At 68.6% G+C, this 54197-nt stretch carries 59 protein-coding genes and 1 tRNA gene (1 of these 60 running past the window's edge); 31 read left to right on the top strand and 29 right to left on the bottom strand.

Annotated features, from left to right (window positions below; translation table 11 throughout):
- Positions 1–172 precede the first annotated feature (172 nt).
- From KUG41_RS04300 to KUG41_RS04310, 3 genes are all read right to left on the bottom strand, one after another.
- A complete protein-coding gene (locus KUG41_RS04300) occupies positions 173–904 on the bottom strand; it encodes an MOSC domain-containing protein (RefSeq protein ID WP_216901437.1) in 732 nt (243 codons plus the stop codon).
- 124 nt (positions 905–1028) lie between these two features.
- A complete protein-coding gene (locus KUG41_RS04305; RefSeq protein WP_256438896.1) occupies positions 1029–2288 on the bottom strand; it encodes a DUF4238 domain-containing protein in 1260 nt (419 codons plus the stop codon).
- Positions 2289–2685: 397 nt separating this feature from the next.
- The gene (locus tag KUG41_RS04310) at positions 2686–3492 is read right to left on the bottom strand and encodes an integron integrase (protein ID WP_216901633.1); all 807 of its coding nucleotides are present in this window, start codon (positions 3490–3492) and stop codon (positions 2686–2688) included.
- A gap of 32 nt (positions 3493–3524) precedes the next feature.
- On the opposite strand from KUG41_RS04310, the gene KUG41_RS04315 reads away from it, so the two are divergent.
- Genes KUG41_RS04315 through KUG41_RS04330 form a run of 4 tightly spaced genes read left to right on the top strand, consistent with a single transcriptional unit; the run spans position 3525 to position 5910 of the window.
- The gene (locus tag KUG41_RS04315) at positions 3525–4253 is read left to right on the top strand and encodes a TIGR02466 family protein (RefSeq protein WP_254216830.1); all 729 of its coding nucleotides are present in this window, start codon (positions 3525–3527) and stop codon (positions 4251–4253) included.
- A gap of 45 nt (positions 4254–4298) precedes the next feature.
- The gene (locus KUG41_RS04320; protein ID WP_216901439.1) at positions 4299–4652 is read left to right on the top strand and encodes a 2Fe-2S iron-sulfur cluster-binding protein; all 354 of its coding nucleotides are present in this window, start codon (positions 4299–4301) and stop codon (positions 4650–4652) included.
- Positions 4649–4867: a hypothetical protein gene (locus KUG41_RS04325; RefSeq protein WP_216901440.1), complete on the top strand. Its 219-nt coding sequence runs from the start codon at positions 4649–4651 to the stop codon at positions 4865–4867. The genes KUG41_RS04320 and KUG41_RS04325 overlap by 4 nt, the downstream gene beginning before the upstream one ends.
- Positions 4864–5910: a DUF3326 domain-containing protein gene (locus tag KUG41_RS04330; protein WP_216901441.1), complete on the top strand. Its 1047-nt coding sequence runs from the start codon at positions 4864–4866 to the stop codon at positions 5908–5910. Before KUG41_RS04325 ends, KUG41_RS04330 begins: the two co-directional genes overlap by 4 nt.
- A gap of 7 nt (positions 5911–5917) precedes the next feature.
- Here KUG41_RS04330 and KUG41_RS04335 read toward each other — a convergent pair whose 3' ends face one another.
- Positions 5918–6424 (bottom strand): DUF1993 family protein, encoded by a 507-nt coding sequence (locus KUG41_RS04335; RefSeq protein WP_216901442.1) that lies wholly within the window; start codon positions 6422–6424, stop codon positions 5918–5920.
- A gap of 188 nt (positions 6425–6612) precedes the next feature.
- Here KUG41_RS04335 and KUG41_RS04340 point away from each other — a divergent pair, with 188 nt between their 5' ends.
- The 7 genes from KUG41_RS04340 (at position 6613) to KUG41_RS04370 (ending at position 14805) form a co-directional block, all read left to right on the top strand.
- Positions 6613–7185 (top strand): peroxiredoxin, encoded by a 573-nt coding sequence (locus tag KUG41_RS04340; RefSeq protein ID WP_216901443.1) that lies wholly within the window; start codon positions 6613–6615, stop codon positions 7183–7185.
- 129 nt (positions 7186–7314) lie between these two features.
- Positions 7315–8469, top strand: coding sequence for a hypothetical protein (locus tag KUG41_RS04345; RefSeq protein ID WP_216901445.1), 1155 nt, complete (start codon positions 7315–7317; stop codon positions 8467–8469).
- A 29-nt stretch (positions 8470–8498) separates the two neighbouring features.
- Positions 8499–9356: a mechanosensitive ion channel family protein gene (locus KUG41_RS04350; RefSeq protein WP_216901446.1), complete on the top strand. Its 858-nt coding sequence runs from the start codon at positions 8499–8501 to the stop codon at positions 9354–9356.
- Positions 9357–9480: 124 nt separating this feature from the next.
- Positions 9481–10467 carry a patatin family protein gene (locus tag KUG41_RS04355; RefSeq protein ID WP_216901448.1) on the top strand — a complete coding sequence of 329 codons (987 nt, stop codon included), beginning with the start codon at positions 9481–9483 and terminating at the stop codon, positions 10465–10467.
- A complete protein-coding gene (locus KUG41_RS04360) occupies positions 10467–11591 on the top strand; it encodes a hypothetical protein (protein ID WP_216901450.1) in 1125 nt (374 codons plus the stop codon). The genes KUG41_RS04355 and KUG41_RS04360 overlap by 1 nt, the downstream gene beginning before the upstream one ends.
- Positions 11592–11594: 3 nt before the next feature.
- Positions 11595–12506 (top strand): mechanosensitive ion channel family protein, encoded by a 912-nt coding sequence (locus tag KUG41_RS04365; protein ID WP_254216831.1) that lies wholly within the window; start codon positions 11595–11597, stop codon positions 12504–12506.
- Between the two features lie 145 nt (positions 12507–12651).
- Positions 12652–14805 carry a bifunctional diguanylate cyclase/phosphodiesterase gene (locus KUG41_RS04370; protein ID WP_216901452.1) on the top strand — a complete coding sequence of 718 codons (2154 nt, stop codon included), beginning with the start codon at positions 12652–12654 and terminating at the stop codon, positions 14803–14805.
- A gap of 7 nt (positions 14806–14812) precedes the next feature.
- Here KUG41_RS04370 and pyrF read toward each other — a convergent pair whose 3' ends face one another.
- From pyrF to KUG41_RS04385, 3 genes are all read right to left on the bottom strand, one after another.
- Positions 14813–15538 carry an orotidine-5'-phosphate decarboxylase gene (gene pyrF, locus KUG41_RS04375; RefSeq protein ID WP_216901454.1) on the bottom strand — a complete coding sequence of 242 codons (726 nt, stop codon included), beginning with the start codon at positions 15536–15538 and terminating at the stop codon, positions 14813–14815.
- On the bottom strand, positions 15538–16845 hold the full coding sequence (gene tyrS / locus KUG41_RS04380; protein WP_371734025.1) for a tyrosine--tRNA ligase: 1308 nt from the start codon (positions 16843–16845) through the stop codon (positions 15538–15540). Before tyrS ends, pyrF begins: the two co-directional genes overlap by 1 nt.
- Positions 16846–16916: 71 nt before the next feature.
- Positions 16917–17240, bottom strand: a complete 324-nt coding sequence (locus tag KUG41_RS04385) for a DUF1825 family protein (RefSeq protein WP_216901455.1) — start codon at positions 17238–17240, stop codon at positions 16917–16919.
- A 148-nt stretch (positions 17241–17388) separates the two neighbouring features.
- Between KUG41_RS04385 and KUG41_RS04390 the strand changes: the two genes are divergently transcribed.
- The 5 genes from KUG41_RS04390 to KUG41_RS04410 all read left to right on the top strand — a co-directional run bounded on the left by KUG41_RS04390 (position 17389) and on the right by KUG41_RS04410 (position 21312).
- Entirely contained in the window at positions 17389–18117 is a 729-nt protein-coding gene (locus KUG41_RS04390; RefSeq protein WP_216901458.1) for a response regulator transcription factor, read from the top strand.
- Between the two features lie 45 nt (positions 18118–18162).
- The gene (locus KUG41_RS04395; protein WP_216901460.1) at positions 18163–18822 is read left to right on the top strand and encodes a hypothetical protein; all 660 of its coding nucleotides are present in this window, start codon (positions 18163–18165) and stop codon (positions 18820–18822) included.
- Positions 18819–19427: a GIY-YIG nuclease family protein gene (locus tag KUG41_RS04400; protein WP_216901462.1), complete on the top strand. Its 609-nt coding sequence runs from the start codon at positions 18819–18821 to the stop codon at positions 19425–19427. Before KUG41_RS04395 ends, KUG41_RS04400 begins: the two co-directional genes overlap by 4 nt.
- 48 nt (positions 19428–19475) lie before the next feature.
- The gene (locus tag KUG41_RS04405) at positions 19476–20966 is read left to right on the top strand and encodes a leucyl aminopeptidase (protein WP_216901464.1); all 1491 of its coding nucleotides are present in this window, start codon (positions 19476–19478) and stop codon (positions 20964–20966) included.
- Positions 20967–21036: 70 nt separating this feature from the next.
- Positions 21037–21312 (top strand): hypothetical protein, encoded by a 276-nt coding sequence (locus KUG41_RS04410; protein WP_216901466.1) that lies wholly within the window; start codon positions 21037–21039, stop codon positions 21310–21312.
- A gap of 3 nt (positions 21313–21315) precedes the next feature.
- Here KUG41_RS04410 and KUG41_RS04415 read toward each other — a convergent pair whose 3' ends face one another.
- From KUG41_RS04415 to KUG41_RS04455, 9 genes are all read right to left on the bottom strand, one after another.
- On the bottom strand, positions 21316–21519 hold the full coding sequence (locus tag KUG41_RS04415; RefSeq protein ID WP_216901468.1) for a hypothetical protein: 204 nt from the start codon (positions 21517–21519) through the stop codon (positions 21316–21318).
- Between the two features lie 115 nt (positions 21520–21634).
- Positions 21635–22261, bottom strand: a complete 627-nt coding sequence (gene msrA / locus KUG41_RS04420; protein WP_216901470.1) for a peptide-methionine (S)-S-oxide reductase MsrA — start codon at positions 22259–22261, stop codon at positions 21635–21637.
- Positions 22258–23451 (bottom strand): lipid-A-disaccharide synthase, encoded by a 1194-nt coding sequence (gene lpxB / locus KUG41_RS04425; protein ID WP_216901472.1) that lies wholly within the window; start codon positions 23449–23451, stop codon positions 22258–22260. The genes msrA and lpxB overlap by 4 nt, the downstream gene beginning before the upstream one ends.
- Positions 23451–24257, bottom strand: coding sequence for an acyl-ACP--UDP-N-acetylglucosamine O-acyltransferase (lpxA, locus tag KUG41_RS04430; protein ID WP_216901474.1), 807 nt, complete (start codon positions 24255–24257; stop codon positions 23451–23453). The genes lpxB and lpxA overlap by 1 nt, the downstream gene beginning before the upstream one ends.
- Positions 24258–24276: 19 nt before the next feature.
- Positions 24277–24705, bottom strand: coding sequence for a 3-hydroxyacyl-ACP dehydratase FabZ (gene fabZ, locus KUG41_RS04435; RefSeq protein ID WP_216901641.1), 429 nt, complete (start codon positions 24703–24705; stop codon positions 24277–24279).
- A gap of 80 nt (positions 24706–24785) precedes the next feature.
- A complete protein-coding gene (gene lpxC / locus KUG41_RS04440; RefSeq protein WP_216901476.1) occupies positions 24786–25658 on the bottom strand; it encodes a UDP-3-O-acyl-N-acetylglucosamine deacetylase in 873 nt (290 codons plus the stop codon).
- The gene (locus KUG41_RS04445; RefSeq protein ID WP_216901480.1) at positions 25658–28048 is read right to left on the bottom strand and encodes a BamA/TamA family outer membrane protein; all 2391 of its coding nucleotides are present in this window, start codon (positions 28046–28048) and stop codon (positions 25658–25660) included. The genes lpxC and KUG41_RS04445 overlap by 1 nt, the downstream gene beginning before the upstream one ends.
- A 43-nt stretch (positions 28049–28091) precedes the next feature.
- Positions 28092–28850, bottom strand: coding sequence for a phosphoribosylaminoimidazolesuccinocarboxamide synthase (gene purC, locus KUG41_RS04450; protein WP_216901482.1), 759 nt, complete (start codon positions 28848–28850; stop codon positions 28092–28094).
- On the bottom strand, positions 28850–29992 hold the full coding sequence (locus KUG41_RS04455; protein ID WP_216901484.1) for a hypothetical protein: 1143 nt from the start codon (positions 29990–29992) through the stop codon (positions 28850–28852). The genes purC and KUG41_RS04455 overlap by 1 nt, the downstream gene beginning before the upstream one ends.
- A 112-nt stretch (positions 29993–30104) precedes the next feature.
- Here KUG41_RS04455 and purD point away from each other — a divergent pair, with 112 nt between their 5' ends.
- A complete protein-coding gene (gene purD / locus KUG41_RS04460; RefSeq protein ID WP_216901486.1) occupies positions 30105–31457 on the top strand; it encodes a phosphoribosylamine--glycine ligase in 1353 nt (450 codons plus the stop codon).
- Positions 31454–33484, top strand: a complete 2031-nt coding sequence (locus tag KUG41_RS04465) for an ATP-binding protein (RefSeq protein ID WP_254216832.1) — start codon at positions 31454–31456, stop codon at positions 33482–33484. The genes purD and KUG41_RS04465 overlap by 4 nt, the downstream gene beginning before the upstream one ends.
- A 22-nt stretch (positions 33485–33506) precedes the next feature.
- Here the strand turns inward: KUG41_RS04465 and kaiC are convergent, their stop codons facing one another.
- The 3 genes from kaiC to KUG41_RS04480 all read right to left on the bottom strand — a co-directional run bounded on the left by kaiC (position 33507) and on the right by KUG41_RS04480 (position 36348).
- Positions 33507–35072 (bottom strand): circadian clock protein KaiC, encoded by a 1566-nt coding sequence (gene kaiC, locus KUG41_RS04470; protein WP_216901488.1) that lies wholly within the window; start codon positions 35070–35072, stop codon positions 33507–33509.
- 83 nt (positions 35073–35155) lie between these two features.
- Positions 35156–35515 (bottom strand): circadian clock protein KaiB, encoded by a 360-nt coding sequence (gene kaiB, locus KUG41_RS04475; RefSeq protein ID WP_216901490.1) that lies wholly within the window; start codon positions 35513–35515, stop codon positions 35156–35158.
- Complete coding sequence (locus KUG41_RS04480; protein WP_216901492.1) at positions 35512–36348, bottom strand: circadian clock protein KaiA; 837 nt, start codon at positions 36346–36348, stop codon at positions 35512–35514. The genes kaiB and KUG41_RS04480 overlap by 4 nt, the downstream gene beginning before the upstream one ends.
- A gap of 149 nt (positions 36349–36497) precedes the next feature.
- Here KUG41_RS04480 and rplU point away from each other — a divergent pair, with 149 nt between their 5' ends.
- Both rplU and rpmA read left to right on the top strand, forming a co-directional pair.
- Complete coding sequence (gene rplU, locus KUG41_RS04485) at positions 36498–36860, top strand: 50S ribosomal protein L21 (RefSeq protein WP_216901494.1); 363 nt, start codon at positions 36498–36500, stop codon at positions 36858–36860.
- A gap of 48 nt (positions 36861–36908) precedes the next feature.
- Positions 36909–37175, top strand: coding sequence for a 50S ribosomal protein L27 (rpmA, locus tag KUG41_RS04490; protein WP_216901496.1), 267 nt, complete (start codon positions 36909–36911; stop codon positions 37173–37175).
- Here rpmA and KUG41_RS04495 read toward each other — a convergent pair.
- The gene (locus KUG41_RS04495) at positions 37172–37927 is read right to left on the bottom strand and encodes a queuosine precursor transporter (RefSeq protein ID WP_216901498.1); all 756 of its coding nucleotides are present in this window, start codon (positions 37925–37927) and stop codon (positions 37172–37174) included. The genes rpmA and KUG41_RS04495 overlap by 4 nt on opposite strands.
- A 12-nt stretch (positions 37928–37939) precedes the next feature.
- Between KUG41_RS04495 and truB the strand changes: the two genes are divergently transcribed.
- Entirely contained in the window at positions 37940–38887 is a 948-nt protein-coding gene (truB, locus tag KUG41_RS04500) for a tRNA pseudouridine(55) synthase TruB (RefSeq protein WP_216901500.1), read from the top strand.
- Between the two features lie 47 nt (positions 38888–38934).
- Positions 38935–39711 carry a YebC/PmpR family DNA-binding transcriptional regulator gene (locus KUG41_RS04505; RefSeq protein WP_216901502.1) on the top strand — a complete coding sequence of 259 codons (777 nt, stop codon included), beginning with the start codon at positions 38935–38937 and terminating at the stop codon, positions 39709–39711.
- Between the two features lie 32 nt (positions 39712–39743).
- On the opposite strand, the gene KUG41_RS04510 is transcribed toward KUG41_RS04505, so the two are convergent.
- Both KUG41_RS04510 and KUG41_RS04515 read right to left on the bottom strand, forming a co-directional pair.
- Positions 39744–40499, bottom strand: coding sequence for a glucosamine-6-phosphate deaminase (locus KUG41_RS04510; RefSeq protein ID WP_254216833.1), 756 nt, complete (start codon positions 40497–40499; stop codon positions 39744–39746).
- Between the two features lie 10 nt (positions 40500–40509).
- Positions 40510–41811, bottom strand: a complete 1302-nt coding sequence (locus KUG41_RS04515) for a SpoIID/LytB domain-containing protein (protein WP_371734026.1) — start codon at positions 41809–41811, stop codon at positions 40510–40512.
- Between the two features lie 119 nt (positions 41812–41930).
- Here KUG41_RS04515 and rnz point away from each other — a divergent pair, with 119 nt between their 5' ends.
- Both rnz and psbV read left to right on the top strand, forming a co-directional pair.
- Complete coding sequence (rnz, locus tag KUG41_RS04520; RefSeq protein WP_216901506.1) at positions 41931–42878, top strand: ribonuclease Z; 948 nt, start codon at positions 41931–41933, stop codon at positions 42876–42878.
- A gap of 96 nt (positions 42879–42974) precedes the next feature.
- Complete coding sequence (gene psbV, locus KUG41_RS04525) at positions 42975–43517, top strand: photosystem II cytochrome c-550 (RefSeq protein ID WP_216901508.1); 543 nt, start codon at positions 42975–42977, stop codon at positions 43515–43517.
- 71 nt (positions 43518–43588) lie between these two features.
- Here the strand turns inward: psbV and KUG41_RS04530 are convergent, their stop codons facing one another.
- The 4 genes from KUG41_RS04530 to serA form a co-directional block, all read right to left on the bottom strand.
- Positions 43589–43972, bottom strand: coding sequence for a hypothetical protein (locus KUG41_RS04530; protein WP_216901510.1), 384 nt, complete (start codon positions 43970–43972; stop codon positions 43589–43591).
- 84 nt (positions 43973–44056) lie between these two features.
- Entirely contained in the window at positions 44057–44356 is a 300-nt protein-coding gene (locus KUG41_RS04535) for a ferredoxin (RefSeq protein ID WP_216901512.1), read from the bottom strand.
- A gap of 142 nt (positions 44357–44498) precedes the next feature.
- On the bottom strand, positions 44499–45464 hold the full coding sequence (locus KUG41_RS04540) for a 50S ribosomal protein L11 methyltransferase (protein ID WP_216901514.1): 966 nt from the start codon (positions 45462–45464) through the stop codon (positions 44499–44501).
- Positions 45464–47050: a phosphoglycerate dehydrogenase gene (gene serA / locus KUG41_RS04545; protein ID WP_216901515.1), complete on the bottom strand. Its 1587-nt coding sequence runs from the start codon at positions 47048–47050 to the stop codon at positions 45464–45466. Before serA ends, KUG41_RS04540 begins: the two co-directional genes overlap by 1 nt.
- Before the next feature lie 86 nt (positions 47051–47136).
- Here serA and KUG41_RS04550 point away from each other — a divergent pair, with 86 nt between their 5' ends.
- The 5 genes from KUG41_RS04550 to KUG41_RS04570 all read left to right on the top strand — a co-directional run bounded on the left by KUG41_RS04550 (position 47137) and on the right by KUG41_RS04570 (position 50765).
- A complete protein-coding gene (locus KUG41_RS04550) occupies positions 47137–47640 on the top strand; it encodes a hypothetical protein (RefSeq protein WP_216901516.1) in 504 nt (167 codons plus the stop codon).
- A gap of 11 nt (positions 47641–47651) precedes the next feature.
- On the top strand, positions 47652–48425 hold the full coding sequence (locus KUG41_RS04555; RefSeq protein WP_216901518.1) for a photosystem II S4 domain protein: 774 nt from the start codon (positions 47652–47654) through the stop codon (positions 48423–48425).
- Positions 48426–48686: 261 nt separating this feature from the next.
- Positions 48687–48758, top strand: a tRNA-Val gene (locus KUG41_RS04560).
- A gap of 109 nt (positions 48759–48867) precedes the next feature.
- Positions 48868–50274 (top strand): UDP-N-acetylmuramoyl-L-alanine--D-glutamate ligase, encoded by a 1407-nt coding sequence (gene murD, locus KUG41_RS04565; protein ID WP_216901527.1) that lies wholly within the window; start codon positions 48868–48870, stop codon positions 50272–50274.
- A gap of 23 nt (positions 50275–50297) precedes the next feature.
- Complete coding sequence (locus KUG41_RS04570; protein ID WP_216901529.1) at positions 50298–50765, top strand: EVE domain-containing protein; 468 nt, start codon at positions 50298–50300, stop codon at positions 50763–50765.
- A gap of 15 nt (positions 50766–50780) precedes the next feature.
- Here the strand turns inward: KUG41_RS04570 and KUG41_RS04575 are convergent, their stop codons facing one another.
- From KUG41_RS04575 to KUG41_RS04585, 3 genes are all read right to left on the bottom strand, one after another.
- Complete coding sequence (locus KUG41_RS04575) at positions 50781–51035, bottom strand: DUF2811 domain-containing protein (RefSeq protein ID WP_216901531.1); 255 nt, start codon at positions 51033–51035, stop codon at positions 50781–50783.
- Positions 51036–51328: 293 nt separating this feature from the next.
- Complete coding sequence (locus tag KUG41_RS04580) at positions 51329–51754, bottom strand: DUF1818 family protein (RefSeq protein WP_216901533.1); 426 nt, start codon at positions 51752–51754, stop codon at positions 51329–51331.
- Between the two features lie 36 nt (positions 51755–51790).
- Complete coding sequence (locus KUG41_RS04585) at positions 51791–52018, bottom strand: DNA-directed RNA polymerase subunit omega (protein ID WP_216901535.1); 228 nt, start codon at positions 52016–52018, stop codon at positions 51791–51793.
- A gap of 114 nt (positions 52019–52132) precedes the next feature.
- Here KUG41_RS04585 and KUG41_RS04590 point away from each other — a divergent pair, with 114 nt between their 5' ends.
- Both KUG41_RS04590 and KUG41_RS04595 read left to right on the top strand, forming a co-directional pair.
- Positions 52133–53686, top strand: a complete 1554-nt coding sequence (locus KUG41_RS04590) for an Hsp70 family protein (RefSeq protein WP_216901537.1) — start codon at positions 52133–52135, stop codon at positions 53684–53686.
- A 127-nt stretch (positions 53687–53813) separates the two neighbouring features.
- Positions 53814–54197: the beginning of a hypothetical protein gene (locus KUG41_RS04595; RefSeq protein ID WP_216901539.1), read on the top strand. 444 nt of this gene lie beyond the right edge of the window; 384 of the gene's 828 nt are visible here — the first part of the coding sequence; it begins with the start codon at positions 53814–53816; its stop codon lies off the right edge, out of view.

The raw sequence follows: 54197 nt of genomic DNA on the forward strand, positions 1-54197 counted from the left end.
GGCGTACGCCTATGGAAGTCCTCCAGCAATGGAAAGCGGCCTGATCACCCCACCAGCTCTCATAGGAACTGGACCACTGATGGGGGTCACGTCAATCGGCCACAGCGAGTGCATGCGAGCTGGCGGTTCGGTCGAACGTGGTGTTAGGCAGGGGTGAACATGGTGGGGCCAGTCACGTGACCACAAAGACCCGGTCATTCAGCTTGATCGTGCCAGGAGCTCGGACCGAGGCATACACACCGAAATGCGGACCGATATCGCGGCCAAGGCTCCGCAGTATCCGAGGATCGTTCGGTAGATCGTCTTGGGGAAAGTTCACCATGACGCATCGCTCCGTAAGATCGTCCACCTGCAGGATGACCTCCCCAATTCGAAGCGTCTTGCCGAGCCAGAGTCGTTCCAGCTGAGTCATGCCGGGAAGTTCAATCAGGATGTTTGGCCTGAATCGACGATCATCGACACGGGAATCCGGGAGGAGCTGATTTAGCCACGCCAGTGACGCCGTTGCAATCAGATGGAGAGGCCCAGAATCTAGGTGCGAAATACCCCTCTCCCGCGCAAGTGTGACCGGCTGGCCCAGTGCGTCGGACAACGCGGTATGGATACTCGAGTCATTGCCTAGAATCTCGCGGCCATCCGGGAACGTAATCCTTGGAGTTTCGTGCTCGTACACCGCTCGGAAGCCAAACAGACCATCGATCTTGCGAAAGCGGCGAGTCGTCTTTCCGCTTCCGAATTTGCCATCGGCGTCACGCACCGCAAAGAGACGATCACCCTTGGCGCCACGCTTATCGACAGTGAGATGCCCGCACTTCTCACCGAGCATGGACTTCACCGGATAACGCCACAGCCGGATGACCCTGGCCTCAGAGTTGTTGGATGTCGCGAACTCGGCGGTTTCCATGTCCGTCAGTTGCCTTGAGGTGGCCTAGCCATACGGAGCGCATGCCTAACGCTCCAGATCAGAAGCGGGTGAGAGCTTGCGCGTATGGCGCTCAATCTTTGGTCCCGTCTTCTGCATCTGGATGTTAGGCGATCGGATTTTCACCAGTTTGGCGTAGCAGTTCGTTCAACGCGTGGTCTGAGTGCTCTACCCTAAAGGCCTTCTCTTGTCCTATCATTGTATTCACAATCACGACATCCCCCATTCCACGCACTCCCCGTCCATTGCGATACAATGTGGCGGACTTAAATGGCTGACTACCAGTGATTTGATCAAGCTTTGCTAAGTCAGTGGTCTGAAAATCAATGTAGACCGACTCGGGATTAAGCCAGGTGATCGAGAGGCAGTAATGACAATGACCCTTTTCCAGAACCAGCCAATCTCCATTTGGCAGGCCAGGAGCGGGAGGAACGGGTGAATTTCCAATTGAATACAGAGAACGAACTTCCCTGGCTTTATGACTCCTTCCTATAACTGCTGCAGCAAAGCCAAAGTCTTCGTTAGATGCATACAAAAATCTGCTGGACTGCAAGACTTGCAACTCGTTGAGGGCCATGCAGTAGCGATCGTAGATCACCAATGGTTCTCCCAATTCGAGACTGTTATTCAATCGGTAGGAGAACTTCTCCTTTGGTGCGGGCCTGGGATGATTTTCATTGATTGCTTCTGACAAGATTTCGTGAATACTTGGACAGTACAAGGCCAGGCTGATGTGCGGCGAAACAGGAAAGTATATCTCTATTCCTGGTGCATCAAGCCCAATCCTGCCGTAAGGGAAGGAGTTGTTCATTACTACTGGATTATCTGATATGCAGAGGCCCCCAGTCTCTGAGACGAGCAGGACTATGTTCTTATTTCTCAGAAGCTTGACAATCTGATCCAGTTCGAAGAGCTTAGCGAAGGCGATCTGCCTCGCAGTATCATCATCAATAACTTGCGTTCGATCAAGGCCTTGGACATCCAGCCAATCCGAGAGTTGATTGGACAACTCCATGGGCGATGTTCTCATTATCTTCGTGCGTACAAGTTGAGTAGCCACAAGAGCGGCCAAATCGTCAACGACTTGTTCATCTACTTGTATAAGCGACCTTCTGCACGACAGCTCTTGGATGGCTATCGCCAAGCGATTATCGGCCTCTTGGAAAAGCATCTCATAGTTAACTGTCTGTTCACCGATGCGGACACTGTTGAAATCTCGTTCTGCTGCCGCGTTGACAACTGCTGTGTTGTATCGCGTCCCTGTTTTCTTGTCATAGACGAAAACTTGATCCGTGCCAGGCCTTGGTGAGAAACTCTTCAGCAAAGCTTGAGGGACATAGTGATGCTTTCTTGGTATGGGAGGCATAATCGGTCAAATTCGCCTAACTACTAAATGGGTGGTTCCGTGATGCACTCCCGCGGTCTCTTGCCACGCCGCCTATGCAGCGGATATTCAGTCCAGTCAATCGAGAGCGTTCGTCACAGACTGGGCTTCCTTGGCTCAGTGAGCCCTGACTTGGGTTCATAAAGGAACCGTGATGCATGCAGGACAAGTCGTCCCGGTCAAGGTAGCTGCCCCGGATCGGTCTTGCCCATGCCAGTTCAGGGATTATCGGGGTGATTCTCCGCCGGATATGTGGCCGACCGACACCTGACTTGAGGCCCAAAAGCCATTCCCCCGCAGCCATTCCGGCCAGCTGTCTGCGTGTTGCGGTGACCATCACCGGTCACGTGATGCACGCCATCGCACCGCCCTTGGCGGATCACAGCAGGTCGGCGGGGCTGCGCACACCGCAGGGGCCCCGGTTGAGCACATGCGTGTAGATCATCGTGGTGCGCAGGTCGTTGTGGCCCAGCAACTCCTGAATGGTGCGGATGTCGGTGCCCCTTTCCAGCAGGTGGGTGGCGAAGGAATGGCGGAAGGTGTGGCAGCTCACCCGTTTGGCCAGCCCCGCTGCCTGCACTGCCCTTCGCACGTCCTTCTGCCTGATTGATGGATCACGCCATCGCCGGGTCTGGGGGAACACCCATTGCCAGCCCCATTCCACGGCGGCGTTCGGATACTTGCGCCCCAGCGCCTGGGGGAGCACCACCCGGCCGCAGCCGGCGGCCAGATCTGCATCATGCAGCCGCCGCACCCCCTCCAGGTGCGCTCCCAGCGGTTCCATCAGCCGCTTCGGCATCAGGGTGATGCGGTCCTTGTCCCCCTTGCCGCTGCGCACCGTGATCTGCCGCTGCCCGACGTCGAGATCCTGTACGCGCATCCGCAGGGCTTCCATCAGCCGCAGTCCGCTCCCGTAGAGCAGGCCGGCCACCAGGGCCGTGGTGCCTTCCAGGCGCCTCAACACCTGCTGCACCTCCGCCGGTGTCATCACCACCGGCAGGCGCCGCCCCACCCGGGCGCGCACCACCCCCGTCAGATCGCCCGGGGTCGTCCCCAGCACATGGCGATAGAGGAACAACAGCGCCGAGAGAGCCTGGGTCTGGCTGGAGGCACTCACCCCCTCCTCCACCGCCAGGTGGGTGAGGAAGGCGTTGATCTCGGCCTGCCCCCGGGTCGCCGGCAGGATCGTTGCTTCGCCGTGCCCTCTCGCCTCCGCCCATGGCCGCCCCCGCCCCCCTGGCGATCCAGCCCCTCTTCCCCATGGCCCTGGGCCGGGTGCAGCTGGCCCCCGACCCGCTCGATACCGCCCTGCTGCTGCAGCGGATCCTGGACCTGCGCGGTGAGGCGCCGCAGGAGGAGGGCGTGGCCTGGACCGGAGACGTGCACGGCGCCGGCGAGCTGCACCACGACCCCCTGTTCGCCCCCCTGATCGCTGAACTGGCCGGCCATGCCCGGGCCTACCTGGACGCGCTGGGCTTCGATCGCCGGCGGCTGGCGTTGCATGTCCAGCGCTGCTGGCCGGTGATCAGCGAGCCCGGCGCGCAGGTGGGGCGCCACCACCACCCCAACGCCCACCTCAGCGCCATCTACTACCTCAACGGCGACGGCAGCGGTCGCAGCGGCTGCCTGCGTCTGTTCCCTCCCCGGCCGGTGAACGAGCTGGTGCCGGGGCTGGCCGTGGGCCAGGACGGGCCGATCGACCCCGCCGCCGACCTCAACCAGCCCTGGCACGACGTGGCCCCCCGGGCCGGCCTGCTGCTGCTGTTCCCCTCCAGCGTCGACCATGCGGTGCTGCCCAACGGCGACCCCGACGACAGCCGCTTCTCCCTGAGCCTCGATGTGGTGCTCACCGCCGCGGCGACCGCGCCGGACCCGGGCGAGTACCTCGCCCCCCACCCCGGCCGCTGGCTGGCGATCGGAGAGGATGGCCCGACGCCGGGAGCCTGAGCCCCGCCCCCTCTCTTCTCCGTCCGCCCGCCCGTGTCCGAGCCCGTGTCCGAGACCTCCTCCACGCCCGCCGCGACGGTCTCCGTTTTCCAGATCAGCGCCAGCCTCGACGGCGCCCCCCACCGCTTCCCCTGCCGCAGCGACCAGACGGTGCTGAACGCCGCCGAAGCGGCCGGGGTGCCCCTGCCCAGCTCCTGCTGCTCGGGGGTGTGCACCACCTGCGCCGCCCTGCTGCGCAGTGGCACGGTGCACCAGCCCGACGCCATGGGCGTCAAGGCCGAGCTGCAGACCCAGGGCTATGCGCTCCTGTGCGTGTCCTATCCCCGCTCCGACGTCGACCTGCTCGCCGGCCAGGAGGACGCCCTCTACGAGGCCCAGTTCGGTCAGTTCCAGAAATGAACCCGCCGCCTGAGCTCCAGCCCCTGGAGCTGTGGCTGCAGCCGGCGCCCGGCCCCCTCCTGCACCAGCTGCTGGCGGCCCTGGGAGCGGAGGCGCGCCGGTTGGCCGGTGAGGGGGCCGAGCCCCTGCGCTGGGCGGTCACGGCGGTGGATCCCGTGCGGGGCCTGCGGCTGGAGGGGATCGTGGTGGGGCCAGCGGGAGAGCCCGGCCCGTGAGCGGGGCGGTGCCGCCCCTGCCCACCCTGCTGGTGATCCCCACCGGGGTGGGCTGCGCCGTGGGCGGCTTCGCCGGCGACGGCCTGCCGGCGGCCCGGCTGCTGGCAGCCGCCAGCGGTTGTCTGATCACCCATCCCAACGTGATGAACGCCGCCGCCCTCTACTGGAGCGACCGGCAGATCCACTACGTGGAGGGCTGGAGCCTGGATCGCTTCGCCGCCGGCGACCTGGCCCTGGCGCCGGTGCCGTCCCAGCGCCTGGGGGTGCTGCTGGATGGGGCCATCGAAGCGGAGCTGGCCCTGCGCCACCGTCAGGTGATCGACGCCTGCCGGGCCAGCCTGGGGCTCCGCATCGGCCCCGTGCTCACCACGGAGGTGCCCCTGGGGGTGACCCTTTCGCTGGGGCCGAGCGGCAGCAGCTGGGGCAGCCTGAACCGCCCCGATGCCCTGCTGCGGGCGGGGGAGCGGCTGGTGGCCGCCGGCGCCACGGCCATCGCCGTGGTGGCCCGCTTCCCCGATGAGCCCGGCAGCGAGGCTTTGGCGGCCTACCGCCACGGCACGGGTGTGGATGGGCTGGCCGGAGCCGAGGCGGTGATCAGCCATCTGCTCAGCCGCCACCTCGGCGTTCCCTGCGCCCATGCTCCGGCCCTGGCGCCCCTGCCCGCCGATCCGGCCCTGGATCCCAGGGCGGCGGCCGAGGAGCTGGGCCACACCTTCCTGCCCTGCGTGCTGGTGGGTCTGAGCCGGGCCCCGGGCCTGCGGCCGGAGCCCGCCACCGGCTCGGGCCTGCTCCATGGCGCCGACCTGGGGGCGGTGGTGGCCCCGGCGGGCGTCCTAGGGGGAGAGGCGGTGCTGGCCTGCGCCGAGCGGGGGGTGCCCCTGATCGCCGTGGAGGGCAACCCCTGCCTGCTGGAGGTCACTGGCGCGGCCCTGGGGCTGCCGGTGATCGCCGCCGCCAGCTATGCGGAGGCGGCGGGGCTGGTGCTGGCCCTGCGGGAGGGGATTGATCCTGCGGCCCTGCGACGGCCGCTGGCTGGGGGATGAAGGGGCCTCAGGGCTCGCCGAGAAAATCCCGTTTGCCCAGTTCCACACCGTTGTGGCGCAGGAGGTCGTAGGCGGTGGTGACGTGGAAGTAGACGTTGGGCAGGATGAAGAACAGCAGGAAGGCCTGGCCGGTGAAGTGGAGCGTTTCGCCCCGCACCGGCAGTTCGATGGGCCGGGCCTCGCTGCCGTCGATCTGCTCAGGCGCCAGGGTGGCGAGGTAGGCCAGGGTCGCCTCGATCCGTTCGATCAGCTCCTCGAAGCTGGTTTCGTTGTCCTCCATGGCCGGGGCCTCGCCGGCGGCGAGCCGGGCCAGGCCGCGCCGGGCGATGTCGGTGGCGATCTGCACCTGCCGCACCAGGGGGAACATGTCCGGGTAGAGGCGGGCCTGCAGCAGCACCGCCGGCTCGATCCCCCGGGCCTCGGCGTGGGCGGCGGCCTTGCGCAGGATCGCGATCAGGTTGGTCAGGCTGCGGGCCAGGGGCGGAACGGCCGCCTCGAACATCGAGAGGGTCATGGCGGTGGTGGCGCGGCGGCGGGGACAGAAAAACGAACCTAGGTCGGCCAGGCGGCCCGCTCCGCGGGGAAGACGTTGAGCAGAAATACCCAGCACCCGGAGCCGCTTAAGCGGATCGGTTATGAGTTAAGGTGAGGTAGATCGCCGCGTGATGCGGTGCTTCGTCAAGTCGTTCTTCACACAATTTCATGGCTGTCATCGAAAAGGTCCCCAGCGTCGTCTTCAAGACCCGCGTCCGCGATGAATCCGTGCCCGGCTCCAACCCCTTCCGCTGGCAGGATCTCACCAGCGACGACATCTTCAAGGGCAAGAAGGTGGTGGTGTTCTCCCTCCCCGGTGCCTTCACCCCCACCTGCTCCTCCAACCACCTGCCCCGTTATGAGGAGCTCTACGAGGAGTTCAGGGCGCTGGGCATCGATTCCATCGTCTGTGTGTCGGTGAACGATGCCTTCGTGATGTACCAGTGGGGCAACAAAGTGGGTGCCAAGAACGTGTTCCTGCTGCCCGACGGCAACGGCGAGTTCACCCGCAAGATGGGCATGCTCGTCGAGAAGAGCAACCTGGGCTTCGGTGATCGCTCCTGGCGCTATTCGATGCTCGTCAATGACGGCGCCATCGAGAAAGTGTTCGTGGAGCCCGGCTTCGATGACAACTGCCCCGCTGACCCCTTCGAGGTCTCCGATGCCGACACCATGCTGGCCTACCTGAAGGGCACCGCCTCCGCCGGCGTTTCCGCCCCGGTGCTGGAATTCGTCGGCTGAGCCGGCGACTCCCTTCGCCAACGCTTCTGTGCTCTCGCCCCCCGTTCCATCAGGGAACGGGGGGCTTTTCTGTCTGCGATTCCCGTGCCGACCGATGCAGCCCGGCTTCCAGCTCGGCACCATGAGCCCATGACCACGCCCAGCCTGCGCTTCCGTCCCCACGGTGTCGGCCGGTTCTTCGTGGCGGGGTTCCTCTCGCTCTGGCTGTGTGCCTGGTCGGCGGGAGAACTCTTCGCCCTCTGGTTTCTGTGGACCTTCCTGACCACCGGTCAGGGGCCGCTGGCGGTGGTGGTCTTCGTTCTGTTGTGGGTGAGTGTCTGGAGCTGGGGGGGAATCGTCGCCCTGACTCTGGTGCTGCGCTGCCTGTGGTCGGAGGATCGGCTGGTGCTCCACGACGACGGCCGCCTGGAGTGCCTGGCTCGGCTGGGGCCGTTCCGTCGTCGCCGGGCCCTTCCCTGGCGGGAGATCCTTCGCTTCCGGGTGCAGGCCGAGGCCGCCCGGGGTGGCGCCCTGGTGGCCGAACTTCCCGGTCGCACGCTCGAGATCACCCGCCTGGGCAACCTGCGCCAGCGGCAGGAGGCCGCCGAGCAGCTCAACCGGGCCCTGGGGCCGCGGCCTGAGCCCCGGGAGCCGAATCCGGCGCCTGCGGTTCTGCCGGCGGGCTGGCAGGAGGTCAGCCCCTCCTTCGACAGCCCGCTGCTGGTGCCCCACCCGGGGCTGCGGCGCCGGCAGTCCCTGGCGATGGGACTGGTCTGCCTGTTGGTGTGGGGTCTGCTGGCCCTGCTGGTGGGCGGCGCCCTCACCCGGCCGGCCCTGTGGGTGGGGGTGCTGGTGTTGGGCGCTCTGGGCCTGGCCTGCGGCTGGGGTCTGCTGTGGCTGCTGTTCGGGCGGCGGGAGTGGCGACTGGAGCCCCGCCGGCTGGTGCTGCAGCGCCGCTTCGCAGGCCGCCTGCGCACCCTGGGGGAAGCCAGGGCCCTGCAGCTGACCGAAACGATCGATTCCGACGGTGATCGTTGTTATCGCCTGGAGGCGACCCGCTCCGCCGGCAGGCCCCTGACCGTCGACCACAGCGGCCAAGATCCCGCTTCCCTGCGCAGCCTGGGGGCCTGGCTGGCGGCCAGGGCCCATGTGCCGTTCGAGGACCGGGTGCCCACCGAGGCCCAGCGGTTGGAGCGGCGCACGGCCGAGCTGCAGCGTCTTCGCCAGCAGCTGACAGAGGCAGGGCCCCTCGGCCGCTGGGCCGCCCAGCTGATCGATCGGGATGATGCCGGACGCTCGGCCTAGGATTGGTTCACGACGGAAGCGAAGCAACCATGGCTGGGGTTCTCGCCTGGATGCCCCAGGGCCTGGCCGCCGTGCTCATCCTTCTGGGCGCCTGGCTGGTGTGGCGCCTGGTCAAGAAGGCGATGGGCCTGGCCGTGCAGCGGGCGGATCTGGATCCCACCGCCGGCAATTTTCTGCTGACCTTGCTGAAATATCTGATTCTGTCGATCGGGGTGATCACGGCCCTGGGGCGTCTGGGCATCAACACCACCTCCATCCTTGCCAGCCTGGGTGTGGTGGGGCTGAGCCTGGGATTCGCCGCCAAGGATGCCCTTTCCAACATGATCTCCGGGATCTTCATTTTCTGGGACCGGCCCTTTGTGCTTGGCGATCTCATTGAGGTCGGCGGCCACTATGGACGGGTCGACCGGATCACCATGCGCTCCACCCGGGTGGTGACGCCGGACGGCAGAATGCTGGCGGTGCCAAACACCATCGTGGTGAATTCCATCGTTGCCTCCTATACAAACTTTCCCCATCTCCGGCTCGATATTCCCTTCACGGTGGGTGTGGAGGAGAATCTCGACAGGGTTCGGACGATTGCCCTTTCCGTCTGCAGGGGACATGCCCTGCTGGTGACGGAGCCACCGGCCAGGGTGGTGGTCACGGCTCTGAACGATTACAACGTCGCCATGGAGCTCCAGGTGTGGCTTGCCGACGAGAAGCTGCACATCCCTGAGCGCCACTCCCTGAGAGAGCGCCTGTTTGAGGCGCTTCGCGACGCCGGGGTCGACATGCCCTTCGAAACGCTGGCCCTGCGAGGCATCCCGGAGAACTCAGCAGTCCCCCCCTCCAGCCTTCCGGCAACCTCGGCTCCCCCCTCCGGTACGGAGTCTGCAAGCGATTGAACTGCCTACTCCTTCCGTTTCAGGACCTTCGCATCAGGGAGATCATTCGCGCACCGACTTGTGCCCGATCACGCAACCTTTGCCACGTGACTAGAGTTCACTCCCCCTTTCCGATTCCTGCACCATGAAAAGCGTCGGGCTGGCGTTAGGAAGTGGAGGAGCGAGAGGCTGGGCCCACATCGGTGTGATTCGTGCCCTCGAGGAGGCCGGGATCCGGATCGATTGCATCTCCGGAGCCAGCATCGGAGCCCTGGTGGGAGCCATCCACTGCGCAGGCGAACTGGATGAGCTGGAAGAGTTCATCCAGGATCTGAGCTGGAGAGACATGCTCTCCTACTTCGACATGGTCTTCCCCACCAGTGGTCTGCTGGATGGCAACAAGGTCTATGAACTGCTTTCAGAACACATGCAGGGGATGCTGATCGAGGAATCCCCGATCCCGTTCTGCTGTGTGGCCACTGATCTGATCAAGGGCGAAGAGGTCCACATCCGCTCCGGCTCCATGGTGGATGCGGTGCGGGCCAGCATCTCCGTGCCCGGAATCTTCACGCCCTTCTGCCATGGCGATCTCTTCCTCGGTGATGGGGGTATCGTCAACCCAGTGCCGGTGGATGTGGTCCGCGGCATGGGGGCGGAAGTCGTGATCGCGGTGAATCTCAACCGCAATGATGTCACCGGTGGTCTCGCGCCCTCTTCGCGGGCCGAGGTCATCTGCTCGGTGGCCGCCCCTGACGAAGCAGAGGAGGAGGAGGCCGAGACGGATGGCACCCCCCGCACCTCCAGCGAGGCGTCGAAACGCCGCAGGGAATCGTTCCTGAAGAGCCTCAGCGACCGCTACCAGAGCATGAAGGACACACTGAACGACAAGGTGGATCAGTGGTTCCCCTCCGAAGAACCCGGGCCGAACATCTTCGATGTGATCGGCACCTCACTGAATGTCATGGAGCAACAGGTCACCCGCAGCCGGCTGGAAACCCACGCACCCGACGTCCTGCTGGAGCCGGTCCTGAACGACTTCGCCATCTTTGATTTCCACAAGGCCAACAGGATCATCCGCAAGGGCTACCGGGCCATGAAGGACCAGCTGCCGGCTCTGAAGGAGCTTCTCTGATGGCTGTTCCCCTGCTCCATTCTCTCCATGCGGGCCTGGACAGCTGGTTCACGCGCAAGACCTCCCAGCTGGCCGATGATCCCCTCGAACCGCTCCCTCGGGAGCGGGCCCTCGCACTGGGGCGGCGGATCGAAGCCCTCGATGGTCCGGCGCCCCTTCAGGCCTTTGTGCGTGAGGCGCTGGGCGAAGCGATCGAGGCCTGGCGCGCCGATCCGGAGGCCGCCAACGTGCTGGTCGTCCTCGGTCGTCCTGTTGAGCCCATCACGCCGGTGATCGAGGCAGTTCTGGCCGAGCGGGAGGGTCCGTCCTCCGGCTTCCACACGCTGCTGCCCTGCCATCGGCGGCCGGCGGATCCGGAGAACACCCCCCGCATGCTCACCGCCGCCCTGGAGGGGAGGGGAGCGTCGGGGGCCGCAGAGGGGGAGGCGTCGCTGCTCAGCCTGCCCAACCTGGATCAGTGTTTTCTGCGCTGCATCGACGGCTGGAGCGGCATCGAGCGACTGCGCCGGGTGATTCTCGAGCGCCGCGACAGCTTCTGGCTCCTGGGCTGCAGCAGCTGGGCCTGGAAGTTTCTCGACCACGTGAGCCAGATCAGCTCCTATTTCCCCGCCGCCAGATTCCTTCCATCCCTCGAAGGCTCCGAGCTGCGGGAGTGGCTGGCCCCCGTGGCCGAGGGGCTTGAGCTGAAGCCAGAGACTGCGGCCGTGCCTGGAGGGCCTGAAACCGCTGAGGACGCGGCAGCAGACCGGTGGAGCCAGCTGGCTGAACTCGCCGCCGGCAGCAGCCGCATCGCCGCCGAGCTCTGGCTGGGGAGCCTGCGTCTGGCTCCGGCCGACGACGAAGGTGGGCTGCGGCAGGTGAAGCCTGTCCTGCCCGATCTGCCCAGCCTGACCGATGAGGACCGTTATCTCCTGCACAGCCTCCTGATCCACAGCACCATGCGCCGGGACCATCTCGCCTTCGGGCTGGGGCTGCCCAGTCACCGGCTCCAGCCGCGCATCCACTGGCTTCTCGGCGAGGGCGTGATTGAGGAAACCGCGGGGGAACTGGCCGTGCGGCCGTCCCATTACCCGTGCCTGGTGAAGGAGCTGGCGAACAACAATTTCTTCACCTGGGAGGCCTGACCCATGGCTTCAGCCACGCTCCGCCGCCGCCGGGTCAGGGTCCTGCTGGTCGCTCTGGCCGCGACCATCCTGCCGGCCGCCGCCCGGGCCGAGACGGCGACGCAGCGCATCCTCGCCGATGTCACTCTGATGAAGTCCATCGGTGCGGTGGTGGCCGTCCTGCTGGCCTACGCCGGCATCTTCCTGATCGAACGGCTGACCGGCTGGCTGTCCGAAAAGGTGGCACGCCGCTACCGGCTGCTGATCAAACAGTCGGTGCCGTTCCTGAAGGGCATGATTCTGATCGTGACGGTCTCCTATCTGCTCGATCAGTTCCTCAACCTCACCCAGAACAACCTTCTGGCCTTGACGGGCACCCTCGCGGTGGCACTGGGCTTTGCTTTCAAGGACTACGTGAGTTCGATCATCGCCGGCGTCGTTTCCCTCTTTGAAGCGTCCTACCGGGTGGGAGATCGGGTCAGGATCGGCGACCACTACGGCGAGGTCGTCGGCTATGGGCTGCGCAGTCTGCAGCTGGTCACTCCCGACGACAACACCATCACCATCCCCCACAATCTCCTCTGGACCGATTCGATCTCGAATGCCAACAGCGGCAAGCTGGAGGCTCAGGTGGCCACGGATGTCTATTTCGACCACACGGTCGATCCCGATCTGGTGGTGGACATTCTCTATCAGGCGGCCTACAGCAGTCAGTACACCCAGCTGCGGCTGCCCATCGTGGTGGTGATGGAGGAGCACCTCTGGGGTACCCAGTACCGGTTGCGTTGCTACCCCATGGATGCCCGCGATGAGTTCGTCTACCGCACCGATCTTCTGATGCGGGCCAAGCGGGCCTTTGCCCACCATGATCTGTCCTACCCCCGTCCGCAGCTGGCGCTTCTCGACCCTGCCGGCTCGTCGCCTGCCGAGGGCTGAACCTCCCACCGTCGGGATGTGGCCACAGGGAAATAAGCCGCTACTATTTCAAAGTGCACCTGTCAGACTCGCCGCAGACGCATTGACGACCCTTCTCGCTTCTGCTTCGGATCAGCATCACTAACGGAGACGGCGTAAGGGTTCAATGGGTTTTTCTGACACCTTTCCATTCCTCCACCCCAGGCCTCGGGACAGGGAGCGTGGCAAGGCCGGCACCAATGGCGACGGGGGCGTCGATCCAGGGCCCCTCACGGCAGGCCTGAGCGCCTGGGCAGACAGCCAGCCGATCCTCGATGCCCTGCCGGATCCCCTGGTTGTGCTGGTGCCGCAGCGGAGCTCCAGCGGCGGGATCATCGATTTCGTCTACGCCTACGCCAACGCTCCGGCCTGCGCCTATCACCACCGCAGTCAACGTCAGATGCTGGGCGCCCGGCTGCGGCAGCTTCATCCGGCGGTCGCTACCAATGGCCTGTTCGAGCAGTACGTCCGCGTCGTGGAGACCGGCAAAGCCCTGGATCTCGATGCCCTCGACTACCCCAACGACGGCGCCACCGGTCCCATTCACCACTACGACATCCGTGTGGTTCCCGTTGGTGGTGTCATCTGCTTTCTCTGGCGCGATGTGACAGGCAGGGTTCATGCCCAGAAGCAGCTGCAGGATGCGGAACGGCGCTATCGCCTGCTGGCCAGGCACGCCTCCGATGTGGTGATCGAAGTGGACGCGGATCACCGGGTTCTCTGGGTGTCCGAATCGATTGAAGCCCTGCTCGGCTGGCAGCAGCCCGCCGTGATGGGCAGGGCGGCCATTGAGTTCGTGCACCGCGACGATCGGGGCCGGGCCGTGCGCGCCGGTCAGGACCTGGACGAGCGGGGCCCGTTCGAGGGGGAGCTGAGGATTCTGTGTGCCGACGACAGCTGGCGCTGGATGGGTGTCACCGCCCATGCCCTGTCCGGTGAGAAGGGCATGGCGTGGGTGCTCTCCTTCCGTGACATCCATGACGAGGTGCGGATCCGCACCGAGCTGCATCACACCATCCAGCACGACTTCATCACCGGCCTGGCTGTCCGCGGCGTCGCCCTCGAGCGGCTCCGCCGCTCTCTCGACGGCCTCAAGGGCTCAGGGGAGACCTTGGCGGTGCTGAGCATCGGGATCGATGGTCTCACCCAGGTCAACGATGCCCTCACCCACACCGGCGGCGACAAGCTGATCGCCTTCCTCGCCGCCCGGATCACCAAGGAGATCGGCAATCCCGATCAGGTGGGTCGGGGCACCGGTGATGAATTCATCGTGCTCCTCAGCCCGCTCCCTTCGGGCGCCGATGCCGCCCTCACCGCAGAGCGGATCCTCAGGGCCTGCCAGGCTCCGATCGTGATCGGTGGCCAGCCCATCGATCCCACGGTGAGCATCGGCATCGCCACAGCCAGGGCGGGCACCCTCCCGGACGAACTGCTCCGGGATGCCAGTCTCGCCATGCGTCAGGCCAAGGTCCGTGGACGCAACTGCTATGCGTTCGTCGATGACGCCCTGGCCACCGAGGCCCACACCCGCCTGATGTTCGCGGCGGAGCTCCAGCGAGGTCTGGCGGCCGGGGAGTTCGCGGCCTGGTTCATGCCGATCGTCGCCTTCGACACCGGCGAAGTCACGGGCTACGAAGCCCTGGTGCGCTGGCTCCGGCCCGATGGCATCGAGATGGAGCCCGCGGCCTTTCTTCCTTTCGCTGAACGCAGCCGGTTGATCGCCAGGATCGATCTGGTGGTCCTGCATCAGGCTCTGGCGGCGCTGTCCCGGCTGCCCGAGTCACTCACCATGGCGGTCAACGTGTCGGCGGCCACCTTCTCCCTGGACGATTACCCCGAGCTGGTGTGTGAGGCCCTGCGGGTCTCTGGGGTGGCCCCCCATCGCCTCCATCTGGAAGTCACCGAGACCGCTCTCCTCACCGTGACCGACAGGATCCGCCAGCAGATCCAGCAGCTGGCGTCCCATGGGGTCCGCTGGTACGTGGATGATTTCGGCACCGGCTATTCCTCGATCAGCCATCTGAGGGATCTGCCGATCGCCGGTCTGAAGCTGGATCAGTCCTTCACGGCGGCCATGCGGGCCAAGGACCACAAGAGTCTGCGGCTGGCCCAGGCCCTGGTGGGGGTGGCGGAGGGCCTTGAGCTGGACACGGTGGCCGAGGGCGTGGCCACGATCGAGGAGGCCTGTCTGCTCGCCTCCCAGGGTTGGCTGCATGGCCAGGGCTGGCTGTACGGCAAGGCCACCCCCCTGCCGGTGGACCCCTTCGCCGGCAGCGTCTGAGGAGGCTTCAGCCCCGTTCGCCACTCCCCAGTTCAGCGCAGCAGGCCGCAAACACCGCGGCTGGATCGGCCGCGGCGCTGATCGCCCGGCCGATCACCAGATGGCTTGCCCCCGCCGCCAGGGCCGCCGCTGGGGTCATCACCCGCTTCTGATCACCCGTCTCGTCGCCGGCGGGGCGGATGCCGGGGGTCACCAGGGCGAAGGGCCGCGGGTGGGCCGCCCGCAGGCCCGCCACCTCCAGGGGGGAGCACACCGCTCCTTTCAGGCCCGCCGCCGCCGCCAGTGCCGCCAGGTCGCCCACGTGGCGCTCCAGCGGAGTCGTGACCGCCAGCTCGCGACCGAAGCGCTCGGCGTCCCAGCTGGTCAGCACCGTCACCGCCAGCAGGGTGGGGGCGGGCAGACCCGCCGCGGCAGATCCCTCCAGCGCCGCCTCCTGGGCCGCGGCCAGGGCCTCGCCGCCGGCGCTGGCGTGCACGGTGATCAGCTCGGCCCCCAGCCGGGCGGCGCTGCGGCAGGCGCCGGCCATGGTGGCGGGGATGTCGTGGAACTTCAGATCCAGGAACACCCGCAGCCCCCGCTGGCGCAGGTCGTGCACCACGGCGGGCCCGGCGGCGGTGAACAGCTCCAGGCCCACCTTCACCCAGCGCAGCCCCGGGACCGCCGCCGCCAGAGCCAGGGCCGCCTCGGCGTCGCCGCGATCGAGGGCGAGAATGATCCTGTCGGCAGCAGCCATCAGGCCACCAGCCGCCGGAAGGTCTTCTTGCCCAGCTGCAGCACCTTGCCGGTCAGCTCCTCCGGGCCGGCGAACTCCTGATTGGGGTCGCTCAGCTTCTGCCCGTCGAGCTTCACGCCGCCCCCCTGGATCTGGCGCCGCCCCTCGCTGCTGCTGGCGCAGACCTGCAGGGCGCTCAGCAGGTAGAAGGCCTTGAGCGGGAAGGCCAGCCCCGCCAGGGAGGCTTCCGGGACGGTTGCCGCGCCCAGCCCGGCCGCCGCCGGCGTCCCCTTGCCGGCGAGCCCAGCGGCCACCAGCCCTGCCGCATCGGCCTGGGCCTGCAGCGCCGCCTGGAGGCCATGACGGGTGGCGGTCACCTCCAGGGCCATGGCCTTCTGGCGTTCGCGGGCATCGCCGGGCTGGGCCGCCGGATCCAGATCCGTGAGCAGGGTGAGGTAGTCCGCCACCACCGTGTCGGGCACCTTCTCGAGCCTGGAATACATCGAGAGCGGATCCTCCATCAGCCCCACCGTGTTGCCCAGGCTCTTGCTCATCTTCTGGACGCCGTCCAGGCCCGGCAGGATCGGCAGCAGCAGACCGAACTGGGGCCGCTGGCCGAAATGGCGCTGCAGGTCGCGGCCCATGGCCACGTTGAACTTCTGGTCGGTGCCGCCCAGCTCCAGGTCGGCCCGCACCGCCACCGAGTCGTAGCCCTGCAGAAGCGGATAGAGGAACTCATGCAGGCTGATGGGGGTGCCGGAGCCGTAGCGGTTGGCGAAGTCCTCCTTGGCCAGCATCTGGCCCACGGTGCTGATTCCCAGCAGCTCGATCACCCGGGGCAGATCCAGGTCCGCCAGCCATTCGGCGTTGCGTCGCACCTCCAGCCGGCCGGGGGTCTGGAAATCGAGCAGGGAGCGCTCCGGGGGCTGGCCCTCGCCCAGCTGGGCCAGGTAGGTGGCGGCGTTGGCCTCCACCGCCGCAGCATCCAGCTGCACCCGGGTGCTGCTCTTGCCGGTGGGATCGCCGATGCGGGCGGTGAAGTCGCCGATGATCAGCACCGCCGTGTGGCCGGCGTCCTGGAAGGCCCGCAGCTTGCGGAACAGGATGCTGTGCCCCAGATGGATGTCGCTGCCGGTGGGGTCGATGCCCAGCTTCACCCGCAGGGGACGTCCCTGTCGTTCCGCCTCTGCCAGCCGGGCCGTGAGCCTCTGGTCCGGATCGTCCTCGGGGCCGGCGGGAAACAGATCGGCCATTCCCCTGGCCAGGGCCGGGGGCAGGTCCGGCGCCATCGGCCGGCCCGTCTGCATCGGTTGGTGTCCCTCGCCCATCAACGGCTGCCGCCTGCGTGGCAGCGATCGTAGGCAGTGGGCCGTCGGCTCATCCGGCTGGATCGTCCATCTCAGCCCGCTGCCTCCAGCTGGCTCTTCATGCGCTCCAGGGTGAGCTCCATCTGCTCGAACATCTTCTCGGGGGTGAGGCCGAACTGGCCGAGCTGGGTGCGCAACTGCTCGACGGTGAGCTTGGCCTGGAAGTCTTCGGAGAGTTCAAAGCGTTTCATGAACACCCGGTAGCGCTCCATCATCTCTTCCATCCGTTCGATGTAGAGCTTCTTGCCCTCCCGGTCGAACTTGCCGTACTCACTGCCCAGCTGCATCAGCTGCTGGTAATCGGTGAACAGCCGCTTGGCCTCGTCCTGAACGATGTCGGAATCGAAGAAGGCCATGGCGACGTCCGCTCCGGACTGCTGAAGAGCTCGATTCTGCAGAGCCTGCCGGCCTGAGGGGAGTGCGGATCCACGTATCGATGTATCGATGGTCATGGCCCGCCACGGCGGATACCGAAATGCCCCAGCACCCTGGTGAGGATGGGTGATGTCAGCGATCCTTCCCCCATCGGTTCCCGTGGACCTCACTCCCCTGCTGCCCCAGGTGCGTGACGATGGGGCCCAGGCCCTCAGCCTGCTCCGGGATGTCCGGCTGGTGCTCTGCCTGGGCAGCCGGACCCAGCTGGCCCTGCTGATGGCCACTCCTGTCCGGGTCCTGGGAGCGGCGACCACCGCCGGGGAGGGATTCGCCCAGGTGCAGCGGCACCAACCTGCGCTCCTCATCACCAGCGATCGGCTGGAGGGGGGCTGCGGGGTGGATCTGGTGGTGCGCGTCAAACGCCGTTTTCCGCGCGTCCGCACCCTGCTGGTGCTGAGCCAGGAGCACCGCCTCCCCCTGGTCACCACGGCGTTCCAGAACTGTTGTGACGCCATCGTGGCGGAGTCGCGGCTGCTCCATGGCTCCGGCCTCCAGGCCCTGCGGGCCTTGGCTGAGGGGTCCCCCTATCTGGACCCCGCCCTCGCCGTGGCCTTCCGGGGTGTCCAGGAGAGCCTCAGTGCCGGCCTGCAGGAGCGTCTCAGTGCCCGGGAGCGCCAGGTGCTCGCCCAGGTGGTCCAGGGCCGGACCAACCATGAGATCGCCCGGGATCTGATGGTGTCGGTCGACACCGTCAAGACCCACGTGCGCAATGTGCTGCTCAAGCTTCGGGTCCGCGGACGTATCCAGGCGGTGGTCACCGGCCTGCGGCTGGGGCTGATCGACTGGCCCGACCCCTGAGGCAGCCGCTAACTTCGGTTTCGATGTGCACGGAGGCGGGCCTCCATGGCTGGGCGCCACTGGCTGGATCCCCTGGCCCGCAGGTTCCTTGTGGCTACAGGGCAACTGCCGCCACCGGCCCCGGCCGGCGATGGGGACACACAGGGGGTGGAGCGGGAGCTGCTGGCCCTCAAACTCGCCCAGAATCCCGGTCTGCGCTTACGGACCGCGCAGGAGGTGCGCGATGCCGCCGCCCTCGGCTGGCACCTGGATGTCAACCGCGCCAGTGCCGCCGACTGGCTGCGGCTGCCCGGCTGCCGGCCCGAGCAGGTGGATCTGCTGCAGCGGCTCCGCAGCGGCGGCGTTCAGCTCAGTGGTCCCGACGATCTGGCCCAGGCCCTGCAGATCCCGCCCGAACAGGTCCGCTGCTGGCTGCCCGTGCTCCGCTTCCGCTGGTACGGCGATCCCGGGCCCGAGGTGGCGCCGTCCCCCCTGGCGATCAACCGGGCCGAGGAATCCCAGCTGCGGGAACGGCTCGGCCTCTCGGCGGAGCGTTGCCGGCGGCTGCTCCAGGAGCGGGCCCGGGAACCATTCCGGGATCTGGCCGATCTGCAGCAGCGCCTGCAGCTGCCCGCCGATCTGATGGAGCGGTGGATCGGCAGGGTCGGCTTCGATCCGGCTCCCCCCGGCCCGGTGCTGCCCCCGGCCCGGCGCCCCTCTCGATGAGCCGGCAGGGGGAACTGTTCCCGGCCCCGGCCAGCGCCTGCGGATCCCTTCCGGTCCAGGAGCTTCCCCTGCTGAGGGAGCAACTGCTCGCCTGGCAGGACCGCCTCGCCCGTCATCAGGAACCGCTCCATGGCCGGGCCGGTGCCGCCGCCGCCCTCCGGCAGGGCCAGCTGTTTCCCGTCCCCCTCGACCCCGCCGACCCGTTGGAGCGGGCCCGCCAGTTCGATCCCATGGGGCTCAGCCCCCAGAGCCTGTCGTTCTGGCGCTGGCCCCGGGCTCCCCACCGGGGGGCGGCGCTCTATCTGGTGATGGACCGCCCTCCCCAGCTGTCCGTGCCGCTGCTGCTCTACGTGGGCGAGACGGGGCGGGCCGATCAGCGCTGGAAGGGCGACCACGACTGCAAGGGCTACCTGGCGGCCTACGGCGAGGCCCTGGGGCGGGTGGGGCTGGAGGCCCGGCCGAGCATTCGCTTCTGGTGCGACGTGCCGGCAGCGGTCGGCCCCCGCCGGGCCCTGGAGCAGGCGATGATCCGTCACTGGCTGCCGCCCTTCAACAAGGAGACGAGGGATCGCTGGGCGACCCCGTTCACGGCCGAGCCCGGCTGAGAGGGAAGCCGGTGCTGGCTACGATCACGGCCCGCCCGCCCTGGCCGTATGGAGTTCCGTTGTCTTGCCGTTTCCGGTTCCCTGGGGGAGGTCTGGTCCGGTGACACCCTGGTGGTGGGGCTCTTCTCCGGGGCTGCCGGTGATGGCCGTGCCCAGGCCGAGACGCTGGTGGGTGGGGCCCTCGAGGGCCTGCTGGAGCGGCGCCGTTTCGAGGGCAAGCCCTCTCAGACCCTGACGATCGAGCGTCCGGGCCATGCTCCGGCCACCCTGATCCTCGTGGGGCTGGGGGATCCGGAGCAGTTCGGCCTTGATGCCCTGCGCCAGGCCAGTGCCGCTGCTGCCCGCAGTGCCGCCGCTGCCGGTGCCGAGGAGCTCGCCCTCTGGCTGCCGATCGAGGGGCTCGAGCCCGCGGCGGCGGCGGCGGCCATGGCTGAATCCGTGCGGCTGGCTCTCTATGCCGACCAGCGCTTCAAGAGCGAGGCCGAACCCCGGAGCGAACCCCGTCGGGTGACCCTGCTCTCCCCGGCCGCGGCGGCGGAGGCGGGCCTGGCCCATGTGGAAGCCACCTGCGCCGGGGTGGAGCTGGCCCGCCGGCTGGTGGCGGCGCCTCCCAACAAGGCCACGCCCCAGGCCCTGGCCGACGAGGCCGCCGCGATCGCCGGCAGCTTCGGCCTGGACCTCAAGGTGCTGGAGCGGCAGGACTGCGAAGCCCTGGGGATGGGGGCCTACCTGGGGGTGGCCCAGGGGTCGGATCTGCCCCCGAAATTCATCCACCTCACCTACCGGCCCGAGGGAGAGGTGACCCGGCGGGTGGTGCTGGTGGGCAAGGGGCTCACCTTCGATTCCGGCGGCTACAACCTCAAGACGGCCGGTTCCCAGATCGAGATGATGAAGTACGACATGGGCGGCAGTGCCGCGGTCCTGGGGGCCGCCCGTGCCATCGCCGAAATCCGCCCCGCCGGCCTGGAGGTGCATGTGATCGTGGCCAGCTGCGAGAACATGATCAGCGGCGGCGCCATCCATCCGGGCGACGTGCTCACCGCCTCCAACGGCAAGACCATCGAGATCAACAACACCGATGCGGAAGGGCGGCTCACCCTGGCCGATGCCCTCGTCTATGCCTGCGCCCTGGAGCCGGATGCCATCGTCGATCTCGCCACCCTCACGGGAGCGTGCGTGATCGCCCTCGGCGAGGAGATCGCTGGACTCTGGTCGCCGAGCGACGGCCTGGCCGAGGCCCTGCTCGAGGCTGGCCGGGCCGGCGGCGAGGCCTTCTGGCGGATGCCCCTGCGCAGCTCCTACAAAGAGGGGCTCAAGAGCCCGATCGCCGATCTCAAGAACACCGGACCCCGGCCCGGCGGCTCCATCACCGCCGCCCTGTTCCTGCAGGACTTCGTCACCAAGGGGTTGCCCTGGGCCCATCTCGACATCGCCGGCACCGTCTGGAGCGATAAGCCCCGGGGCGTCGATCCGGCCGGTGCCACCGGATTCGGCGTCCGCACCCTGGTGGCCTGGCTGGTGGGCGGTGCCGCCTGCTGAATGGTCCTCCCCACTCGGCTCATCGAAGGCTGAGGCCTAGGTTTGTCGCCATCCAGACCGACCCTTGCCCATGGCCGTTCAGAAGATCCGCTGGTACGTGAAGGCCCAGCTCGGGGTGCTGCTGCTGCCGGCCGGATTGTGCCTCTTCGGGGAAGGGGTGATCCGCAAGGGCATCCAGACCTGGTCGGCCCTGGCAGCCTCGGTGGATCAGGGCCAGTCCCTGCCGGAAGCTGGGCCATGGGTCTGGTACGGCACGCTCGGCCTGATCCTGATCAATGCCGGCGTGGGCCTGATGATCGAAAGCGGGCTGCTGCGCGGCTACCCCCGCACGCCTCCCCGGGCCTGAGGTTCAGACCGCGACCGGTTCCGGATCCCCCCGTCCTGCCAGGCTGGCCTGCAGTTCGGCCGGAGAGGCCAGGCGGTGAATCTGCCAGGGGGCTTTCTCACCGCAGCTCGCCTGGAGTTTGTCGAGGTCGTCAGCCGCCTCCCTGGGGCTCGCGTAGGGCCCGAAGTGGCGGGTCTGCAGACCGTCCCGGATGGTCAGCAGATACATACGCGGTCCCTGACGACGTCATGGAAACGCTACGGCATCCTTCCGGTCGCTGACAGGGTGGGAAAGCTCTACCGGGCGCATCAGCAGGTGATGCCCAGCACCTTGCTGCGGAGCCTCAGCTTCCCTTCCAGCGCTGGCTGCTGCGGGCCCGCTGACCCCAGACCGCATCCAGCCTTCGGTCGCGCCCGCAGGACCAGCGGTAGTAGTTGTACCTGACGCTGTTGCGATTGGCGTAGTTCTGGTGGTAGCCCTCCGCGGGCCAGAACCGGGACAGGGGGCGGATCGTCACCTTGATCGCAGCCGCCGGCTTGCCCAGCTCCCGGGCCGCCGCCACCAGGCTGTTGCGCGCCTCCACGGCCTGGTTGGCGCTCGTGGTGAAGATCACGGGCCGATAGGAATCGCCGCGGTCGCAGAACTGGCCGCCACCGTCGAGGGGGTCGATGTTGCGCCAGTAGGCCCGAAGCAGTGTGTCGTAGCGGATCTCGGTGTTGTCGAAGCGCACCCGCACCACTTCCTGATGGCCGCTGCCCCCCGCCGAGACCTGCTTGTAGGTGGGGTTGGCCGCCTTGCCGCCGCTGTACCCGCTGACCACATCGATCACGCCCGGGAGCTTCTCCAGATCGTGCTCCAGGCACCAGAAGCAGCCCCCGGCCAGCACCGCCTCCTCGGTGGCGGCCAGGGCCGGTGCCACCGGGGCGCCAATGGCCACCAGCAGGGCCAGCAGCAGGGCGATCAGATTCATGGCGTGGGGTCCGAGAACGGCTTGAGGATCGCTTCGGCCGCCCGACGGGTGACCCCGGGCTCCCCCAGTTCCTCTCGCAGCCGACCGTAGCCCTCCAGCACCCGCTCCCGGGCCCCGGAGGCCGGGTCGAGCAGCGGGGTCAGGGCCGCCACGATGGCCTCGGGGGTGAAGGCGTCCTGCAGCAGTTCGGGCACCAAGCGCTCCCCCAGCACCAGATTGACCGGTGAGATGTGATCCACATTGAAATGGAGCACATGCCTGGCCAGGAAGGCGGTGGGCCGGCTCACCCGGTATCCGGCCACCTGGGGCACCCCCCGCAGAGCGAGCTCCAGATTGGCGGTGCCCGACTTGGTCAGGGCGGCGTCGGCGGCGGCGCAGAGCAGGGGCCGCAGTCCGTCGGCCTCCCCCGCCGGGATCACCCGCACGGCGCTGACGCCGGCGGCCTCCATCGCCTCGGTGAGGGGGGCTTCGAATCCCGGCAGGCCGGCCGGCAACAGCACCTGCAGATCGGGATGCTGCCGCTGCAGCAGGGCCACCGCTGCGGCCATGGGGGGCAGCAGGTAGCGCAGTTCCTGGCGGCGGGAGGCGGGCAGCAGCAGCAGCACCGGAGCGTCCGCCGGCAGACCCAGCCGTTGGCGGGCCTCCTGGCGGGAGGGCCGCTGCTGCAGGGTGTCGATCAGGGGATGGCCCACCCAGGTGACCCGGGCGCCCCGCTCGCCGTAGAAGCGGGCCTCCTCGGGAAAGATCGCCAGGATGCGGTCGGTGAATCCGATCAGCCGGGTGGTGCCGCCGTCGCCGAGGCTGAAGGCCCACTCCTGGGGGGCGATGTAGTAGGTGATCGGCACGTCCGGGTAGAGCCGTTTCAGCCGCAGACCCAGATTGACGTTCGCCCCCATGTAGTCGATCAGCACCACCGCATCCGGCGGGTGCCCCCGCAGCCAGCGGCGCACCCTGGCCTGGAGTTTCAGGGTGGGGAGCACCAGGGGGATCGGTTCCCAGAGGCCGATGGCCCCGAGCCGGGTGGTGTCCGCCAGGAGCACGGCGCCGGCCCGCTCCATGCGGCTGCCCCCGAGGGCCACCACCTCCAGGGGCAGCCCGCGGCGGCTGGCCTCCTCGTGCAGGGCCTTGACGAGCAGGGATCCCTGCAGATCACCGGAGACCTCGCCGGTGCTGATCAGCAGTCGCACCATCAGCGCTGGGCCGGCAGCGGTCCACGTCGGCCCGGTCCCACCGAGGCTTCCAGAAAGGCGCACAGTTCATCGGCCGCGGCCAGCAGAGGCCGCTCCCGCGCCTGCCGCAGAGCCGCCGCCAGCACCAGATCGCTGCGATAGATCAGGGTCCAGAGGTCCTGAAGCTGGCGAAACTGGGCGCCATCGTCGGCCTGGGTCACACCGCTGCGGCGGAGGCCGACGCGATTCAGCCCGCGGATGCGCCCCGGGTGTCCCTCCACGGTCATGAACGGCGGCACGTCCCTGTCGATGCGGCTCATGCCGCCCACCATGGCCAGGGTGCCGATGTGCACGAACTGGTGAATGCCGAGCACCCCGCCGATCACGGCGCGATCGCCGATCACCACATGGCCCGCCACCGCCACGCCGTTGGCGATCACGATGCGGTCGGCCAGCTGGCAGTTGTGGCCGATGTGGCTGTAGGCCATCAGCAGATTGCCGCTGCCCAGCACGGTCTGCTCCCCCTCCGCGGTGGCGCGGTTGATGGTCACGCACTCCCGGATCGTGTTCTCATCGCCCATCACCACCTCGGTGGGCGCTCCGCCGTACTTCAGGTCCTGGGGTTCAAGACCGATGCAGGCTCCAGGGAAGATGCGGTTCCCCTTCCCCATCCGCACCCGTCCGTCGATCACCACATGGGGGCCGATGCGGCTGCCCTCGCCGATCTCCACCTCCGGACCGATCACCGCGAAAGGACCGATCTCCACGCCCGAACCGAGCCGGGCCCGTGGGTCGACCACCGCCGTGGGGTGCACGGATGTCGCCATGGCTGCACGGGACATCACGTCAGTCCACGAGCGAGAACATCAGCTCGCCGGAGCAGACTCTTTCCCCGTCCACCGTGGCCAAGGCGTGCACTTTGCCGAAGCGTTTGCGCTTGAGGCTGAGCAGTTCACAGGTGATCAGCAACTGGTCGCCCGGCACCACGGGCCGCCGGAAGCGGACGCCGTCGATGCCGGCGAACACGAACAGTCCCTTGGGCAGATCGGGCATCTGGGTGACGATCAGGCCGCCCACCTGGGCCATGGCCTCGACGATCAGAACGCCGGGCATCAGAGGCCGGCCGGGGAAATGGCCCTGGAACTGGGGCTCGTTGAAGGTGACGTTCTTGAGCGCCACGGCCTTCTTGCCGGGGATGTATTCCACCACCCGATCCACCAGGGCGAAGGGATAGCGGTGGGGGAGCAGGTTGAGGATCTGCTCGCTGCTGAGCACCACCGCACGCTCCGCTTCGGGGGTACTGCAGGGAGGCGGGACAGCCGGTGGGGCGGAGGGGGGAAGAACGGTCAAGGAATTCAGTGGATCGGTACGGGTACGGGCGGAAGAGGGGCCTGGACCGCCAGGGCCGCGGCCATGGCGGTATGCAGGCCGTGGGACCCCCGGTAAGCGAAGACATGGGCCCTCGGCAGGCCCACCAGCGCCAGATCTCCCAGCAGGTCAAGCAGCTTATGGCGCACCGGTTCGTCGCCGTAGCGCAGGGGGGGATTCACCCAGCGGTCGCCGTCGCACACCAGGGCATTGTCGAGGGCGCCGCCGCGGATCAGCCCGGCGGCGAGCAGCTGGTCCACCTGCTCCCGGAAACCGAAGGTCCGGGCCGGGGCGATCTCCGCCACGAAGCGCTCCGGAGTGAGATCGAGGCTGAACAGCTGGCGGCCGATGGCGGCCTGGGGAAAGTCGATCGCCGCGGTCAGGCGCAGCCGGTCATTCGGCACGACCACCACGAAGCCCGATCCCTGCTGCAGGGTGAGGGGCAGGGGGGGCAGGGCGGGTTCCTGACGCTCCCCCCGCTCCTGCAGGCCCGCCTCGCCGATCGCCTCCACCCAGGGCAGGGCGGAGCCGTCGAGCAGGGGGACCTCCTCTCCCTCCACCAGCAGCTCCGCCTGGCTCACCCCGGTGCCCGCCAGGGCGGCCAGCAGATGCTCCACCGTCGCCAGCCGGCGATCCCCCAGCTGCAGACAGGTGCAAAGGCGGGTGTCGTTCACCAGGGAGGGCCCGAGTCGCTGCAGGGGGCGTTCCGGGGCATCCAGCCAGCCCAGCCAGTACCCCGGCCGCTCCGAGGGCCCCAGGCGGAGGCGGGAGACGGCGCCGCTGTGCAGACCGACGCCTTCGCGCTCCACCGAGGAGGCCAGGGTCCAGGCCTGGCGGTAGTCGCTGGGCCAGATCGTCACTAGAACTTCCAGCCCACGCCCAGATTGAAGCGCCACTCGCCGGTGAAGTCCTGGCTGGCCACCTCCAGGCGCAGGGGACCCACCGGCGTGGTCACGATCAGACCGGTGCCGACGGAGAAGCCGGAGCCGGGTTTGCCAAGCAGGCCGCCGAGGTTCCCCGGCACGCTCGCCTGGGTGCCGAAGGTGGTGCCGCCATCGATGAACAGTTCCCCGCTGATGATGCTGAACAGGGGGAAGCGATACTCGATCGTGGCCTCACCGAAGCTGCGGCCCACACCCAGATCGCAGTCGAAGTAGCCCCGCACCGAATTGCCGCCGCCCAGGCAGAAGGCCTCATAGGGCGGCAGCTGGCCGATGTTCGTGCCGGCCGAAACCTGGAAGGCCAGGGCCTGCTTGCAGTCCTCCGTCTCACCGGCCTTGGGTCGGCACCCCTTGTAGAACTTCAGCCAGCGCACCGGGATGTAATGGGTGAAGCTGGTCCGCACGCGGTTGAAGGTGGGCGAATCCGGGCCGACGGAGAGGAACTGCTCGGTGCTGATGCTGAAGAAGTTGCCCTGGGTCGGGTTGCGGGGGTCGTTGAGGGTGTTCATCGTGGCGGCCAGCCGCAGACCCAGCAGCTGGTTGCGGGTGGCGCAGTTGTAGGCCAGGCAGACGACCGAATCGTTGGGGACGGAATCCAGGTCGTTGGCGTTTTCCGGGACGGCCACACCGAAGCGGCGGGTGGCACCGGAGAAGTCCATGGGGGTGGCCACCTGGCCGGTGAGGCCCACCAGGACGCTCCAGGGAGCCCGCTTGAACGGATTGCCTCCATTGAGGGGCCGCACGAACTGGACGTTGGCACCGACGCGCTGGATCAGCACACTGTTGCCGTCGTAGTTGAACCAGCTCAGATCCTGGCCATTGTTCTCAGCGGCGTTTCGCGCCGCCGTCACCGAAGAGAAGTCGTTATCGAGGGGATTCGACGATGAGTCGATGTTGTAGGCCACCGAGGTGCCGGGAGCCTCGTAGAAGTCGGAAACGGTGAAGATGTTGCCGCCGTTCTGGCTCTGGAACACCTGGGGAGCATCCCGGCTGATGAAGGCCCGCAGGCGGAAGGCCGTGCGGTAGGGGTCCCCCTTGATCCAGGGATCGCTGAAGGAGATGTCGGCCAGGCCGCCGAACTGGCCGTAGGTGAAGCTGGTGGACAGATCCCAGGCCCGGCCGAACAGGTTGCTGTCCTGCAGCTGGATCTGGCCGAAGACCCCCTGGCTCTGGCTGTAGCCCAGGCCACCGGAGAGCGAGCCGGTCGACTGCTCCACCACCCCCAGCACGATCACCACCGCACCGGGATCCTCCGGTTCCGGTCGCAGGGTCACCTTCACATCGCTGAACAGGCCCGTGCCGTAGAGGCGCTTGAGATCGTCCTCCAGGTTGCGGCGGTTGAACACCTCACCGGACTTGATCGAGATCTCGCGGGTGATCACCCATTCCTTGGTCTTGCCCTTGATCGGCTGCCCCTTGTCGTTGCTGGCTGATCCCTCCTTGTTGAGGAACTGCACCTCCACGCCCTTCACCGTGCCCTGGCGGACGAGCAGCTGCACGTCCCCTTCGGGACTGATCCGGGACGGGCCGGAGACCCTGGCCAGGGAAAAGCCCTGATCGGCATACCACTTCTGCAGGCCCTGCATGCGGGTCTGAAGGGTGACCAGGTTCAGGGTCTTGCCGTAATCACCGGCAAAGGTGTCCTCCACCACCGAGGGGGGCAGCTTGGCGTCGGCTGGATCGAGGCTCACCTTGGTGAGCACCGGGTTGGGCACTACCGCGACCACCAGACGCACCCCCAGAGGGCCGTCCTGGGGCTGGATACGCACATCGGAGAACCAGCCTGTGGCGTAGATGGCCTGCAGGTCGGTCTCCAGCTCGCTGCGGGTGATCGCATTGCCCGGGGTCACCGCCATGGCGGCATAGGCGGCGAGCTCCAGGCGTTCGCGTTCCGGATGGTCGGCCAGGCCTTCGATCACCACCTCGCTGATCAGCACCCTGGGCTCGGCGTCCGCCGCCGGGGTGTCGGTCGGGCTCAGGGAGGGTTTCCCGGGTCGGTCGTCGCTGGCGGCCGGGGTGTTCGGGGTGGAAGGGGCCGCCGGGGTGGCGGGAGTGGCCGGTTCCGCCGGGCCGGCCTCCGGCGTGGATGGGGCGGTTTCGGCGGGTTCGGCGAAGGGGTCGGCGCCGGCCTGGGCCAGCGAAGCCGGAGCGGGCTGCCCATCCCGGGCGTCGGGGGGGCTCTCCGCGGCGGCGGCTGGGGCGCCCGCGCCCGCCAGCCACAGGACTCCGAGGAGCGGCAGGGAGGCCCTCGCGGCCCAGGGCGTGACGCTTCGAAGCGTGTGGGGCCTGCCGAGGCGAACGCCAATCATGGATGTCGTCTGCAGAGCGGCCTGGCCGCAAAGTGCGCTGACCTTACCGGTAGACCCGTGGTTCAGGACAGACCCCTTGGACCCGTTTGAGGACCTCCCCGTAGGCTTCCACCACCCCGCCCAGGTCCTGGCGGAAGCGATCCTTGTCCAGAATCCTGTCCTGAGCGTCCGCCACCGCCCTGTCCCAGAGGCGGCAGGTGTCGGGACTGATCTCGTCGGCCACCACCAGTTCGCCGGTGGCGGTGAAGCCCAGCTCGATCTTGAAATCCACCAGTTCCAGCCCCACAGGGCCGAACAGGGCCCGCAGACCGTCGTTGACCCGGAAGGCCAGATTCCTGATCGCCTCCAGCTGGGCGGGGGTCACCACACCGAGTCGATCCAGCCTGGCTTCGCTGAGCAGGGGGTCCCCCAGGGCATCGTCCTTGTAATAGAGGTCGAGCAGGGGAGGCTCCAGCGGCGTGCCCGCAGCGATCGGCATCTGACGGCAGAGGGATCCGGCCGCCAGGTTGCGCACCACCACCTCCACCGGCACCACCCGCACCGGCCGCACCATCATCCAGTGGTCGCTGTACAGGCCCCGGTAGTGGGTGGGAACTCCCAGCTGTTCCAGATGCTCGAACAGCAGGGCGGAGATGCGGCAGTTCATCGCCCCCTTGCCCAGCAGCTGGGCTTTCTTGAGGGCATTGAAGGCCGTGGCGTCGTCCTTGTATTCCACCGCCACCACATCCTCCCGGTCGGTGGCATAGACCCGCTTCGCCTTGCCCTCGTAGAGCAGCGGGCCGGTGGCAGGGGACAGGCTCATCAGGAAGGTGGCGGTGTCGTGGGCTGGGTCGGGATCGGATCCGTCGCCGGCTGATCGGCCGCATGGCCGCCGGGGTCGCGGGGCGAGCGCAGCTGGATCTCCAGCTGGCGCACACGGGGGGCCGACGCCGGATCCAGGCGGCGCCAGCGCCATTCCCCGTAGGCATCATCGATGCGGCCGCTGAGCCGCAGACGCCGCTCCAGGGCCCGCTCGGAGGGCAGGGCGGCCTGGGTGTCGAGGAGTTCCGCCACCAGCCCCCAGGCTCCGACCGCCGCCGCCTGCTCCAGGGCCGTCTCCAGCAGGGCCTCCCGCTCCGGAGCGGGCAGTTCCGCCAGCAGACCCACGGCCTGCTGCAGGCGCTCGGCCCCCGCCAGGCCAGGCCGCCGGGCCTGGACCAGCAGCTCTCCGGCGACCCTGGGGAATCCCCTGGATTCCAGGTGGGTGGCCAGCAGTTCCAGGGCCGAGCGGCTGATCAGCGTGCCGTCCTCCCGGCGCTGCAGGGGCAGGGCGAGCTGATCGAGGGGACTGGCTCCCTCCCGCTGCAACCGCTCCAGGGCCAGGGCCGCCCGCCGGTGATCGAGGCCCGCCGAAGCGGCCCGCCACTGCAACTGCAACCACTGCACCCGCTCGGCACCGGCGGCCGGGCCGTAGCGGTTGAGCACGTTCATCGCTTCGCTGGGGGCACGGCAGCTGAGCAGCACATCGGCGTTGGCCAGCACCACCGCCAGCGGCTGGGGGGCCGGATGGATGGTCAGCAGCCGCTGCTGCAGCAGGCGCAGGCGTTCACCCAGGTCGGCGTCGGCGCTCTGGCGACAGGCCCCATCAAGCTGCTCCAGATCGCCCTGTAGCAGCACCTCGGCGAAGGCCTCCTCGCTCAGCAGGGGCGGCGGCTGATCCGTGGCTTCGGGCGCTGTGGGGGCGGCGGATTCGCCGGGGGCAGGGGAGTCGAGGGTGGCCGCTGCCGCCGGGGCCGCCCTGGCAGGCGCCGGCGACAGCCCCGCCAGGGCGGCCAGGGCGACCAGGCCCGCCAGCCGTCCACTCCCGAGCCGCCACCGGGTCCGCCGCCGCCGGTGCCGGCCGGTCTCCGGGCCGGCACCCAGGGGTGGGGCGGCGGTTGAGGCGGCGGTCGAGGAGAATGACAAAGGTGCGGAGCAGCAAGGCAGGTGAGGGCAACCGGTGCAGCACCCGTGCCGGCGCTCAACCTAGGGGAGCTGCCCCCACCGATCCACCCCGTCACGCCCTCCATCCATCCCCATGGTGTCGTCCACCGTCTCCGATGCTTCCCCGACTCCGACCCGGATCCTGGTGGTGGGTGGCGGTGGCCGTGAGAACGCCCTGGGCTGGGCTCTGGCGCGCTGTCCTGGGGTCGAGCAGGTGCTGGTGGCTCCCGGCAACGGCGGCACCGCCGATCTGCCCGGCTGCGGCCAGCTGGCCATCGCCGAAGGCGACCACGTCGCCCTGGCCGCCGCCTGCCGCGACCGGAGCATCGATCTGGTGGTGGTGGGACCGGAGGCACCCCTGGCCGCCGGACTCGCCGACCGGCTGCGGGCGGAGGGCCTGGCGGTCTTCGGCCCAGGGGCCGATGGCGCCCTGCTGGAGGCCAGCAAGCGCTGGGCCAAGGAGCTGATGGCGGCGGCGGGGGTCCCGACGGCGGCGTACTGGTCGGCAACGGATCGGCAGCAGGCACTGGCGGCCCTGGAGCACCACGGCCGGCCTCTGGTGGTGAAGGCCGATGGCCTGGCGGCCGGCAAGGGCGTCACGGTGGCCGAGAGCCTCGAGCAGTGCCGCGAGGCCATCGAGGAGGTGTTCGCCGGCCGCTTCCCGGTCACCGGACCCGGCGGGGAAGCGGCGGCCCCTTCCCTGGTGCTGGAGGAGCGGCTCGAGGGGCCCGAGGTCTCGGTGTTCGCTCTCACCGACGGCTGCTCCATGGTCCTGCTTCCTCCCGCCCAGGACCACAAGCGCATCGGTGAAGGGGACACCGGTCCCAACACCGGCGGCATGGGGGCCTACGCACCGGCACCGCTGCTCGACGCGGCGGGCCTGGAGCAGGTGCGGGGCCTGGTGCTGGAACCGGTGCTCGCGGCCCTGCGCCACCGGGGCATCGACTACCGGGGAGTGATCTTCGCCGGCCTGATGCTCACCCAGGCCGGTCCGAGGGTGATCGAGTTCAACTGCCGTTTCGGCGATCCGGAGTGCGAGACCCTGATGCCGCTGCTGGGGCCGGAACTGGCCCAGGTGCTGCTGGCCTGCGCCCGGGGACGGCTGGAGGAGGCTCCGCCCCTCTCGATCGAACCCCACTGCAGCGCCTGCGTGATCGCTGCCGCCGAGGGGTACCCGGGCGAGGTGCGCCGGGGTGATGCGATCCATGCCGGCCTGGCGGACGATCCCCGGCTGCAGATCTTCCATGCGGGCAGCCGCCGCGCCGAGGACGGCCGGGTGGTCACCGCCGGGGGGCGGGTGCTGGCGGTGGTGGCCCAGGCCGATGACTTCGACACGGCGTTCGAGCGGGCCTACACCGCCCTGGGACAGGTGGCCTTCAAGGGGATGACCTTCCGTCGCGACATCGGCCATCAGGTACGTACGCGCCTCCCGGTGCCCCTCCCATGACGCTGCTCGACCCCACGCCCGTCCAGAGGGGGGCCCAACCACCCGATCCGCTGGGGCTCTGGAGGGAGCGGCTGCAGCGCTGGTGGGCCGAGTTCAGCCTCCAGACGAAGCTGCTGGCGGTCGCCACCCTGGTGGTCAGCCTGCTGATGACGGGCATCACCTTCCTGGCGCTGAATGGCATCCAGCGGGATGCCCGCATGAGCGACACCCGCTATGCCCGCGATCTGGGCCTGCTGCTCTCGGCCAACGTCACCCCCCTGGTGGCCCAGGGCAACGACCGGGAGCTGGCGTCGGTGGCCGAACGCTTCTGGCAGTCCAGCCGCAGCCTTCGCTACATCTTCTTCGCCGATTCCGACGGCGTGATCTACCTGGGCATCCCCATGGGGGGCAGCGCGGGAGCGGGGGAACGCCTGCTCAGCCGCCGCCTGGAGCTGCCCGCCGACATCCAGCGCCGGCCCGACAACCCCCTGATCCGCCAGCACCTCACCCCCGACGGCCAGGTCACCGACGTGTTCGTCCCGATGGTGAGCGACGATCGCTACCTGGGGGTGGTGGCTCTGGGCATCAATCCCAACGAGACGCTCCTGGCCAGCGCGGCCCTCACCCGGGAAGTCACCGTGGCGGTGTTCATCTCCATCTGGGTGCTGGTGATCCTGGGCTCGGTGTTCAACGCCCTCACGATCACCCAGCCGGTGAAGGAACTGCTGCGGGGGGTGCGCTCCATCGCGGGCGGCAACTTCGAGACCCGCATCGCCCTGCCGGTGGGCGGGGAGCTGGGAGAACTGCTCAACGGCTTCAACACCATGGCGTCCCAGCTGGAGGTCTACAAGGCGGCGAACATCGAGGAGCTCACCGCCGCCCAGGTGAAGCAGCAGTCGCTGATCGCCACCATGGCGGATGGGGCGGTGCTGCTCGATGCCGAGGGCCGCATCGTGCTGGCCAACCCCACCGCCCGGCGACTGTTCCGCTGGGAGGGCCGCAACCTGGAGGGCAGTGAGCTGGCCGCCGAGCTTCCCGACCGGCTGGCCATGGAACTGCACGAACCCCTGGACAGCCTGATCGCCTCCGAGCGGGACAACACCGACGTGCGCTGCAGTTTCGGCGAACCCCCCCGCACCCTGCGGATCGTGCTCCAGTCGGTGCGGGATGCCAGCGGCGAAAGCCTCAAGGGGATCGCCATGACCATTCAGGACCTCACCCGTGAGGTGGAACTGAACGCGGCCCAGAGCCGTTTCATCAGCAACGTGTCCCACGAGCTGCGCACTCCCCTGTGCAACATCAAGAGCTACGTGGAGACCCTTCACGACATGGGCGATCTGCTCAGCGCCGGAGAACAGAAGGAGTTCCTCAGCATCGCCAACGCCGAAACCGACCGGCTGGCGAGGCTGGTCACCGATGTGCTCGACCTCTCCCGGCTGGAGTCGGACCGGGTCTGGCAGTTCGAGCCGCTGGAGCTGGCCCCGGCCATCGAGCAGACTCTGCGCACCTACCGGCTCAATGCGGAGGAGAAGGGGGTGAGCCTGGTGTTCGCTACCGACCCCCACCTGCCCCGGGTGCGGGGCAACTGGGACCTGCTCCTGCAGGTGCTCGACAATCTGGTGGGTAATGCCCTGAAGTTCACCCCCAGCGGCGGCCAGCTGCTGTTGCGGGCCTACCCCTGGCCCGACCACTGCCCACTCGAACCGATGGACCAGCCGGGCGACCACCACGCCGCCTGCGCCATCACCTCCCCCCTGCCGCGGCTGCGGGTGGAGATCTCCGACACCGGCTGCGGCATCTCCGAGGCCGACCAGGCGCGCATCTTCGAGCGCTTCTTCCGGGTGGAGAACGACGTGCACACCGAGGCCGGCACCGGTCTGGGTCTCTCGATCGTGCGGGGCATCCTGGAAAAGCACGGCAGCCTGGCCCAGATGGTCAGCGAGCCGGGGGCGGGCACCACCTTCTGGTTCGACCTGCCCCTGGAGCATGCCGACAGTGATGAACTCCAGCTGCAGCTGGAACGGCGGGGGGCCGTGACCGCGGCCTGAGGCGCGCCAGTGCCCTCCGGGTTCAGCCGTCCCCCTCCACGCCTCGCATGATCCTCCCCAGGTCGGCCCGCTCGTCGCTGGTGATGCGGTGGGGCACGCCGCTGATGATGCGCTCGAAATTGACGAAGGAGTCCCTGATCTCGGGGCCGTTGCCGGTGATCACGAATTCCCGGATGCCCTTGTCATGCCAGGAGCCGCGCATCTTGAACACGTTCAGGGCCCGGGCCATCTCACCGCGGATCTCCACGTACTGCAGCATCAGGATCGTGTCGGTGATGGTGGAGATGTGGGAATCAGTGATCGAGTGGCTGCCCATGAACTCCTCGGAGGTGTTGGTGAAGAAGCCTGCGATCTCCTCCTGTTTGGCGTAGCCCGTCACGCCGATCACAAACTGCCGGAAGGTGTTTTGGCTCACACCCCTGGCCAGGGCCGAGAGGGAATCGATCGCCATCCGGGAGGGCTTGAACTCGCTGATCTCCGTCTTGATGATCTGCAGGTGATCTTCCAGTCCCGTGGATTCGGGATAGGCACAGATGATCTTGAGCAGGCCGTCCTGCTCCATCTGCTCGAAGTCGATCCCCCAGCTGGTGGCGTTGCGCAGCAGCTGGGAGCGGGATTCCTCGTAGGCGAACAGGATCGCCCGCTCCTTGCTGCGACAGGCATCCTCCACGAACTTGCTGACCAGCAGCGTCTTGCCGGTGCCGGTGGCGCCGGTGGCGAGAATGATCGAATCCTTGAAGAAACCGCCGCCACACATCTCATCCAGCCGGGCCACGCCGGAGCTCAGGCGCACGTTTGAGGAGCGCTGGGTGAGGCGCATGGCTCCGAGGGGGAACACGCTGATGCCGTGGCTGCCCATGGTGAAGGGAAACTCCCCCTTCATGTGGGTGGTGCCGCGGAGCTTGAGGATCTCCACCGTGCGCCGCCGCCGCTCCCCCTCCAGCACATTGCGCAGGATCACGACGTTGTCGGAGACGAATTCCTCGACGCCATAGCGGGCGATGGGGCCGTACTCCTCGATCCGCTCGGTGGTCATCACCGTGGTGACGCCGATCTCCTTGAGTCGGGCGATCAGTCGGAAGATCTCCCGTCGCACCACGGAGATCGCGTCGTACTGCTGGAAGACGGCCGTGATCGAATCGATGGCCACCCGCTTGGCCTTGTATTTGCGGATCGCGTAGTTGATTCTCTCGATCAGTCCGGAGAGATCGAAACTGCCGGACACCTCCTGGCCATCGGGATCGGGGGACGCATCCAGGACGAACAGCTTGTCCTGCTCCACCATTTCCTGCAGGTCCCAGCCGAAGCTGGCCGCATTGCGCACGATGTCGAGTGGCGACTCCTCAAAGGTGACGAAGATCCCGTGTTCGTTGAACTGGCGGATGCCGTTGCAGAGGAAATTCAACGAGAAGACGGTTTTCCCGGTCCCCGATGTGCCACTGATCAGGGTCGACCGGCCGATCGGCAGGCCGCCATGGCAGATGTCGTCAAAGCCTTCGATCCCCGTGGGCAGCTTCTGCACCTGCATCCGGCCGCCCCCTGGGGACGGGGAGATGGCACCGGAGGAGAAGTTCGTGGGATCCTGCATCGAAGGGATGGACGGACGAATGGGCTGATGGGGAAGGGAAGCAAGATGACGGCATACGGGCGCTCTGCCGATTCGCCTGAGATTCAGGAGGTTCCTGGCCCGGCGGCCTCATCAGCGCCGTCCTCGTCGTCGTCACTGAGGCCGAAATCTTCGGACAGTTCCTCATAGAGGAGATCCAATCCGATCAGCACCCGTTCCCGATCGGAGAGGTCGCCGATGATGCGGCGAACCGGTGGTGGCAGGATTTTGGCAAGGGTGGGGGTGGCCAGGATTTTGTCCTCTTCAGCGAGCTGGGGATTCTTGAGCACATCAATCACCTTGAGGGCATACACGCCACGGAACTCCGACTCGAGAATGTCGCGCAGCGTTTTAAGCGCTCGCATGGAATTGGGCGTGTTCCCTGCCACGTAGAGCTTGAGAATGTAGGTCTTGCGGAATGTCATGGAAGGGGGCTGGTTGAAGGAGAGTGCGACTCAGGCAGGGCTCCGGAAACGACGGGCAGATCGGGAGGCACGGAACGCCGGTACATTTCACAGAGGTGAGCCATGACATCGAGAAGGGCCAGGCGGTAGTCCTGTAGAAAATCATTTTTCTGGCCTTTGAGCATCAGCTGTTTTCTGATTTCTTCGATCAGAACCATGTGGATCTCCACTGTTCTGGTGATCGGCAGATCGGCAAAGAAAGCCGTGTTCACGAAGCTTTCGATCGCCTGGTTGGCCGCTGCCGGATCCTTGAAGTAGCTGATCAGCAGATCGCGGTACGTGCGCGTGAGGGACCCCAGCAGATCGCTGCGCTCTCCGGCTGGCAGGTTGCGCAGGAAGCGCGAAGGATCCCGTTTGTAATAGACGCCCAGGTAACCCAGGCGGCCCTGGAGCCGATTGGGCAGTTTCCAGCCATCCGGGAGTGGCCGAATGGTGCGGCGCAGAAAGCGGGACACCGCGGCATCCAGGCTGTAGCTGAGCTGCTCCAGCTGGTCGGGGGGGAGGCGCACCTCGGCATCGTGAAACAGCACCTTGCCGCTCACCGGCCCGATCACCACGGCCGGCCACTGCAACCCAAGCGCCTGCAGGGCGCCGAACAGGATCGCGTCCACGCTGCCCTCCTCCAGCAGGAGGGCGTCAAACTCCTCCCGGCGACCCTCGAGTTCACGGACTGGATCGTCTGCCGGATCCAATGGCACGAGCCGGTAGCGCCCGCCCTTCAGACCCTGGATGCAGGACTCCGCCAGGGCGGGACTGCGGATGAGCGAAACGATGGTGAGAGCCGGTTGGGGCATCGACCGCTGCGGCGGGGAGCTCCCCAGGACGGGCCGATTCTTGACGAAAGGGAGCCCCGGACGGGAGGATCTTTGTTCTGTCTTTCGATTCCGTGCGTCCAGGCCGAATGGCGGTTTCGAGCCGCCAGCCTGGCCACGCCCCCAGCGCGATGACTCCAGCAACCCCCAGCGACACCACCGGTCCGTACGCGATCGTCGAAGCCTCCGGCCAGCAGTTCTGGCTTCAGCCCGAGCGCTATGTCGATCTCGACCGGCTGAGCGCCGACGTCGACTCCACCGTGACGCTCGACAACGTTCTGTTGATCAAGGACGGCTCCGGCACCACCCTCGGCCAGCCCTATGTGGAGGGAGCCACGGTTGAGCTCAAGGTGCTGGCCCACCGCCGCGGCCAGAAGATCATCGTTTACAAGATGCGTCCCAAGAAGAAGACCCGGCGCAAGAACGGCCACCGTCAGGAACTCACTCGCGTGATGGTTCAGGCGATCAAGGTGGGCGGCAAGGCGATCGCCTGATCCGGCCCTTTCTCTATCCTTCAATTCCCACTCCCTGCTGCTCCTCCCATGGCCCACAAGAAAGGCACGGGTTCCACCCGCAACGGCCGCGATTCCAATGCCAAACGCCTGGGCGTCAAGCGCTACGGCGGTGAGACCGTCAGCGCCGGCTCGATCCTGATCCGCCAGCGCGGCACTTCGGTGATCCCCGGCATCAACGTCGGCCGAGGCTCCGACGACACCCTTTTCGCCCTGGTGGACGGGGTGGTGAACTTCGACTCGATCAAGCGCGGCCTGCGCAACCGCAAGCGCATCAACATCGCCGTCGGCGCCTAGCCCAGAGGGGCGTCGGCCAATTCGGTGCCGTCCCCCGGCACCTTGAGGTAGCGCCTCAGCCAGCCCACCAGCAGGTAGAAAGGCAGGGTGTCCGCCAGGGCCGCCAGCAGCTTGAACACATAGCCGCTGGCGATGTAGACCCCGAGCTGGGGCAGCACCGGTTCCCCGGCACGGATCGGCAGCACATGGGCGGCGTAGTGGCTGATCAGCACCACCGCCGAGGTGTCCACCACCTGGCTGATCAGGGTGGAGCCGTTGTTGCGGAGCCACAGGGCCTTGCCGTTGCTGAAGCGCTTCCAGAAATGGAACAGGCGCACATCGGTGAACTGGGCGGCCATGTAGGCGGCCATTGACGCCCCCACGGCACCGAAGGCCAGCCGGCGCACCTCGAAGAAGACCGGCACCCCTTCGGCGTCGGTGCTGAGCGGCAGCCCCGCCGCGCCGCCGAAGCCATCGAGCCCCGGCAGGATGCCGCCCAGCCAGAGGATCAGCACGATCCAGCCGTTGAGCATCAGCCCCACCCACACCACCTGGGAGGCGCGCCGCTCGCCCCAGATCTCGCTGATCAGGTCGGTGCACAGGAACGTGACGGGATAGGGCAGGGCTCCCACCGCCACGATGATCGGGAAGGAGCCGATGCTGCCCAGGTTCAGGAACCGGGTCAGTCCCAGGATGTTGAGCATCCCCATGGTCCCCAGGAAGATGCCGGCCAGCACCAGAAAGGTCACCTCGCGCCGGTCCTGCAACGTCATCGGCGCCTGAGCATGGAAGAAGGTTCCACCAGGCTGCCGCCTCCCCCCCAGCCGCGCCACGAAAACGTCCCGCTGCCGCAGCCCCTGTGCGGCTTCCTGGTGCTCGACAAGCCCGCCGGCCTCACCTCCCACGACGCCGTCGCCCGGGTGCGGCGGGCCTACGGACTGCGGCGGGTGGGCCATGGCGGCACCCTCGATCCGGCCGTCACCGGGGTGCTGCCCATCGCCCTCGGCCCGGCCACCCGGCTGCTGCCCTACCTGGGCGGCGAAAAGACCTACCGCGGCACGGTGCAGCTGGGTCTGCGCACCAGCACCGACGACCTGGAGGGGGAGGTCATGGACCAGGTCCCCGTGCCTGCCCTCGCGTCTCAGCAGGTGGAGCGGGCCCTGGCCCCCTTCCGGGGGGAGATTCTGCAGGTGCCTCCCCAGGTGTCCGCCGTGCATGTGGACGGCCGGCGGGCCCATGCCAGGGTCCGGGCGGGGGAGGTGCTGGAGCTGAAGCCACGGCCGGCGGTGATCCACGCCCTGGAGCTGCTCGACTGGAACCCCGCCACCGGTCGCCTGGAGCTGGAGCTGCGCTGCTCCGCCGGCACTTATGTGCGGGCCCTGGCGCGGGATCTGGGCGCGGCACTGGGCTGCGGTGGCGCCCTGGCCAGCCTGCGCCGCACCGCCGCCCTCGGTTTCTACCTCGAGCAGGCCATCCCCCTGGAGCACCTGACCAGCGCCCCGCTGCCTCCGGTGCTCGACCCCCTCGAGGCCCTTGTGGACCTGCCGCGCCAGCGGCTCGATCCGGACCAGGTGATGGCCTGGCGCTGTGGCCGATCCCTGCCCCGTACGGTGGAGCAGCTGCCCGAGGGGGCCGTCGCCGTGCTCACGCCGGATGGCAATCTGGCGGGCATCGCCCGTGCCGATGGCGAGGGACTGCTCCTGCCCCGGCTGGTGTTTGACGCTGCCGGCTGAACCGCTCCCGATCCGCTTCCGTTTCCGCTTCCGCTTCCGATCCCGCGATGGCCGGCCACAGCAAATGGGCCCAGATCAAACGCACCAAGGCGGTGGTGGATGCGAAGCGGGGAGCGGTCTTCACCCGTCTGGGTCGGGAGATCACCGTGGCGGCAAGGGGCGGCGGTGATCCGACCGGCAATTTCCAGCTGCGCACCGCCATCGAGAAGGCCAAGGCGGCGGGGGTGCCCAACGCCAACATCGACCGGGCCATCGCCAAGGGCAGCGGCCAGGGGGGTGGAGGGGCGGAGCTGTTCGAAGCGGTGCGCTACGAGGGCTACGGCCCGGGGGGAGTGGCGGTGCTGATCGAGGCCCTCACCGACAACCGCAACCGCACCGCCGCCGATCTGCGGCTGGCTTTCGGCAAGCACGGCGGCAACCTCGGCGAGACCGGCTGCGTCAGCTACCTGTTCGACCAGCGGGCCGTGGTGCGGCTGGCCCTGCCGGACGCCGACGAGGAGACCCTGCTGGAGAACCTGCTGGCCCTCGAGGAACAGGGCGGGGCGGCGGCCCTGGGTTACGCCATCGATCCCGAGGGCGTCGATGTGTTCGGGGTCTTCGCCGATCTGGAAGCGCTGCAGGATGGCCTTCGGGATCGGGGCCTGCCGGTGGCGGGCTGGGAGCATCGCTGGCTCGCTTCCCTGCCCTGTCGCATCGAGGACGCCACCGTTCTGGCCGCCTGCCTGCGCATGCTCGACGTGCTGGAGGATCTCGATGACGTGCGCAGCGTCACGCCCAATCTCGAGGCGGACGACGCCCTGATGGACGCGGCCCTGCTCAGCTGAAGCCTGCACCGCTGCTGATGGCCCCGGGCCCCTCAGCCCATGGCGGCGGCGTCGACGATCACAGTCAGGGCGGGATGCCGCTGCAGCCAGCTGGCGGGCAGCTCCGGTGTCGGAGGCTCCCGCAGGGCGCGGCGCAGGATGGACGCCTTCTCCGCACCGGTGACCACTAGCAGCACCCGGCGGGCCGAGAGGATGTCGGCCATCCCCAGGGTGATGGCGTGGCGCGGCACGGCGCTGGAGTCTCCGTGGAAGTCGACGGCGTTCTGGGCCCGGGTCCGGGCGCTGAGTGCCACGCAGCGGCAGGGGACCGCCGCGTCCGAGGGAGGTTCGTTGAAGCCCACATGGCCGTTGAGGCCCAGGCCCAGCAGCTGCAGGCCGATGCCGCCGGCCCGGTGCACCGTGTCGGCATAACGCCGCGCTTCGTCAGCCGGATCAGGGGCTAGGCCGTCGGGGAGTCGCACCCGGTCGGGGGCCAGGCCGAGGGGCTCGACCACCTGCCGGGCCATGGTGGCGGCGAAGGAGGCGGGATGCTGGGGTTCCAGTCCCACGTACTCGTCGAGGTTGAAGCTGCACCAGGTGTCGCGCAACCGGGCGGCCAGGACGGGGTCGAGGGCCCCTATCCGCCGGGCCAGGGCGGCGTAGACGGGCGCCATGGTGCGACCGGTGGCCAGGCCCAGGGGCCGCTCCGGCCGCAGTCGATCGGCCAGCAGCAGGGACGCCACCCTCTCGGCCACGGCCGCGGCATCGACCAGCGCAACGGGGCGGATGGGGGCTGGGGAGCGCCTCAAGCGGCAGGGTTCAGAGGGAGGAGTAGGGGAGGATCCGGGCCCCCTGGTAATAGTGCCTCAGGATCTCCCGGTAGTCCTCGCCCCGCAGGGCCAGGCCATAGGCGCCCCACTGGCTCATGCCCACGCCGTGGCCGAAGCCGCGCCCGTTCACCACCAGGGCCGGCGCGGCCGGGGGCCGGGGCGCCAGCCAGGGCGCCTGCACCAGGGTGGCGGCCACGGATTCCAGCACGCCGGGCCCGAACACCCCCGGCAGGGCGGGCAGTGGCGGTGGGAACGGGTAGCTCCGGGAGGGAGCCTCGAAGGCGAATCGGGCCATGGTGCTGCGCAGGCCGAGCCGCTGGCGCAGTTCCGCCCCGGAGAGCAGCAGGGAGCCGCCGGGGCCTGTCACCTTCGCCTGGCGGATTCGGCCCGAGCTGGTGGTGGCGAGGAGATCGATGCGGAAGGCCCCACCGATCTCGCGGAAGGCCTTCGCCAGCTGGTCGGCTTCGATGCGCAGCTGCCAGGCGTGCACCGGACTGGCTTCGTCGAAATCAGTCACGCTCACCAGATAGGGCAGTTGCTGCCGCCAGATCTCGCCGCTGTTCTCGGTCAGGCCACCGCTGCTGCTGTGGAAGACCGCGTTGATCAGCCCCGCACCGTGCACCAGCACCTGGGAGCGGGTGCTGCGCACCGCTTCGCGGGTGGAGTCGGTTTCGGCCTCCACCCCCTTGTAAACCTGGCTGGCCACCGTCGCCTTGAGGTCGAAGGGGGCTGCCGGCCGCCGCTGGCGCAGGGCATAGGTGCGTGCCGCCACGGCCTGGGCCCGCAGGGCCGCCTGCGGCCAGGTGGCCGGCATCTCGCTGCCCACCACGCTGGGCAGGTAACTCTCCACATCAATCAGGTTGATCGCCTGCAGCCGGTCGCCCTCCTGCCGCACCAGCAGCCGGCCGCGGTAGCGGCGCTGCTGCAGGGTCAGGAGGGCCTCCCCGCTGCGGCCCCGGGCCGGGGCGGGATCGATCCAGGCCTGCTGCAGCGGCAGGGACACGCGTCGGGGGGTGCCGGCTCTGCCCAGCAGCCGGGCCTCCAGGGCAGACCCGCTGCGGCGCAGCTCCAGCCCTTCGCCAGGGGGGATCTCCAGCAGGGTGCGGCCCTTGCCATCCCCGAGGCGCAGGGGGGCGCTGCCGGCCTCCAGCTCCAGGCTGGGAGCCTCCTGCAGCAGCACGCGCACCATCGGTTCCGGGGCGATGGCCTGCAGGGGAGGCGGCGACGCCAGGGCGGCGGGCAGCAGCGCCAGCGGCAGGCCGGCGCGCCATCCAAGGCGGAGCAGGGACACGGGGGTGCGCCAGCGACAACGGGTCATTGTGGCCGCGCCTTTCGGCCATTGCCACTGCGCCGGCCGGTCCACTGGCCGGCGCAGTGGCGTGGCAGCATGCGGCCTGAGGCCCCTTGGGCGTGCAGATCACCTTCCTGGGAACCAGTTCCGGCGTTCCCACCCGCGCCCGCAACGTCTCCGCCGTGGCCCTGCGCCTGCCCCAGCGGGCCGAGCTCTGGCTGTTCGACTGCGGCGAGGGCACCCAGCACCAGTTCCTGCGCAGCGACCTGCGGGTGTCCCAGCTGCGCCGCATCTTCGTCACCCACATGCACGGCGACCACGTCTTCGGTCTGCCGGGCCTGCTGGCCAGCCTGGGCCTGGCGGGCAGCTGCGGCGGCATCGATCTCTACGGGCCCGATCCCCTGCGCGACTATCTGGAGGGGGTGATGCGCACCTCCTCCACCCGCATCGGCTACCCCCTGCGCACCCATCGGGTGCGGGAGGCGGCGGCCTCGGGCCGTGTGCTGCTCGACGACGATGACCTCACGGTGCGCTGTGCGCCGCTCACCCACCGGGTGCCGGCCTATGCCTACCGGGTGGATCAGAAGGAGCGACCCGGGCGCTTCGACGTGGCCCAGGCCCGGGCCCTGGGCATCCCTCCCGGACCGATCTATGCCGAGCTGAAGGCCGGCCACTGCGTCACCCTCGACGATGGCCGGGTGATCCGCGGCGAGGCCCTGTGCGGACCGCCCCGGCCGGGTTGCAGCGTCGTCTACTGCACCGACACGGTGTTCAGCGAGGCGGCGGTGGCGCTGGCACAGGGGGCCGACCTGCTCATCCACGAATCCACCTTCTCCCACGGGGAGGCGGACCTGGCCATCGCCCGCCAGCACTCCACCAGCACCATGGCCGCCCAGACGGCCCTGGAGGCCGGGGTGAAGCGGCTGGCACTCACCCACCTGAGCCCCCGCTACGTGGCCGGCAATTCCATGACCCCCGACGACCTGGTGGCCGAAGCCCGCGCCATCTTTCCCGAGACGATCGTGGCGAAGGACTTCCTCAGCCTTGAGGTTGGGGCGGCCGGCTGAGCCTGCAACAGTTCGCGTGATTCCGTTCCGGCGGACCCGTCGCCCGTGATACAAGATCTCAGTTGCGGTCCAACCGCCATTACGCCGGCTTCTCCCATGGCCCCCCTCTTTCGCTCAGCCGCCCCCTGTTCAGCCGTCTGCCGCTCCGCTGTCCGTGCCGTCGCCCGGATCCTGCTGATCCTGCCCCTGGCCCTGCTGGTCTGCTTCGCGGGCCCTGCGGCTGCAGCCCAGTGGAGCGCCGAAGACCTCACGGTGCCGGTCTCTGCCGACGGCACCCTGGTGACCTTCAGCGAGAAGGAGATCAAGACCGGCCGCAAGCTCTTCAACGACAGCTGCGGCACCTGCCATGCCGGCGGCATCACCAAGACCAACCAGAACGTGGGCCTGGATCCTGAAACCCTCGCCCTGGCAACGCCTGCCCGGGATTCGGTGGAGTCTCTGGTGGACTACATGAAGGACCCCACCTCCTACGACGGCGAATACAGCATCTCCGACATCCACCCCAGCATGCGCAGCAGCGACGTGTTCGTGAAGATGCGGGATCTGGACGACGAGGACCTGCGCCTGATCGCGGGCTACATCCTGGTGGCCCCCAAGGTTCAGGGCATCCAGTGGGGCGGAGGCAAGGTCTACTTCTGAAGCCCGCGCCTGCATCCCACCCGCCGGCGGCCCTCGGGTCGCCGGTTTTTTCATGGCTGCGCGCCGGCCGTTCAGGGCGTCGGAGCGGCGGCAGGGGGGGCCAGGTTGCCCGGCTCCATGGAGGCCGGCAGCTTGCTGTACCACCACTCCTGCAGGGCGGGAGCCAGCCGCTGGGGGAACAGGGTGATCACGGTGCGGGTGGGCCTGGCCCCGGGCTGGAGCAGCTCCACGGCGTAGGAGGGGCAGCGTCGGGCGGCCAGGTCGGCCACGAAGCGACGGCCGACCCGGCGCCAGCTGGGCTCCTTGCTGCGCCAGGCGAGCCGGCAGCAGGGCCAGGGCAGCTCCTCCCGGTCGAACAGGCGGCAGCACGGCCCCAGCACCCGGTAGCTGTACTGGCCGCCGGGGCTGGGATGCTCGCTGCCGGAGGTCAGCACGCTGTCCACCTGGAGTGACATGAAAAAGCCACCCCGGGGGGTGGCGGAGAAGGACAGGAGGTTTCCGGGCCCTCCCCTCCGCAGGGGAGAGAAAACCCGTGGAGCTCAGTAGAGCTCTTCTTCGGTGTGGGTCTTGATGGTGACGTCGGAGGTGGGGTAGGCCACGCAGGTGAGCACGAAGCCGGCTTCGATCTGGTCGTCGTCGAGGAAGCTCTGATCCGACTGGTCAACGGTGCCGGAGGTCAGCTTGCCGGCGCAGGTGGAACAGGCGCCCGCGCGGCAGGAGTAGGGCAGGTCGATGCCCTGCTCTTCTGCGGCGTCGAGGATGTACTGGTCGTCAGGAACCTCGATGGTCTTGTTCAGGCCCTCGCTCTCGTTGACGAGGGTGACCTTGTAGGAAGCCATGGAAGAGATTGGAGCTCACAGACACCCGGCAGCCAGGGCCTGTAGGACTCGCCCTTCCTACATCCGCCGGGGGGCATTCCCGGCGATCTGGGCCCCGCAGGCCGGGAAGCCCAATCAAAGCCAGGACACACATCAGCGTGCCTTATGCAACATCCGGTGCTGTCCGGATCCGCAGCAGGGCCCAGCGATCCTGCTCGATCCGCTGCTCCACTTGCCAGCCCGCGACGTTGAGATCCCTTTCCAGAGCTGGGGCCTGATCCACCAGCAGGCCGCTGAGCAGGCCCACCCCCCCGGGCGCCAGCAGGCGAACAAAGCAGGGGAGGAGCGCCTCGATCACCGGCGCCAGGATGTTGCAGAGCAGCAGATCCGCGGCCTGCCCCCCCAGCAGCTCCGCCAGCGCCTCCGCCGAGCCCTGGCGGACCGTCAGGGGCGTGGGGCCCTCTCCACCCTCCACGGGGCCCCCGAGGCCGTTCAGGGCGGCGTTCTCCCGGGTGGCACGCTCCGCCAGCGGATCGATGTCGGCGGCCGCCACCGTGGCTGCCCCCAGGCGCAGGGCCGCCAGCCCCAGGATGCCGCTGCCGCAGCCCAGATCGGCCACCCGCAGGCCCTGCAGTCCCGTCCCGCGGCCCGTTGCCTCCCGCTCCTCTGCCAGGGCCTCCAAAGCTTCCATGCAGAGCCGGGTGGTGGGGTGGCTGCCGGTGCCGAAGGCACTGCCCGGGTCGATGCGGATCACCAGGCGCCCAGCGTGCTCCTCGGGCACCGCCAGCCAGGCCGGCAGCACCAGCAGCCGCTGGCCCACCGGATCGGCCCGCCAGTGGCTCTTCCAGCTCAGGCTCCAGTCCTCATCGTCCTGCCGCTGCCAGCGGATCGGCGGCAGGGCCAGGCCGAAGGGCTCCCCCAGGGGCCCGAGGGCCCGCTCCAGTTGCTCCCGCTCCCTTGCGGGCCAGTCGCTCTCCGGCAGCCAGGCCAGCAGCAGGCGGCGTTCCGGTGCCTCGGGGGGATGCTGCAGGGCGACCCGGCTGACCCCCAGCAGGGGCAGCTTCCAGAGCAGGGATTCCTCCAGTTCGGCCGGTGCGGCCATTTCCAGCCGCCACCAGCCCAGGCCCATCAGAGGGTGACCGGATGGGCGGCCTGGATGCCGTTGATGGCATGGATCGCCGCCAGCAGGCTGGGGGGGATCGGATCGTCGACGCTGAGCACCATCACCGCATCCCCCCGCACGATGCGTCGCCCCACCTGCATCGAGGCGATGTTGACGTTGTGCTCGCCGAGCAGGGAACCCAGCTGGCCGATGATGCCGGGCATGTCCCGGTGGCGGGTGAAGAGCATGTGACGGCTGGGCGTCACGTTCACCGGGAATTCGTCGATCGTGGTGATGCGCAGTTCCCCGTCGGTGAACACCGCGCCGGTGACGCTGTGGTTGCCCCGGGGGCTGCGGGAGCTGAGCTGGAGGGAACCGCCGGCGAAATCACGGCTGGCGTCGTCTTTCACCTCAAGCACGTGGATGCCCCGCTCCTTCGCCTCCAGGGTGGCGTTGACGTAGTTGATGCTGTCCCCCAGGGCGGTGGACAGGATGCCCTTGAGGGCGGCCACCACCAGGGGCTGGGCCGGATGGGAGGCGAACTCCCCCTGCAGCCGCACTTCCAGTTCGCTGATCTGGCCGCCGGCCAGCTGGCTGAGCAGCAGGCCAAGGGTCTCGGCCAGCTGCAGGTGGGGCTTGAGCTGCTCCATCACCTCGGCGGTCAGGCCGGGGATGTTGACGGCGCTGCGGGCCGGCAGGCCCAGCAGCACGTCGCGGATCTGTTCGGCCACGTCGATGGCCACGTTCTCCTGGGCTTCCTCGGTGGAGGCCCCCAGGTGGGGGGTGAGGATCAGCCGCTCCTTCACTGCGCGCAGGGGCGAATCGGCCGCCAGGGGCTCCCGGGCATACACATCCAGGGCGGCCCCGGCGATGACCCGGTTCTCCACCGCATCGGCCAGGGCCTGCTCGTCGATGATGCCGCCGCGGGCGCAGTTCACCAGCCGGGCCGTGGGCTTCATGGTGGCCAGCAGCTCCGCATTCACCAGGTTCTCGGTGTCGGGGGTGCGGGGCAGGTGCAGGCTGACGTAGTCAGCCTCGGCGAACAGCTGGGCCAGGGGCAGCAGCCGCACCTGCAGCAGCTGGGCCCGCTCGGCGGAGATGAAGGGGTCGTAGGCGGCCACGTCCATGCCCAGGGCCCGGGCGACCCGGGCCACGTGGGAGCCGATCTTGCCGAGACCCACCACCCCCAGGATCTTCTTGTAGAGCTCGTTGCCCACGTAGGTCTTGCGGTCCCAGCCGCCGGCGATCGTGCTGGTGTGGGCGTGAGGCACGTGCCGCGAGAGGGAGAGCATCAGCGCCAGGGCGTGCTCGGCGGCGGCGATGGTGTTGCCTTCCGGGGAATTGACCACGATCACGCCGCGGCGGGTGGCGGCGGGCACATCGACGTTGTCGACCCCCACACCGGCCCGGCCGATGATGCGCAGATGGCTGGCGGCCTCGATCACTTCCCCGGTCACCTGGGTGCCGGAGCGGACCATCAGGGCGTCGTAGTCGCCGATGCATCCCACCAGCTGCTCCGGGCTGAGGCCCGTGCGCACGTCCACCTGGGCCACCTGGGAGAGGATGTCGATCCCCGCCTGGTCAATGGGATCGGAGACCAGAACCTTCGTCATGTCCGGCAGCGGTACGGGGGGCGGGGGGTACGCCCCAGGGGGGCAGGCCGGAGGTGCAGTGTAGAGAGCGGTGTGATGGCAGGTTCATGTCCCTGAGCGTGGTGGTCGTGCTGGACGACCGGGAGCGGCTGCACGAGCTGCGGGATCGGTTGCAGGCCCTGCAGCCGGCCCTGACCCGGGTGCTGGCCATCGGCAGCGGCGAGGCCTCCCTCACGGATGTCGATCGGCTGAATCCGGCCGCGGCCCGGCGCCAGCGCCAGCGGTCGCTGGTGCGCTGGCTGCTGCCCTTCGGCTTCTTAGCCGGGCTCACCTTCACCCAGATCACCGACCTGCACACGTTCAGCTTCGCCGGTCCCCTGGGAGAGCCCCTGATCGGCGGCCTGCTGGGCATGGGCTCCGGCTGGATGGGCAGCTTCGCCGCCGCCGCCAGCGTCAGCTCCGAGGAGGACGACCGGATCCGCATCCTGCGCAACCGGCTGGAGGAGGGCTGCTGGCTGCTGCTGGTGGAAGCGCCCGTGGGCCGCGAGATTCCCTGGACGACCCTGCAGCAGTCCCGGCCGAAGGCGGTCGTGCGCCTCGACGACACCTGAGGCCCGCCCCGATGCTGCCGCGTCGCGAACTTCTGGAGGGAAGCCGCCACCCCGAGGACCTGGAGCGTCTCCTGGTCCTGGCCGAAACAGCGCTGCGCACCTGGGAGCCCCAGGCCAGCGGCTTTCTGGCCGGGGCGGTGCGGGAGGAGGCGGAAACCCGGCTGGGCGGCCTCAGCGAGCTGACCCTGGCCAGCGAGGGCGGCCATCCGGCGGCCGAGCGTCGCTGCCTGCTGCTGGCCCGGGCAGGGGCGGAGCCGGCCGTTCCTGCGTTGATGGGGCTGGAGATCAGCGGCAATTTCCTCTTCGATCCCGCCACCGCCGCCGACATGGTGGAGGGTCTGGCACGGGCCGGGGCCGGCGAGGGGGAGCGGGGGGACCTGTGGCTGCGGGGGGATCGGGGTGCCCAGGCCATCGTCACGGCGGCCCTGGCCGCCCGGCTGGACGGGATCGAGGGAATGGTGCGGACGGTGCCGGTGCGCTTCGAGGCCCGCCCCATCGATGAGCTGCAGCTGCCCGCCCAGCGCAAGCCCCGGCTGCTGACCACGGTGGAAGCCTCCTTGCGGCTGGATGCCCTGGCGTCCGCCGGCTTCGGTCTGTCACGCAACCGCATGGCGGCCCTGATCCGCCAGGGGGTCGTGCGCATCGACTGGAAGGTGGTCACCAGCCCCAGCCGGGAGCTGGCGGTGGGCTCACGGATCCAGCTGGTTGACCGGGGCGAGCTGGTGCTGCTGGCGATCGATCCCACCAAGCGGGAGCGGTTCCGGATCCGGATGGAGCGCCACTGAGGGGCTGCTCGGAGGCCCCGGAGGTCGGCGGCGGGGGCAAGTTGACAGGGGGGAAGGCCGGCGAGTAGGAAAAGCGCTGTGGATAAGGGGTCTGCTCCATCGGACCCCGTCATGCTGATGGCGCCAACCGCGGCGCAGGCGAACGAGCGGCTCGATTCCCATCGAACCGTTCTTCATCCTCTCATCTGCATTGTTCCAGCATCACGCTCCAGGATCACAGTTTCAGGATCACAGTTTCAGCTTCATCGTTATCCCAGTCACGGGCGATTAGCTCAGAGGTAGAGCACTACCTTGACACGGTAGGAGTCACTGGTTCGATTCCAGTATCGCCCATCAACTTTCGGCCCATAACGCCTATAACAATCGTTATGACGGCCGTTGGTGAGATTCACCGATCTCCTCGCTGCTACGGTCTGCCGATCGTGATCGCGAGCCTGCCAGCGTGAGCCCGACAGAGGCACCCGCAGCCCCTTCCTGCACGGTGGTGGTCGGCCTCGGTCGATCGGGTCTCGGTGCCGCCCGTCTGCTCCATGCCCGCGGCGAGACGGTGGTGGTGCTCGACAGCGGCGACACGGCGGAACTCCGCAGCCGCGCCGCCCTGCTGGCGGCCGAGGCCATACCCGTCCACCTGGGGGTGCCCCTCAGCGCCGAGGTGTTCCAGGCCCTCCCCATGCCCCCGGCTGTGGTGGTGGTGAGTCCCGGCATCCCCTGGGACCACCCGGTGCTGGAGGGCCTGCGCCAGCAGGGGGTGCAGGTGGTGGGTGAAATCGTGCCCGCCTGGCAGGCCAGCCGGGACGTGCCCTGGATCGGCATCACCGGCACCAATGGCAAGACCACCGTCACCTGCCTGGTCCACCACCTGCTGGAGCAGGCGGGCCGGGATGCGCCCATGTGCGGCAATGTCGGCGTCTCGGCGGCCGAGGTGGTGCTGCAACGGCGCCTGGAGGGCGGCCCCCGCCCGGACTGGCTGGTGGTGGAACTGAGCAGCTATCAGCTGGAGGCGGCTGCCGCCATCGCCCCCGCCATCGGCGTCTGGACCACCCTCACCCCCGATCACCTGGAGCGCCACGGCACCCTCGCCGTCTACCGGGGCATCAAGCGGCGCCTGCTGGAACACTGCCGGGTCCGCATCCTCAACGCTGACGATCCGGACCTGCGCCGCCATGCCGCCAGCTGGGATGAGGCCGACTGGGTCAGCGCCGGTCCCCGGGAGGCCCTGCCGGCGGAAGTGGATCCCTGTCTCTGGATCGATCGGGAGGGCCTGGTGCAGGGCCGCCAGGGGCCCCTGTTCCCCGCCAGCGCCCTGGCGATGCCCGGGCAGCACAATCGCCAGAACCTGCTGCTGGCTGTGGCGGTGGGCCTCCATGCGGGCCTGGAGCCGGCGGCCATGGAGGCCGCCTGCCGTTGCTTCACCGGCGTTCCCCACCGGCTGGAGCGGGTTCGTCGCCTGAACGGGGTGACCTGGTTCAACGACAGCAAGGCCACCAACTACGACGCGGCGGCGGTGGCCCTGCAGGCCTTGGAGGGGCCCCTGGTGGTGCTGGCCGGCGGCGAGTCGAAACAGGGTGATGCCCGGGCCTGGCTGGAGCTGCTCCAGGAACGGGCGGCGGTGGTGGTGCTCTACGGCGCCGCCCGGGAGGAATTCGCCGGTCTGCTGCACGCCAGCGGCTACGGCGGTGCCGTGCACAGCCTCGAAGGAATGGCGGAAGCGGTGGCGCTGGCGGCGGAACTGGCCCCCGCTGCCGGCTGCCGGGGGGTGCTGCTGTCCCCGGCCTGTGCCAGCTTCGACCAGTACACCGACTTCGAAGCCCGCGGCGAGCATTTCCGCCGGCTGGTGCTGGCACTCTGAGTCGGATCTGAGGCGAACGATCCATGGCCTGGTGGTTGATGAAGAGCGAGCCGGATGTCTACGGCATTCAGCATCTGCAGGCGGAAGGCACCACGCTGTGGGACGGCATCCGTAACTACCAGGCCCGCAACTTCATGCGCGCGATGCAGGTCGGTGATCGCGCCTTCTTCTATCACTCCAACGTCACCCCCCCCGGCATCGTCGGTCTGATGCAGGTGATCGAAACCGGGGTGGTCGACCCCAGCCAGTTCGACCCGGCCTCCAGGTACTTCGATGCGGCCGCCAGGCCTGAGGCCCCCCGCTGGGACTGCGCCCGCCTGGCCTATCGCTCCACCTTCCCCGCCATGCTCAGCCTCGATGACCTCCGGGAGCACTTCAGCGTCGAGGAGCTGGCCGTGGTGCGGCGGGGCAACCGCCTCTCGATCCTGCCGGTGAGCGATGCCGGGGCAGAGAAGATCTTCCGCCTGCTGGGGGTGGATCCGGAGGGCTGAAGGCCGCCCGTCCGCTCAGGCGGCCGGTGCCGAGAACTCCTGGTGGCCGGGGAACAGGTTGGCCAGATAGCAGCGGGTCACCCCCCGGTTGCGGATGCCGTTCTGCACCAGAAACCCCGCCAGGGCGGCCTGGAAAAGCCGGTACTGATCCCAGTTGGGGTGTCTCTCGATGAACTGGCGCATGGCCTCCAGCAGGGGTTCCGGCACCTCCGCCCGCAGGCTCACCATCGATTCAGCCCCATCCATCGGCAGGCTTCTCGGGCGGGCCATCGCGAACTCCATCCAGCAGGTGAGCCAGTTCTCCACACCGGAGCGACAACGTCAAACGCGGGGCGCTCCGGTGTCCGGTTCCTGATCCCAGCCTGAGACCGTCGGCGGGGCAAGGGTTCCTGAGGTCGCCGCGGAGCTCCCTGTCGTCAGCCGTGGGGCCGCCGGCACCTGTCAAGCCGGCGGATCCATCCTCAGTGCTTCTCCCCAGATGAGCGGAATCCCCAGCGGAGTTCCAGATCAGCCTGGGGAGAAGCGGTGCAAAACCCGGCTGCCGGCTGGGGAATCCCCAACGATCAGCAATCCTGATTCTCCTGATCATGCTCAGACAGTCTCAGACCCTCCAGGGCGGCGGCGATGGCCCTGCTGGCGGCGGAGTCCCAGGCCCCCTCAACGGCGCGGCTGCCCGGTGCAGGGGTGAGCACCAGCCGCAGCGACCAGTGGTGGCGATCGCCGCTCAGCCCCAGCCACAGGGATCCGCAGCCGCTGCCGGGGCCATCGCCGATGGGCTGCTCGAACTCCAGATCAAGGGCTTCCTCGGCCATCAGCGCCTCGGCCAGATCGCGGTGCTGGTCGACCAGCCGCATCACCCCCCGGCGCAGAACAATCAGTTCGGCGCCGCTGAGTTCGCTGGCCCAGGCCTCTCCTCCGATCAGGGCGGGGTAAGGGGACCGGGTCGGGTCGACCACCAGCCGCCACCCCTGACCGTCGCAGATCTCCACAGGCAGCGCTCAGCAGCGGCAGGAAACGGCGGGGTTTCAGCCGGGCAGCAGGTCGGGCTGGTCCTGCTCGTCGCTGAGTTCGACGATGGCCCGCTGCACCGGCTTGATCATCGAATCATCGAGCAGGCCGTCGAAATCATCGAAGCGGCGCTGCTTGGCGCGGAAAGCGATGCGAACGGTCGTCAGGTAGCGGTTGCTGGAATGACGGATGAGGCTTTCGCCCCGCTGGGCCAGCTCCTTGGCGTTGAGTTCGCTGCTCGGCATCCGGATCAGACCATGGTTGGGATGACTCTAGATCAGTCGCCCTGCCGGCTCTCCCCCGCCGGCGCGGCCTAGAAGGGGGCATCGCGTCTCTTCCTTCCGTCATCGTCCCGCCCCATGCCCGGAACCCTCGCCATCGACCTGGGCAGCACCACCACCGTGGTCGCCTGGCAGGACTCCCGGGGCCCGGCCGCTCTGCTGCCCCTGCCCCCCTACAGCTGCAGCGATCCCTGTGTGGTCCCGAGCCTGCTCTGGCTGGAGTCGCCCGATGCCGAGCGGCCGCTGATCGGCCGTCAGGTGCTGGATGCGGCCCTGGCTGACGGCGACCATCCGGGTCTGTGCCGGGATTTCAAGCGCCGCATCGGCGCCGAGGGGCCCGCGGCGGAAGGGGGCTGGCTCAGTGCCGAGCAGGCCGGATCCCTGCTGCTGGCAGGCCTGTGGCGGGCCCTGCCGGTGGAGCTGATGCCGGAGCGGCTGGTGCTCACGGCACCGATCGAGACCTACCGGGGCTACAGGGCCTGGCTGCAGCGGGCCAGCCGGGATCTGGCGGTGCCGGAGCTGGCCCTGGTGGATGAACCCACTGCCGCCGCCATCGGGGCTGGGCTCCCCCCCGGCAGCCGGGTGCTGGTGGTGGACCTGGGCGGGGGCACCATCGACCTGTCCCTGGTGGCCCTGGAGGGTGGCCAGGGGCGGGCTGCGCCGATCGCCCAGCTGCTGCGCTTCGCAGGCCGGGATCTGGCCCGCAGCGGCCAGGCCCTGCGCTGCGCCCGGGTGATCGGCAAGGCGGGGCTGGCCCTGGGCGGCCGGGACATCGATCACTGGATCGCCGCCCAGCTCTGCCCGGACATCCCGGCCGACGGGGCCCTGCTGCGCGTCGCCGAGCAGATCAAGTGCCAGCTCAGCGAGGCCCCTGAGGCCCGCCAGATCCTGGCCGGGCCAGGTTCCCTGCGGGACCTGCATCTGAGCCGGGAGGCCTTTGAGCGGCTGCTGGAGGAGCGGGGCCTGCTGCAGCAGCTCGATGGTCTGCTGGAGGCGGTGCTGGCCGCCGCCCGCCGGGAGGGTCTGGGCTTGGGCGACATCGATGCCCTGCTGCCGGTGGGGGGCAGCAGCCGGATTCCCCTGATCCGTCGCTGGCTGCAACGCCGCTGCCCGGGGGTGCCCCTGCGCGGGGAGCGGCCGGTGGAGGCCGTGGCCATGGGCGCCCTGGCTCTCACGCCCGGGGTGCGGGTGCGGGACGTGCTGGCCCGCGGCGTCTCCCTGCGCTGCTGGGACAAGCGCAGCGGCCGCCATCGCTGGCACCCCCTGTTCGTGGCCGGTCAGAGCTGGCCCACCGACCAGCCGCTGGAGCTGGTGCTGGCCTGCAGCCGCGATGGCCAGGACCAGCTCGAACTGGTGCTGGGTGAGCCCCTGCCGGAGGAGCGCTCGGAGGTGGTGTATGAGGCGGGCCTGCCGGTGCTGCGGGAGCGGCCGGCGGGGGCGGCGCCGGTGCGGCCCTGGCCCACGCCGCCGATGGCGATTCCGCTGGCCTCGCCGGGCCGGCGGGGGGTCGACCGGCTGCGGCTGCAGTTCCGCATCGATGCTGAAGCCCATCTGCTGGTGGAGATCAGCGACCTGGACACCACGGCCGGCGGGGAGACAGCCGTGACGCAGTGTCTGGGTCCGGTGCGCTGAGTGAGGCCCGCAACCGACGCGCCATGGCCGCCGATCGGCGGTGGACGCCGCCCAGGCTGCCCCTGGCATCGGGCGATGGTCACCGTGAGTGCATACAAAGGAAAGGACACGCCTCCCTTCGCTCCCCTTGGCCATCCGCCGGCACAGACTGCCCCGCTTCTGGCTGGCCATCACCCTGGGTTCGGTCGCCGCCGCCATCGGCCTGGGCTACTGGTGGGAGCGGCAGCTTCCCCGACGCCTGGAGCAGGCCGCCGCCAACGGCCGACTGGACGACTGTCTGCGCTACAGCGAGCAGCTGGCGGCCCTCAGCTGGCTGCCGGGCCGCTCCCCCCTCGATCGTGGCCGCTGTCTGCGGGCCAAGGCCGACCAGCTCTGGAGCCAGGAGAACTGGGGTGAGGCCCTGCGCCTGCAGCGCCAGGTGATCAATTCCAGGGCCGGAACCCCTTCCGACCGGGAGCGGCTGGCCCGCTGGCAGCGCCAGCTGCGCTCGCTGGCCCGGACCCGTTTCCAG

Source organism: Synechococcus sp. CCY 9618, assembly GCF_019038415.1.
Lineage (GTDB): Bacteria > Cyanobacteriota > Cyanobacteriia > PCC-6307 > Cyanobiaceae > Cyanobium.

Bases quoted from the DNA above. Each gene is read 5' to 3' on its own strand.
- KUG41_RS04300 (WP_216901437.1), bottom strand. From the start codon at position 904: ATGGAAACCGCCGAGTTCGCGACATCCAACAACTCTGAGGCCAGGGTC.
- KUG41_RS04305 (WP_256438896.1), bottom strand. From the start codon at position 2,288: ATGCCTCCCATACCAAGAAAGCATCACTATGTCCCTCAAGCTTTGCTG.
- KUG41_RS04315 (WP_254216830.1), top strand. From the start codon at position 3,525: ATGGCCGCCCCCGCCCCCCTGGCGATCCAGCCCCTCTTCCCCATGGCC.
- KUG41_RS04325 (WP_216901440.1), top strand. From the start codon at position 4,649: ATGAACCCGCCGCCTGAGCTCCAGCCCCTGGAGCTGTGGCTGCAGCCG.
- KUG41_RS04335 (WP_216901442.1), bottom strand. From the start codon at position 6,424: ATGACCCTCTCGATGTTCGAGGCGGCCGTTCCGCCCCTGGCCCGCAGC.
- KUG41_RS04340 (WP_216901443.1), top strand. From the start codon at position 6,613: ATGGCTGTCATCGAAAAGGTCCCCAGCGTCGTCTTCAAGACCCGCGTC.
- KUG41_RS04345 (WP_216901445.1), top strand. From the start codon at position 7,315: ATGACCACGCCCAGCCTGCGCTTCCGTCCCCACGGTGTCGGCCGGTTC.
- KUG41_RS04350 (WP_216901446.1), top strand. From the start codon at position 8,499: ATGGCTGGGGTTCTCGCCTGGATGCCCCAGGGCCTGGCCGCCGTGCTC.
- KUG41_RS04355 (WP_216901448.1), top strand. From the start codon at position 9,481: ATGAAAAGCGTCGGGCTGGCGTTAGGAAGTGGAGGAGCGAGAGGCTGG.
- KUG41_RS04360 (WP_216901450.1), top strand. From the start codon at position 10,467: ATGGCTGTTCCCCTGCTCCATTCTCTCCATGCGGGCCTGGACAGCTGG.
- KUG41_RS04365 (WP_254216831.1), top strand. From the start codon at position 11,595: ATGGCTTCAGCCACGCTCCGCCGCCGCCGGGTCAGGGTCCTGCTGGTC.
- KUG41_RS04370 (WP_216901452.1), top strand. From the start codon at position 12,652: ATGGGTTTTTCTGACACCTTTCCATTCCTCCACCCCAGGCCTCGGGAC.
- pyrF (WP_216901454.1), bottom strand. From the start codon at position 15,538: ATGGCTGCTGCCGACAGGATCATTCTCGCCCTCGATCGCGGCGACGCC.
- tyrS (WP_371734025.1), bottom strand. From the start codon at position 16,845: ATGGGCGAGGGACACCAACCGATGCAGACGGGCCGGCCGATGGCGCCG.
- KUG41_RS04385 (WP_216901455.1), bottom strand. From the start codon at position 17,240: ATGGCCTTCTTCGATTCCGACATCGTTCAGGACGAGGCCAAGCGGCTG.
- KUG41_RS04390 (WP_216901458.1), top strand. From the start codon at position 17,389: ATGTCAGCGATCCTTCCCCCATCGGTTCCCGTGGACCTCACTCCCCTG.
- KUG41_RS04395 (WP_216901460.1), top strand. From the start codon at position 18,163: ATGGCTGGGCGCCACTGGCTGGATCCCCTGGCCCGCAGGTTCCTTGTG.
- KUG41_RS04400 (WP_216901462.1), top strand. From the start codon at position 18,819: ATGAGCCGGCAGGGGGAACTGTTCCCGGCCCCGGCCAGCGCCTGCGGA.
- KUG41_RS04405 (WP_216901464.1), top strand. From the start codon at position 19,476: ATGGAGTTCCGTTGTCTTGCCGTTTCCGGTTCCCTGGGGGAGGTCTGG.
- KUG41_RS04410 (WP_216901466.1), top strand. From the start codon at position 21,037: ATGGCCGTTCAGAAGATCCGCTGGTACGTGAAGGCCCAGCTCGGGGTG.
- KUG41_RS04415 (WP_216901468.1), bottom strand. From the start codon at position 21,519: ATGTATCTGCTGACCATCCGGGACGGTCTGCAGACCCGCCACTTCGGG.
- msrA (WP_216901470.1), bottom strand. From the start codon at position 22,261: ATGAATCTGATCGCCCTGCTGCTGGCCCTGCTGGTGGCCATTGGCGCC.
- lpxB (WP_216901472.1), bottom strand. From the start codon at position 23,451: ATGGTGCGACTGCTGATCAGCACCGGCGAGGTCTCCGGTGATCTGCAG.
- lpxA (WP_216901474.1), bottom strand. From the start codon at position 24,257: ATGGCGACATCCGTGCACCCCACGGCGGTGGTCGACCCACGGGCCCGG.
- KUG41_RS04445 (WP_216901480.1), bottom strand. From the start codon at position 28,048: ATGATTGGCGTTCGCCTCGGCAGGCCCCACACGCTTCGAAGCGTCACG.
- purC (WP_216901482.1), bottom strand. From the start codon at position 28,850: ATGAGCCTGTCCCCTGCCACCGGCCCGCTGCTCTACGAGGGCAAGGCG.
- purD (WP_216901486.1), top strand. From the start codon at position 30,105: ATGGTGTCGTCCACCGTCTCCGATGCTTCCCCGACTCCGACCCGGATC.
- KUG41_RS04465 (WP_254216832.1), top strand. From the start codon at position 31,454: ATGACGCTGCTCGACCCCACGCCCGTCCAGAGGGGGGCCCAACCACCC.
- kaiC (WP_216901488.1), bottom strand. From the start codon at position 35,072: ATGCAGGATCCCACGAACTTCTCCTCCGGTGCCATCTCCCCGTCCCCA.
- kaiB (WP_216901490.1), bottom strand. From the start codon at position 35,515: ATGACATTCCGCAAGACCTACATTCTCAAGCTCTACGTGGCAGGGAAC.
- KUG41_RS04480 (WP_216901492.1), bottom strand. From the start codon at position 36,348: ATGCCCCAACCGGCTCTCACCATCGTTTCGCTCATCCGCAGTCCCGCC.
- rplU (WP_216901494.1), top strand. From the start codon at position 36,498: ATGACTCCAGCAACCCCCAGCGACACCACCGGTCCGTACGCGATCGTC.
- rpmA (WP_216901496.1), top strand. From the start codon at position 36,909: ATGGCCCACAAGAAAGGCACGGGTTCCACCCGCAACGGCCGCGATTCC.
- KUG41_RS04495 (WP_216901498.1), bottom strand. From the start codon at position 37,927: ATGACGTTGCAGGACCGGCGCGAGGTGACCTTTCTGGTGCTGGCCGGC.
- truB (WP_216901500.1), top strand. From the start codon at position 37,940: ATGGAAGAAGGTTCCACCAGGCTGCCGCCTCCCCCCCAGCCGCGCCAC.
- KUG41_RS04505 (WP_216901502.1), top strand. From the start codon at position 38,935: ATGGCCGGCCACAGCAAATGGGCCCAGATCAAACGCACCAAGGCGGTG.
- psbV (WP_216901508.1), top strand. From the start codon at position 42,975: ATGGCCCCCCTCTTTCGCTCAGCCGCCCCCTGTTCAGCCGTCTGCCGC.
- KUG41_RS04530 (WP_216901510.1), bottom strand. From the start codon at position 43,972: ATGTCACTCCAGGTGGACAGCGTGCTGACCTCCGGCAGCGAGCATCCC.
- KUG41_RS04535 (WP_216901512.1), bottom strand. From the start codon at position 44,356: ATGGCTTCCTACAAGGTCACCCTCGTCAACGAGAGCGAGGGCCTGAAC.
- KUG41_RS04540 (WP_216901514.1), bottom strand. From the start codon at position 45,464: ATGGGCCTGGGCTGGTGGCGGCTGGAAATGGCCGCACCGGCCGAACTG.
- serA (WP_216901515.1), bottom strand. From the start codon at position 47,050: ATGACGAAGGTTCTGGTCTCCGATCCCATTGACCAGGCGGGGATCGAC.
- KUG41_RS04550 (WP_216901516.1), top strand. From the start codon at position 47,137: ATGTCCCTGAGCGTGGTGGTCGTGCTGGACGACCGGGAGCGGCTGCAC.
- KUG41_RS04555 (WP_216901518.1), top strand. From the start codon at position 47,652: ATGCTGCCGCGTCGCGAACTTCTGGAGGGAAGCCGCCACCCCGAGGAC.
- KUG41_RS04570 (WP_216901529.1), top strand. From the start codon at position 50,298: ATGGCCTGGTGGTTGATGAAGAGCGAGCCGGATGTCTACGGCATTCAG.
- KUG41_RS04575 (WP_216901531.1), bottom strand. From the start codon at position 51,035: ATGGCCCGCCCGAGAAGCCTGCCGATGGATGGGGCTGAATCGATGGTG.
- KUG41_RS04585 (WP_216901535.1), bottom strand. From the start codon at position 52,018: ATGCCGAGCAGCGAACTCAACGCCAAGGAGCTGGCCCAGCGGGGCGAA.
- KUG41_RS04590 (WP_216901537.1), top strand. From the start codon at position 52,133: ATGCCCGGAACCCTCGCCATCGACCTGGGCAGCACCACCACCGTGGTC.